This window comes from Frankia sp. Mgl5 (assembly GCF_023242985.1).
In the GTDB taxonomy this organism is placed as follows: Bacteria; Actinomycetota; Actinomycetes; order Frankiales; family Frankiaceae; genus Parafrankia; species Parafrankia soli.
This window is the reverse complement of record NZ_JALKFY010000609.1, coordinates 1-57,671: the sequence shown is the minus strand read 5'-3', so window position 1 is coordinate 57,671 and position 57,671 is coordinate 1. Positions and strand designations below refer to the sequence as shown.

General features: G+C 72.3%; 42 protein-coding genes and 3 pseudogenes. 21 read left to right on the top strand and 24 right to left on the bottom strand.

Features of this window, described 5'->3' with window-relative positions; translation table 11 throughout:
• Window positions 1-135 precede the first annotated feature (135 nt).
• Complete coding sequence (locus tag MXD62_RS13060; protein ID WP_248829537.1) at window positions 136-1,482, top strand: HNH endonuclease signature motif containing protein; 1,347 nt, start codon at window positions 136-138, stop codon at window positions 1,480-1,482.
• A gap of 34 nt (window positions 1,483-1,516) precedes the next feature.
• On the opposite strand, the gene MXD62_RS13055 is transcribed toward MXD62_RS13060, so the two are convergent.
• Entirely contained in the window at window positions 1,517-2,071 is a 555-nt protein-coding gene (locus MXD62_RS13055) for a MarR family winged helix-turn-helix transcriptional regulator (RefSeq protein ID WP_248829536.1), read from the bottom strand.
• 45 nt (window positions 2,072-2,116) lie between these two features.
• On the opposite strand from MXD62_RS13055, the gene MXD62_RS13050 reads away from it, so the two are divergent.
• A complete protein-coding gene (locus tag MXD62_RS13050) occupies window positions 2,117-2,890 on the top strand; it encodes a pirin-like bicupin family protein (RefSeq protein ID WP_248829535.1) in 774 nt (257 codons plus the stop codon).
• 27 nt (window positions 2,891-2,917) lie between these two features.
• Here MXD62_RS13050 and MXD62_RS13045 read toward each other — a convergent pair.
• Window positions 2,918-3,604, bottom strand: a pseudogene (locus MXD62_RS13045) (glycoside hydrolase family protein).
• A gap of 13 nt (window positions 3,605-3,617) precedes the next feature.
• Between MXD62_RS13045 and MXD62_RS39190 the strand changes: the two are divergent.
• From MXD62_RS39190 to MXD62_RS13020, 5 genes are all read left to right on the top strand, one after another.
• Entirely contained in the window at window positions 3,618-4,079 is a 462-nt protein-coding gene (locus MXD62_RS39190) for a hypothetical protein (RefSeq protein ID WP_285224058.1), read from the top strand.
• 795 nt (window positions 4,080-4,874) lie between these two features.
• The gene (locus MXD62_RS13035; protein WP_248829534.1) at window positions 4,875-5,954 is read left to right on the top strand and encodes a class I SAM-dependent methyltransferase; all 1,080 of its coding nucleotides are present in this window, start codon (window positions 4,875-4,877) and stop codon (window positions 5,952-5,954) included.
• A gap of 837 nt (window positions 5,955-6,791) precedes the next feature.
• Entirely contained in the window at window positions 6,792-7,733 is a 942-nt protein-coding gene (locus MXD62_RS13030) for a hypothetical protein (protein ID WP_248829533.1), read from the top strand.
• 745 nt (window positions 7,734-8,478) lie between these two features.
• Entirely contained in the window at window positions 8,479-10,179 is a 1,701-nt protein-coding gene (locus MXD62_RS13025) for a DUF1800 domain-containing protein (protein WP_248829532.1), read from the top strand.
• 11 nt (window positions 10,180-10,190) lie between these two features.
• Complete coding sequence (locus tag MXD62_RS13020) at window positions 10,191-11,435, top strand: DUF1501 domain-containing protein (RefSeq protein ID WP_248829531.1); 1,245 nt, start codon at window positions 10,191-10,193, stop codon at window positions 11,433-11,435.
• 133 nt (window positions 11,436-11,568) lie between these two features.
• On the opposite strand, the gene MXD62_RS13015 is transcribed toward MXD62_RS13020, so the two are convergent.
• Window positions 11,569-11,913 carry a GNAT family N-acetyltransferase gene (locus tag MXD62_RS13015; RefSeq protein ID WP_248829530.1) on the bottom strand — a complete coding sequence of 115 codons (345 nt, stop codon included), beginning with the start codon at window positions 11,911-11,913 and terminating at the stop codon, window positions 11,569-11,571.
• Window positions 11,914-11,941: 28 nt separating this feature from the next.
• The gene (locus tag MXD62_RS13010; protein ID WP_248829529.1) at window positions 11,942-13,021 is read right to left on the bottom strand and encodes a nitroreductase; all 1,080 of its coding nucleotides are present in this window, start codon (window positions 13,019-13,021) and stop codon (window positions 11,942-11,944) included.
• Between the two features lie 143 nt (window positions 13,022-13,164).
• On the opposite strand from MXD62_RS13010, the gene MXD62_RS13005 reads away from it, so the two are divergent.
• Window positions 13,165-13,869 carry a response regulator transcription factor gene (locus MXD62_RS13005; protein ID WP_248829528.1) on the top strand — a complete coding sequence of 235 codons (705 nt, stop codon included), beginning with the start codon at window positions 13,165-13,167 and terminating at the stop codon, window positions 13,867-13,869.
• Between the two features lie 41 nt (window positions 13,870-13,910).
• Here MXD62_RS13005 and MXD62_RS13000 read toward each other — a convergent pair whose 3' ends face one another.
• Complete coding sequence (locus MXD62_RS13000; RefSeq protein ID WP_248829527.1) at window positions 13,911-15,500, bottom strand: AAA family ATPase; 1,590 nt, start codon at window positions 15,498-15,500, stop codon at window positions 13,911-13,913.
• A 241-nt stretch (window positions 15,501-15,741) separates the two neighbouring features.
• Window positions 15,742-17,667: a GAF domain-containing protein gene (locus tag MXD62_RS12995; protein WP_248829526.1), complete on the bottom strand. Its 1,926-nt coding sequence runs from the start codon at window positions 17,665-17,667 to the stop codon at window positions 15,742-15,744.
• Between the two features lie 172 nt (window positions 17,668-17,839).
• Between MXD62_RS12995 and MXD62_RS39725 the strand changes: the two are divergent.
• From MXD62_RS39725 to MXD62_RS12975, 4 genes and pseudogenes are all read left to right on the top strand, one after another.
• A pseudogene (locus tag MXD62_RS39725) lies at window positions 17,840-18,378 on the top strand (DUF4162 domain-containing protein); the annotation flags it as partial.
• A 77-nt stretch (window positions 18,379-18,455) separates the two neighbouring features.
• Window positions 18,456-18,806 (top strand): annotated as a pseudogene (locus MXD62_RS12985) (ABC transporter permease); the annotation flags it as partial.
• 549 nt (window positions 18,807-19,355) lie between these two features.
• A complete protein-coding gene (locus MXD62_RS12980; RefSeq protein WP_248829524.1) occupies window positions 19,356-19,931 on the top strand; it encodes an NUDIX hydrolase in 576 nt (191 codons plus the stop codon).
• A gap of 269 nt (window positions 19,932-20,200) precedes the next feature.
• Window positions 20,201-20,488: a hypothetical protein gene (locus tag MXD62_RS12975; protein ID WP_018503211.1), complete on the top strand. Its 288-nt coding sequence runs from the start codon at window positions 20,201-20,203 to the stop codon at window positions 20,486-20,488.
• Window positions 20,489-20,780: 292 nt separating this feature from the next.
• Here MXD62_RS12975 and MXD62_RS12970 read toward each other — a convergent pair whose 3' ends face one another.
• Window positions 20,781-21,932 carry an Rv2578c family radical SAM protein gene (locus MXD62_RS12970; RefSeq protein ID WP_248829523.1) on the bottom strand — a complete coding sequence of 384 codons (1,152 nt, stop codon included), beginning with the start codon at window positions 21,930-21,932 and terminating at the stop codon, window positions 20,781-20,783.
• Window positions 21,933-22,081: 149 nt separating this feature from the next.
• The gene (locus MXD62_RS12965) at window positions 22,082-23,074 is read right to left on the bottom strand and encodes a YafY family protein (protein WP_248829522.1); all 993 of its coding nucleotides are present in this window, start codon (window positions 23,072-23,074) and stop codon (window positions 22,082-22,084) included.
• A 61-nt stretch (window positions 23,075-23,135) separates the two neighbouring features.
• Here MXD62_RS12965 and MXD62_RS12960 point away from each other — a divergent pair, with 61 nt between their 5' ends.
• The 6 genes from MXD62_RS12960 (at window position 23,136) to MXD62_RS12935 (ending at window position 28,153) form a co-directional block, all read left to right on the top strand.
• A complete protein-coding gene (locus MXD62_RS12960; RefSeq protein WP_248829521.1) occupies window positions 23,136-23,723 on the top strand; it encodes a pyridoxamine 5'-phosphate oxidase family protein in 588 nt (195 codons plus the stop codon).
• A gap of 145 nt (window positions 23,724-23,868) precedes the next feature.
• Window positions 23,869-25,062, top strand: a complete 1,194-nt coding sequence (locus MXD62_RS12955) for a thiolase family protein (RefSeq protein WP_071065602.1) — start codon at window positions 23,869-23,871, stop codon at window positions 25,060-25,062.
• Window positions 25,063-25,132: 70 nt separating this feature from the next.
• Window positions 25,133-26,242 carry a CaiB/BaiF CoA-transferase family protein gene (locus MXD62_RS12950; protein ID WP_248829520.1) on the top strand — a complete coding sequence of 370 codons (1,110 nt, stop codon included), beginning with the start codon at window positions 25,133-25,135 and terminating at the stop codon, window positions 26,240-26,242.
• On the top strand, window positions 26,215-26,976 hold the full coding sequence (locus MXD62_RS12945) for a TetR/AcrR family transcriptional regulator (protein ID WP_248829519.1): 762 nt from the start codon (window positions 26,215-26,217) through the stop codon (window positions 26,974-26,976). The genes MXD62_RS12950 and MXD62_RS12945 overlap by 28 nt, the downstream gene beginning before the upstream one ends.
• A gap of 20 nt (window positions 26,977-26,996) precedes the next feature.
• Window positions 26,997-27,773 (top strand): sulfite exporter TauE/SafE family protein, encoded by a 777-nt coding sequence (locus MXD62_RS12940; protein ID WP_248829518.1) that lies wholly within the window; start codon window positions 26,997-26,999, stop codon window positions 27,771-27,773.
• A 167-nt stretch (window positions 27,774-27,940) separates the two neighbouring features.
• Window positions 27,941-28,153, top strand: coding sequence for a hypothetical protein (locus MXD62_RS12935; protein ID WP_020459561.1), 213 nt, complete (start codon window positions 27,941-27,943; stop codon window positions 28,151-28,153).
• A gap of 169 nt (window positions 28,154-28,322) precedes the next feature.
• Here the strand turns inward: MXD62_RS12935 and MXD62_RS12930 are convergent, their stop codons facing one another.
• Complete coding sequence (locus tag MXD62_RS12930; RefSeq protein WP_248829517.1) at window positions 28,323-29,036, bottom strand: DUF4232 domain-containing protein; 714 nt, start codon at window positions 29,034-29,036, stop codon at window positions 28,323-28,325.
• Between the two features lie 662 nt (window positions 29,037-29,698).
• On the opposite strand from MXD62_RS12930, the gene MXD62_RS12925 reads away from it, so the two are divergent.
• Together MXD62_RS12925 and MXD62_RS12920 are read left to right on the top strand one after the other, a co-directional pair.
• A complete protein-coding gene (locus MXD62_RS12925) occupies window positions 29,699-31,345 on the top strand; it encodes a hemolysin family protein (protein ID WP_248829516.1) in 1,647 nt (548 codons plus the stop codon).
• The gene (locus MXD62_RS12920) at window positions 31,342-32,388 is read left to right on the top strand and encodes a hemolysin family protein (RefSeq protein ID WP_071065605.1); all 1,047 of its coding nucleotides are present in this window, start codon (window positions 31,342-31,344) and stop codon (window positions 32,386-32,388) included. Before MXD62_RS12925 ends, MXD62_RS12920 begins: the two co-directional genes overlap by 4 nt.
• Window positions 32,389-32,510: 122 nt before the next feature.
• On the opposite strand, the gene MXD62_RS12915 is transcribed toward MXD62_RS12920, so the two are convergent.
• A complete protein-coding gene (locus MXD62_RS12915; RefSeq protein WP_248829515.1) occupies window positions 32,511-33,833 on the bottom strand; it encodes an ABC transporter substrate-binding protein in 1,323 nt (440 codons plus the stop codon).
• Window positions 33,834-34,114: 281 nt separating this feature from the next.
• Complete coding sequence (locus MXD62_RS12910; protein WP_071065607.1) at window positions 34,115-34,933, bottom strand: class I SAM-dependent methyltransferase; 819 nt, start codon at window positions 34,931-34,933, stop codon at window positions 34,115-34,117.
• 513 nt (window positions 34,934-35,446) lie between these two features.
• Here MXD62_RS12910 and MXD62_RS12905 point away from each other — a divergent pair.
• The gene (locus MXD62_RS12905; protein ID WP_248829514.1) at window positions 35,447-38,230 is read left to right on the top strand and encodes a WD40 repeat domain-containing serine/threonine protein kinase; all 2,784 of its coding nucleotides are present in this window, start codon (window positions 35,447-35,449) and stop codon (window positions 38,228-38,230) included.
• Window positions 38,231-38,484: 254 nt separating this feature from the next.
• On the opposite strand, the gene MXD62_RS12900 is transcribed toward MXD62_RS12905, so the two are convergent.
• The 13 genes from MXD62_RS12900 to MXD62_RS12840 all read right to left on the bottom strand — a co-directional run bounded on the left by MXD62_RS12900 (window position 38,485) and on the right by MXD62_RS12840 (window position 57,341).
• Window positions 38,485-41,358, bottom strand: a complete 2,874-nt coding sequence (locus MXD62_RS12900; protein WP_248829513.1) for an Hsp70 family protein — start codon at window positions 41,356-41,358, stop codon at window positions 38,485-38,487.
• A 402-nt stretch (window positions 41,359-41,760) separates the two neighbouring features.
• The gene (locus tag MXD62_RS12895; protein ID WP_248829512.1) at window positions 41,761-42,681 is read right to left on the bottom strand and encodes a hypothetical protein; all 921 of its coding nucleotides are present in this window, start codon (window positions 42,679-42,681) and stop codon (window positions 41,761-41,763) included.
• Window positions 42,678-43,760, bottom strand: a complete 1,083-nt coding sequence (locus MXD62_RS12890) for a DUF3696 domain-containing protein (protein ID WP_248829511.1) — start codon at window positions 43,758-43,760, stop codon at window positions 42,678-42,680. The genes MXD62_RS12895 and MXD62_RS12890 overlap by 4 nt, the downstream gene beginning before the upstream one ends.
• A 1-nt stretch (window position 43,761) precedes the next feature.
• Window positions 43,762-44,964, bottom strand: coding sequence for a DUF262 domain-containing protein (locus MXD62_RS12885; RefSeq protein ID WP_248829510.1), 1,203 nt, complete (start codon window positions 44,962-44,964; stop codon window positions 43,762-43,764).
• Window positions 44,965-45,132: 168 nt separating this feature from the next.
• A complete protein-coding gene (meaB, locus tag MXD62_RS12880; RefSeq protein ID WP_248829560.1) occupies window positions 45,133-46,119 on the bottom strand; it encodes a methylmalonyl Co-A mutase-associated GTPase MeaB in 987 nt (328 codons plus the stop codon).
• Window positions 46,120-46,124: 5 nt separating this feature from the next.
• Complete coding sequence (gene scpA / locus MXD62_RS12875; RefSeq protein WP_248829509.1) at window positions 46,125-48,347, bottom strand: methylmalonyl-CoA mutase; 2,223 nt, start codon at window positions 48,345-48,347, stop codon at window positions 46,125-46,127.
• Complete coding sequence (locus tag MXD62_RS12870) at window positions 48,347-50,278, bottom strand: methylmalonyl-CoA mutase subunit beta (protein ID WP_248829508.1); 1,932 nt, start codon at window positions 50,276-50,278, stop codon at window positions 48,347-48,349. Before MXD62_RS12870 ends, scpA begins: the two co-directional genes overlap by 1 nt.
• A 70-nt stretch (window positions 50,279-50,348) precedes the next feature.
• Window positions 50,349-51,026 (bottom strand): hypothetical protein, encoded by a 678-nt coding sequence (locus tag MXD62_RS12865; RefSeq protein WP_248829507.1) that lies wholly within the window; start codon window positions 51,024-51,026, stop codon window positions 50,349-50,351.
• A 393-nt stretch (window positions 51,027-51,419) separates the two neighbouring features.
• A complete protein-coding gene (locus tag MXD62_RS12860; RefSeq protein ID WP_248829506.1) occupies window positions 51,420-52,232 on the bottom strand; it encodes a sulfite exporter TauE/SafE family protein in 813 nt (270 codons plus the stop codon).
• 240 nt (window positions 52,233-52,472) lie between these two features.
• Window positions 52,473-52,928, bottom strand: coding sequence for a tellurite resistance TerB family protein (locus MXD62_RS12855; RefSeq protein WP_248829505.1), 456 nt, complete (start codon window positions 52,926-52,928; stop codon window positions 52,473-52,475).
• Between the two features lie 252 nt (window positions 52,929-53,180).
• Entirely contained in the window at window positions 53,181-53,963 is a 783-nt protein-coding gene (locus tag MXD62_RS12850; protein ID WP_248829504.1) for a L,D-transpeptidase family protein, read from the bottom strand.
• Between the two features lie 212 nt (window positions 53,964-54,175).
• Window positions 54,176-56,338 (bottom strand): hypothetical protein, encoded by a 2,163-nt coding sequence (locus tag MXD62_RS12845; protein WP_248829503.1) that lies wholly within the window; start codon window positions 56,336-56,338, stop codon window positions 54,176-54,178.
• A gap of 403 nt (window positions 56,339-56,741) precedes the next feature.
• The gene (locus MXD62_RS12840; protein ID WP_248829502.1) at window positions 56,742-57,341 is read right to left on the bottom strand and encodes an adenylate kinase; all 600 of its coding nucleotides are present in this window, start codon (window positions 57,339-57,341) and stop codon (window positions 56,742-56,744) included.
• Window positions 57,342-57,671 lie beyond the last annotated feature (330 nt).

Below are 57,671 nucleotides of genomic sequence, written 5' to 3'. Positions count from 1 at the left end.
CACCCACGAAACGACCCACCTACAGATCAGGTCACCCTCGGGGCGACTCGCCCGAACCCTTGCCAGCAGAGCCGACCCTACCCTAGGATCGAACGCATGTTCGAAGAATTTTGCTGACGGTGGGCGGTGAACCTGATGGATCAGTTCGACAGCTCCATGGCCCGGGCGTCGACGGCAGCGGGTATGGATTCCGAACCGCAGCGATCAGACGTCTCGTTCGACCTGGTGGGCGCACTCCACGCGATCCTGGCCGAGGCAATCGCGGCAACCGGCGCCGGAACCGCGAGGAGCGACCTGGATCAGGCCACGCCCTTCTTGCGGCGATTCCGTCATCGTGTCGACAGGTATCGCACCAAGTTAAAGGTGCTCGGCTGGCTTCAGGCAGGAATGATGGAGGATCTATCGGCCATCACTCATATGAATCCGCCGCGCGAGTCGGCGACCGGGACTTTTGACGAGCTCGCCCCGGAGGACGTGGCGATCGAGGTCGGCGCCTCCGCCACCTCGGTGGCGCGGGACATGACCTACGCGCGCACGATCACGGATCGGCTCCCCCACACGTTGGCGGCACTGAAAAACGGGGCAATCGATCTATCTCGGTTGAGATCCCTGGAACGCGCCGTTCGCCCGTTGAACGACGAACTGGCGGCCGCCGTGGAGAGCCGCGTGCTGGAAGGCGGGCCACGTCCCACTCAGGGAGCCTTCGCCGATGCGTGCCGACGCACGGTCCAGCGGATCGACCCCGACGGCTCGGCGGAGCGGGCCCGTTCACGAAGAGCCGCGCGACGGGTCTGGGTTCGTCCCGGCGAGGAGGGCAGCAGCACGCTGTCCGCGTTGCTCCCGGCGGAGGATGCAGACGCCTGCTACCGGCGAGTCGACCAGGTGACCCGCGAGATCGTCGCCGCCCGGGATACCCACGACGAACGGACGACGGACCAGATCCGGGCCGACGTCGTCGTCGACCTGCTCACCGGACGAGCTGAGCACGGCCGGCCGTTCTCCTGCGAAGTCCAGGTGGTCGTGCCCGTGACCACACTGCTCGGCATGTCGTCGGAGCCCGGTGAGATCCCAGGTGTCGGCACCATCCCCGGAGCTGTCGCCCGCGAGATGGCCGCTCGGCCAGGGTCGACCTGGCGGCGGCTCCTGACCGACCAGCGCGGCGTCCTCCTCGACGTCTCCGACCGCCGGCACCCCACCCCGGCGCAGGTACGTCACGTGCGCGCCCGCGACCGCACCTGCCGCATGCCCGGGTGCGCCCGGCGCGCGATCCACTGCGAGCTCGACCACACCGTCCCCGACGCCGTGGGCGGCCGGACAGCGCTGGACAATCTGGGCCTTCTGTGTCGGCGACATCACCGCATGCGCCATCGCGGTGGCTGGCAGATCAGCCAGCCACGTGAGGGTGTCTTCGAGTGGACCACGACACTGGGCAGAAGGATCACGGTTACCCCGCCGCCCTATCTCGAGCCCGAGACCTCATGATCTTGACGACAAATCCCGGGGCACGGGTGGCGAATCAGGCGGACGACGGGTGGTCGTCCGCGGCGAGCCGGGCCAGTACTGACGTGGCGATCGCGTCGAGGGCGTCGACCTGGGCTTCCGTGAGCATGTCGAACACATGCTCACGGACGAAAGCAACATGAGCGGGAGCGGCCTGTTCGATCATGGCGCGGCCACGCTCCGTGAGCACGACGAGGGCACCGCGGCCGTCGTCGGCGCACTCCTCGCGCGCCACGAGGCCACGCCGCTGCATCCGGGCGACGTGATGGGAGAGCCTGCTCTGCTCCCACGAGAGCTCCCTGGCCAGCTTGGTCACCCGCAGGCGCCCTTCGGGGGTGTCGGTGAGGCGGACGAGAACGTCGTAGTCGGCGAGCGAGATCCCCGCCTCCGCGGCGAGTTGGCGGTTCATCCACACGGTGAGCTGGCTGGTCATGAGCAGGTAGCGCCGCCATACGCGCTGCTCCCGCCGAGTCAGCCAGGACACCGCGGCGCCCGCGCCCGCGGGTGCGGCAGGCGGCGGGACCTCGGGTGGCGGGGTCGGGAATGCGTCACGCCGGGATCTGATTGACACGTCATGCACCTTAATGATGCGTCATAAAGATGGGAAGGGGCCATCATGGCCGACATGGCACAGCGGTCGAAGGTCGACATCCGCCGCGCAGACGACCGCCCCAAGACAAAGATCAACTGGCTCGACTCCAAGCACTCCTTCTCATTCGGCCACCACTACGACCCGTCCAACACCCATCACGGGCTGCTACTGGTCAACAACGACGACACGGTGCGCGCAGGCGCGGGCTTCGAGACCCACCCGCACCGCGACATGGAGATCGTCACCTGGGTACTGCGGGGTTCGCTCGTCCACCAGGACTCGACCGGCAACTCGGGCGTGATCTACCCCGGGCTGGCCCAACGGATGAGCGCCGGCCGAGGCATCCGGCACTCCGAGAAGAACGACTCGTGGCGGCTGCCCGACGGCGGCGAGCCGCACGACGAACCCGTTCACTTCGTTCAGATGTGGGTTGCGCCGGACGAGAACGGGATCGCTCCCGGCTACGAGCAGCTCGAGATCGACAACGAGTTGCTCCGGGGTGGCCTCGTCACGGTCGCGTCCGGGATGGAACGGCACGACGGCGCTGCCGCCATCCGTATCAGGAACCGGTACGCGGCTCTGCACGTCGCCAGGCTCGGTGTGGGGCAGAGCGTCGAGCTGCCCGACGCGCCTTACCTGCACCTGTTCGTCGCACGGGGCGAGGTGACACTCGAAGGCGCGGGGCAGCTGCACGAGGGCGACGCCGTCAGGTTCACCGCGGTGGGCGGTCAGCGGATCACCGCCGTCGAGCCGGCCGAGGTCATGGTGTGGGAGATGCACGCCAGCCTGTCCGCCTGATGCCATGTGCCACCGGCCGGCCGGAGATCAACGGCCGGCCGCCCGGTAGGCGACACCAGCCGGGGTCGGCTGGCCTGACTCGTCATACAGGCCGGTCCGACTGTCCGGATTGGCGGGAAACGCGAACCAGGCGTAGCGCTCAACGAACGGAAGGCTCTCGAGCATCGCGGTGGAGGCGGTCACGAACGCCGCCTAGCCCTCAGCGCTCGGGACCGTCTCGGGTGAGGTTGAGAAGTTCATCAGGCTGTACTCGGTCAGCCAGATCGGCAGGTGGTATTGGTCGTACACGTCCTGGATGTAGGCACGGAGCTGACTGGTCGCCCGGGTGGGGTCGAAGTCGCTGCCATACCAGTGCAGCGCGATGAAGTCGACCTTGTAGCCCCGCTGGGCCGCGCCGGCCATGAACTGGCCGAACCAGCTGTTCGGGTCCGCGGCGCCGGCGGCGGGCGCCGGGCTACCCAGACGCATTCCGGTGGCTTCCAGCTGCGGCCACAGATCGAGAGCGGTCTGAACCGGCATGTCCGCCTGGCCGCGGAGGTCAGGTTCGTTGAAGCCGAGCAGGGTGCGGCCGTTGGCCTTCACCGTCGCGAGGGCCTGCGGAGTGACCGAGCCCGGCCCCCAGATCATCGGGACGAACTCGACTCCCGCCGGCGCCGCGATCCGCTCCGGCGCGGCTCCCCAGGTGTAGAACCACGAGACTCCCGCATCCGTCATCGACGGAGCGATCTTGTCGAAATACCAGGTGCTCGCGCCCTTCGCAACCGTCCCGATAGACGGATCGGTCGACCCGGGTGTCGTGGGCACTGGCGCGGCGCTCGGCGTGGCCCCCGGCGCAGTGGTCACCGGGGCAGTGGTCACCGGCACCGAGGTGAGGGTCGGCACCGGGGTGACGCCGGGGTTCGGAACCGAGCTCGGGTCCGGAGCCTGGGTGGGGCCGGCGGACGGCGAGCCCGTCGGGCCGGCGGGGCTGGGGGCCGCACTGGTCGTCGGAGCGGGGCCACCTCCGCCCCCGATGGGGGTAACGCAGCCCGCGAGCGCCACCATCGCGAGCAACGCCATCGACAGCAGCCTTAGCACGCTCGGCGTGCGACGCATGATCGCCTTCGAACCCGCCCGATGCGCCTGTGCCCCGGACACGAACGCGGTTGCCGCGCTGTTCGCGGTGCGTCGCCGTTCCCCGGCGTCGTAATCGGTCACGCCGACCCTGCGCATGGATCTCTCCTTGCCTCGCCCCCCTGAATGCCCTTCCATGAACTGCTGTTCCGCCGGCCGCGTCGTGCCGGAGATCCGGCCGGCCGGCAGTCGCGGCTGGCCGATGGACTGCCGCTATCCGACGGATCGCTGCCGCCTGACAGATCACCGCCGCCCGACGGACTGCCGCAAAATCTGACAAAAGGCACAGCGGCGATCACTTTGCCACAGCAAGCGTGGGTACGCCAGGGTGTCGGTCCGAGCGGACCACGGGTGAACACCGCGGCGGTGCCGCGAAGCAGGAGCGACCGACGGGCTGAACCACAGCTGGCGAACAGACCAGCGAACGGCCAGCAGACAACCGGCGAAAGCTCGGCGAATGGCCACCGGACAACCCGTAGACAGCCCGTAGACAGCCCGCCGGACGTCCCGCGGACAGCGATCGTCCCGACTACGCGGATGACACATTCGGGCCAGGACGCCGACCAGTTTCGAGGGGTCTCGACCCAAAGAGCGATGATGTGGGTGTCTTGCCGCCAGCCCGGAACACATGTCCGCGTGCCCCCCGCCCCTCCCCCACGTTCCCCACTGGCAGTAACCAGGGAAAACAGCAGGTGGAGGCCGAGGGAGGCGCCGGCGGGTGGACGGGCGCCGATCGGGCCGCCGGGTCTCGACCGGGCGCACGCGGATTCCGGGGCGGGCGGCGCGGGACATGGCATCCCCTCGAGGGTGAGGGGGCCGTCGCCTGCCCGGACGGAGACGCAGCGGCAACGCCGACAGGGGGCACACGGACATGGAACATGGGGTGGCCGGCATGTACCGGGCCGGCAGCGGCCGGGGACCGGCGGACTTCGTGGCCAGGCGCGTGAACGGCCTGCTCGCAGAGGACCCGCGGGCGGCTATGCGACGCGCGGCCGGCGCGGCCTACCGGGTGGCCGGCCGGGCCGGACGAGCCGCGCTGCGTTCGCCGGAGACACGGGACCTCGGCGAGGTGCTGACGGACACGGCCGCGTCGGAAGCCGGAACCGACGGTCTCGACGGCTCGGACGACCTCGGCGGCGAGCGCTGCCCGGCGCCGGACCCGGAGGTCCCACCGTGGGTTCCGCTCGGCGACGAGGGCCCGGTGATCTGTAACGTCTGCCGGTGGCACGGCGAGGAGTTCGATCTTGCCGGCCATGTCGAGATGTCGCTGTGCCCGTCCTGTGGTGCCAACGGGCGTGACCGGTTCATGCACTGGTGCCTGGCCCAGTCGGTGGATCTCACCCCCGCGCTCCGGGTCATCGAGTGCAGTCCGCGTCTCGGCGAGGACTACCGTTCGGCGATGTCCAGCTGGTTCTTCTACCGGACGTCCGATCTGGACATGCGCGCGCACCGCGGCAGCATCCGGCTCGATCTGCAGGCGATTGACCTGCCGGACGCGTCGCTGGACGTCATGCTGTGCTCGCACGTACTCGAGCACGTTCCGGACACGGACAGTGCGCTGGCGGAGCTCCGCCGGGTGATCGCCCCGGGCGGGCACCTCATCCTGCAGGTCCCGGTCGGCCAGGGGGTGACCGCGCCGCCGACGGAACCCGAGTTCCACATGGACTGGACCCCGGTCTTCTGGCGCTTCGGGTTCGATCTGACCGAGCGGCTGCGCAAATCCGGGTTCGAGGCGGACCTGCTGTGCACCGCGTCGATGCTCGAGGCCGCGCTGACCGGGGAGAACCTGTGGCCCGACTGGTCCCGGGAGTTCGACGTCCCCGGAATGCTCGACGGGGTGATCGCCACAGACCTGAAGGTCATCGCCGACCGAGAGGCCGAGCACCGGCTCGGGATCAGCCCGGGCTACATGTACTTCGCGTGGCACTGCCGCGTGCCGGCGCACGAATAGGCGCGAGGTAGATCCGGCGGCCTGACGAGCGCCGGCCGAAAATTCCAGCAGGCGAGGATTCCGGCGGTTTCGACGTCCGTCGGGGATGATTCTCGCAACGGCTGCACCGCACCATCCACGAAAACGGTTTCGCGTCCGCGGATACCGAGATAATTTTTAGCTGACATTTCATGTTCTGCGGCGTACGGGCGTTCGGCGGCGGCCCCTCGAACCCTGCCGTCACCCGTCCGGCGTGGGACGTTGCCCGCCGGAGCGCCGCGCCGGAGACTGCCGTGACGGTCACCCCACAGGGGACCGCCGCCACGTGCCCACCGAGCCGGTAGGCGCCAGGACCTGGACGTCTTCTGCCGGTACTCGCCCGGGGCACCGCGCTTGGCGCCGCCCCGGACGCCGGCGGCTCGTCGCACGTGCCCGACGGTCTCGTGGGGCTCGTAGGTCTCGTATGGCTCATAGCACCATGGCGCTCATCGGGCCGACCACAGCGCGCTGCGGTCGGCCGGCGACCCGACCCGGACCGGACGCAGGGCCGCAAACAACGACAAAGTGCCACGTTGTCGCGAATGAGACCCCCGGCAAACCGCCGTCGACCCGCGGTAAACCGCCAGAATCGGACTGGCGGAACCGAAAGGACTGAATATGCGTACGGTGCGGGGGACGTCGACGCGGCGGTCGGCATGGTGGCCGGACTCGAATCACCAGCGTCCGGGAGCCGATTCCCACCGGACGCGAGCGGCTTCCGGCGGGAGCCGTGCGACACCGTCGGCGGCACGCGGTCGCCTGCTGCCGGGAACGCTGCTGATCTCGGCGCTGCCCTCGGTACTCACCGTGGCTCTCCTCATGCCGACCGCCGCAGCGCAGGCCGGCACGCCGAGCCGGGAGGTCACCGCACCGGCTCGGGCCACCCTCATCGCGTTCGAGTCCGAGGACGTGCTCGGGCAGATCGACGTCGACGTTGATCTGGGGCCCGACGAGGAGTCCGAGAGCATCCGCCGATTCCAGGAGGCGGCGGAGGCGATCGCCGAGTTCTCCCGCCAGGCCGCGGCCCGCGGCAACTCGGCACCCGCACCTACACAGGCTCCGCCTGGTCCGCCGGTAACCCGGCAGCGGCCCGCGCCCGCCGCCGGGACGGGGTCCAGCGGCGGGACAACGAGCTCCGGTTCCGGTTCACCGGCGGGAACCGGCACGGGCGCAGGAAGCGGGACGGACACGGCAGGCAGCGCCGGCACGGGAAGCGGGACCGGAACGGACGGTGCCAGCCCGGGAGGCGACGCCCCCGTCCAACAGGGCACCGCGGCCGGCGGAGCACCGACCGGCGACACTCCCCCCGACGGCACCTCGGCCGGCTCCGCGACGAGCGGTGGCGTGGCGAACGGGCCGGCGGGCGGCGATGGTCCCGGCTCCGTCCGTGCCGGCACCGGAGGCACCATCACCGATGACAGCACTGCCGATGACAGCACTGCCGATGACAGTGCCACCGGTGACAGTGCCACCGGCGGAAGCACGGGCGGTGGAGCAGGGCCACGGCCAGGTACGCGCATGGCGGCGCCGCGCTCCGGTGCGGAGCAGGCGTTGCTCACCGGGATGAACACGCTGGCAGTCGGCCTCGCGGTGGTCGGGCTGGCAGGCGCTCCCCTCGCCGGCGGGCTGAGGCGCCGGTCGTTTCAGGAGCGAAGCCGCCGATCCGATCTCGCGCTCGCGCCCGCCACCGCGACCGGGCCGGATCAGTTCCCCGCGCTCGACGATGTCCGGCAGCACAGCCAGGAGTACGGCCGGCCGTAAGCAGGCCGGCCGCCGCGACGGTCCACAACCAGCACTACGGGCGCTCCATGAGCGTCGCCGACCGAGCGCCGGAGTGACCCACAGAACACTTCGCCACGTGTCTCTCCGGACACCGAACGTGCACTCGTGGCCATCAGCCCAGCCACAACAAGGTCGTCCGTAGGTCTTCCCATGGCATTCCAAGGGTTCCACCGGCGAGACGAATGCGTGGCCCCCACCCGGGGCGCTCCCGATCAGCACCCGACATCGCCTGCAGCACAGCGCATCTCCACCATCCTGGCGATCATTTGAGGAGACCACCCGCGGTCACCGGCTCCCGACGGACTCCCATCGCCGGATCGTTGCGCTACACCACGTCAAACCCTGAAAAACGAGACGGACCTCCCCAGGCGGGGTCCGGGCGCCGCATTACTGTGACGCCGTCGAGTAACCGAACGGGCCCTTGGGGGGGTCTCAGGGCTCGACTCCAACAGGGATGGTCTGCATGGCAGGCAGGCACGAAGCCGACCGGACGCCGGTCGGCTCACCGCCGCGGGGCGGCGTCGCGGGACTCACGGGACTCCGGTACCGCGCCCGGCCGCACAAACCGAACGGCCCACGCGACCCGGACACCCCACGCACCCCGCACGACACAGACCAACGCAACCCGCAGGACGCCGCCCCTCACGACGCGGACCCGTGCACTCCGCACGACACAGCCCCGCGCACTCCGCACGACGCAGCCCCGCATGACGGATCTCGGACGATGGCCGGCACAGCGAGCCGACGCGGACTGTTCGGCTCGCTGGCGGCCTTCGGGCTGACCGCCGCGGGCTGCTCGTTCGGCGGCCCCGTCGGTGGCGGCGGAGCGATACCGACGGCCACGGCGACGGCCGTCGCACCGACCACGCGACCTCCGATGACCGGCGGGCCCACCACGGCGCCGACGGCCACCGGCACGCCGACCACCATGCCTACGACACCGGGCACACCCGGTCCGTCCCCGACGGCCTCGCCTCCCCCGCCCGCCGGGGGTGGTGCCGGTGCCGCGACGCCGGCCTTCCTGCGCGGGCGCGACCCGGTGGTGCACCTGCTGAACCGGGCCACGTTCGGACCGGCACCGGAGCTGGTGGCAGAGGTGAAGGCTGCGGGTGTCGGAGCGTGGCTGGACCGACAGCTCGATCCGGCCTCGATCGGCGACGGGACGGTCGACGCGGTCCTCGGTCGTTTCCCGTTCCTGGCCAAGACCGGCCGCGAGCTCCACGCCATCGAGGGCGACATCGACTACAAGGACGTGATCGGGCTCGCGGTGGCCTCGATCGCGCGAATGACCTGGTCGAACCGCCAACTGCTGGAGCGGATGGTCGACTTCTGGCAGTCGCACGTGTTCAACAAGGGCTACCCGAACGACAACCTGTGGCGGGACTCGTTTCCGGACGACCGGGAGGTCATCCGACCGAACGCACTGGGCCGGTTCGCGGATCTGCTGCTCGCGGAGACGACGAGCCCGGCGATGATCCGTCGGCTGAACGCCGACCGGTCCACCGTGCGGGCGCTCAACGAGAATCTCGGACGGGAACTGCTCGAACTGCACACCGTCGGCGTGGGTGCCGGTTACGGCCAGGACGGGGTCCTGAACAGCGCCCGCATCCTGACCGGGATCTCCATCGACGCCGAGTCGAAGAAGTACGTGTTCAAGCCGAAGGACCACTACGTCGGCCCTGTCCAGGTGCTGGACTTCTCCTCGCCGAACGGCTCCGCCGAGGGCGGGGAGGCCGTGATGAAGGCCTACCTGGACCATCTGGCGCATCACCCGGCGACCGCCGCGTACCTCACCCGCAAGCTGGCGACCTATTTCGTCGCGGACGATCCGCCGCAGTCCCTCTGCGACATGCTGGCACAGACCTACCTGGCGAACGACACCGCGATCGCACCGGTGCTGAAGGCGTTGTTCACCTCCGCCGAGTTCGGCCAGGCAGTGGGCCTGCGCACCCGCCGGCCGTTGGAGGACATCGTCGCCACGCTGCGCGTTCTCGGGATCGGCCCGCCGGCCTCGGGCACCGAACCCGTCGTCGCGCTGTACTGGATGGCCAACGACATGGGAATGGCGCCGCTGGCGTGGCCGGCTCCGGACGGATATCCACTGCGGGCGGAGCGATGGGTTTCGGCGTCAGCCACGATCGGCCGGTGGAACATGCACCGGAACCTTCTCAACGGGTGGTATCCGAAGGGTCTGGGAACCCCGGCGGTGAACAGCCTGCTCGGGGACGCGCCACCGGCCACCATGGCCGAGGTGGTGGACGTGCTGGCCCGACGGCTCGTCTTCCAGCCGCTCGCGCCCGAGCACGGCGCGGCACTGGCGACATTCCTCGGTGACCGCGGGTCGCGGAAGCCGGCGGACAACGAGTATCTCGTCGGCCAGCTCGGCTCGCTCATTCTCGACTCCCCTTACCACGTCTACGGATAGGCGGCCGACCAATGGTAAAGAATCTACCTGCGGCCGACCGGTGCACGCTCAGCCGGCGCGGAGTTCTCGCGGCGGCCGGCGCCGTCGGCATCACGGCCGGCGTCGCCTCCGTGCTGCCGATCCGCGTGGCCTTCGCCGACACCCCCGGCCGAACCCTGGTCGTGATCTCGCTGCGCGGCGGGATGGACGGCCTGAACGCACTGGTGCCGGGCGCGGACCCGAACTACGCGGGCCTGCGCGCCGACATCGCCATCCCGACGGGCCAGCTCATCCCGATGGATCGGACGTTCGGCCTGCATCCCGCGTACGCCTCACTGAAGCCGCTGCTGGATGCCGGGAAGGTGGCGGCGGTTCCCGCCGCGGGGCTGCTCGACAACTCACGCAGCCACTTTCAGGACACGTTCAACCTCGAGATCGGCGGTGCCGGCCAGAACAGCGGTTATCTCGCCCGCCTGCTGAGCGTCCTGAGCCCGGGTTCGGCGTTCCGCGGGATCCAGGAAGGCGGCTCGCTGCCGACCTCCTACCTCGGCTCCGCCGAGGCCCTGACTCTCAACGGCATCGACAACTTCAAGGCGAACGGCTGGGGCCAGGGTGCCGAGGAGACCGCGACGGCCACCGCGCTCGGCGCGCTCTTCGCCGGCCCCGACGCCGGCCGTCCCTACGCCCGCGGCGTCGCGACGACCCTGGCCGCGCTAGCCGAGGGCAAGCAGATCGCGGCCAAGCCCTACACCCCGGCCGACGGCGTGACCTACCCCGACGAGGGCCTGGGCCGAGCGCTACGGGACGTCGCCCGCCTGATCAAATCCGGGACCGGGCTCCGGGTCGCGGCGATGGAGACCGGGGGCTACGACACCCATGTCGGCCAGGGCGGGGTGACCGGCAGCCTGGCGACGCTGCAGAAGCGGCAGGGCGACTCGATCGCGGCGTTCTTCGCCGACCTCGGCCCGCAGGCCGCCGACGTCACCCTGGTCACCATCCAGGAGTTCGGCCGGCGCGCGGACACCAACGGAAACGGCGGGACCGACCACGGCGGCGGCGGCGTCATGTTCGTGATCGGCGGCGGCGCGGTCGGCGGGGTGCACGGCGAGTGGACGGGCCTCGCGCCCGACCAGCTGGACGACGGCGCGGTGCCCGTCCTGAACGACTACCGCAACGTCCTGGGCGACGTGATCCGCTGGCTCGGGATGTCCCAGGAGCAGCTCGGGACGGTCTTCCCCGGGCTGACCCACGCCCCGGTCGGGGTCACCTCGGCCTGACGCGACCTCCCGCGCGCTGTATCCCCGACGCGCGGTGGACGTCCCCTCCTCGAGGAGGCGGCTGGGGCCCCGGTGTCCGCCGGGGCCCCGGCGCTGGTCCGACGCCCGGTGCTGGTCAGCCCCTCAACGCTGGTCAGGGCCCCGTTGTCGGCCCGGCTCCCGGTGCCGGCTCGTGGGCGGGTGAGGAGGTGGAGGGCCGTCGTACCAGGTCCGCGTACGCGGGATGCCGATCTATGTAGGCCTTGATGAACGGACACCGGGGGACGACGGCCAAGCCCTGGGCGCGCGCCGAATCGAGCGCCCCGGCAGCCAACGCGGAGCCCACGCCGGTGCCCTTGTAGGCCGGATCGACCTCGGTGTGGGTGAAGATGATTCGCGAGCTCGACCGCGTGTACTCGGCGAACCCCGCGACCTCCCCGGTCGGAGTTCTGGCCTCGAACCGGCCGGCCGGGGGGTTGTCGACGACTGTCACGTCCATGGCGCCCATCCTTGCCGGTCCGCGCGGATCAGGCGATGTCGAGGATCTCCTCGACCGGCCGCCGGGGGGTGGCCGCCAGCGGCGGCTGGTCGGGGTCGGGGCGGCCCAGCCGCAGCAGCATCTGCACGTGACCGATGCCCCCGGTCGCCGAGCGCATCAGCTCGCGGATGGCGGAGACGTCCAGCACCTGCCCCAGCGGTGAGGCGGCGAGCCCGCGCGCCGTCGCCGTGAGCAGCACCCGGCCCGTCGCACCGCCGGCGAGCAGCCGGTCGGTGGGCCGATCCGAGTCGGTGCCGATGGCGACGACCGTCGGCCGCTCCACCGCCAGCCGCTCCACCGCTGGCTGCTCCATCCCCGGCCGCTCCACCGCCGGCTCGGACGAACCGGCCGCGCCGGCCGGTTCGAGGCCGCCGACCACGTCGAAGTCCCGCAGGACGAACTCGGACTGGCGCGTCGCCGCGCCACCGACGACGGCCTCGCGGGGAATGCCGTCGCGTGCCTGCGGCGAGGTACGGCTCCAGTGCCGCAGCTCCTCGGTGTAGGCGGGATCGTGGGCCTCCTGCCAGTCCGCGCGGGAGAGCAGGACCGACGTCTCGACCCGGGCGTCCGCGCTCTCCACGAACCGCACCCAGGCAGACTCCGCCTCGGCGGCGCGGCGCAGCGCGGCGAGGTCGTCGGCCCCGAGCCGCCCCCGCTCCCCTGTCAGGAACGGACGGCGGTCGGTGTGCCGGTTGGACATCGCAGCCGCCAGCTCCGCCTCGGCCGGCGCGGGCGGGCGGCGGTCCGCTACGGCGATCGTGGCCAGCGGGACGTCCGCGGACGGCGGGGCGCCGTCGTCGAGCGGGCCGAGGGCCACGACGGGGAGCAGGCCGCGCGAGCGCGCGGCGAGCCGGGCGAAGGTCAGGGCGGCCCCGCAGCTGACCAGGAGCTGGCGTCCCTCCGGGTCGGCGACGTGCAGCAACCGTTCGGGATCGGCGAACAGGTGCAGACCGTCGGCGTCGAAGCGCCACCGCCAGGGCTGGGTGTTGTGGATCGACGGCGCGAGCGTGGCCTGCGCCACGATCGCGCGGGCGTCGTCCTCCGTCAGGCGTACCGCGGTGTCGACCATGACCTCTCCCGTCTGTCTGCTCCGAGCATCCTTATGCCCGCCCGGGCGCCGGCTCCCCCGGCCCCGGGACGGACGCGTGTCTCGTCGCGGTCCGCCGTCGCTCGGTGACCGGAAAGCGCCGCACCGCGGCTATTGTTGCCCGAATGGACGCCGCGGGGACGCACACGGTACGGGGGATTCACACGGCACGAGAGACGGACGCAGTACGCGGGCTACCCACGGTACGGGTCTTCCTCCTCGACGACCACGAGATCGTCCGCCGTGGGGTCCGCGAGGTGCTCAGTGACGCCGGCGGCATCGAGGTCGTGGGCGAGGCGTCGACCGGGCCCGAGGCGGCCGCCCTCGTCCCCCGCCTGCAGCCGGACGTCGCGCTGCTCGACGCCCGGCTGGAGGACGGCAGCGGCATCGACGTCTGCCGGGACATCCGCGCGGCCTGCCCGGAGGTCGGCTGTCTGATCCTCACGTCCTACGACGACGATGACGCGCTCTTCGCCGCGATCATGGCAGGGGCGGCGGGCTACCTGCTCAAGCAGATCCGCGGCACCGACCTCGTGGGCGCGATCCGGACCATCGCGGCCGGCGGCTCCCTGCTCGACCCGGCCGTTACCGCCAGGGTCCTCGCCCGGTTCCGGGAGGGAACCGACGTGGGCCGGGTCTCGGCGGTGTTGGGCACCCGGGAGCGGGAGATCCTGGTCCTGATCGCCGAGGGTCTGACCAACCGCCAGATCGCCGGCCGGCTGCACCTCTCCGAGAAGACCGTGAAGAACTACGTCTCGTCGATCCTCGACAAGCTGGGCCTGAGCAGCCGCACGCAGGCCGCCGTGTACGCCGCGCGTCGCCACGCCTGACGGCAGCGCCTGAAAGCGGCCGTCGGGCCGCCGGACGCCCGTCAGGCGATGCAGCGCTCGGCGGCGTGGAACACCTCGGCGACCGGCACGGTCGTCTGGATCACCCTGGCGGTCGGCCACGGCTCCGCCCACGAGCTCATCGCGCGGTGCACCGCGGACGTGGCGCCAGCTGGGTCGCTGGCGGAGTCCCGGCGGGTCAGCCGCGTGGCCGCGACCTCCGGTGAGGTCACGCAGCGCAACTCGAGGAACTCCGCGGCCGTCTCGCGCGCCAGCCGCGCGGCCGCCGCGCGGTGGCGGCCGTCCGACCAGGAGGCGTCGATGATCACCGTCTCGCCGCGTTCCAGTGCCCGGCGGGCACGGGACAGCAGCACCGTGTAGGTCCGCGCGGTGATCTCCGAGGACAACGGCCAGATGAAGGACGCGCCGAGGTCCGCGGGCACGGCGGGCCGGTCCGGGATGGCAGGCCCGCTACCGGGGGTGTCCGGATCGGCGTGGCCGTCGGCGGCGAGCTCCGCCCGCACGGTGTCGGAGCGCAGCAGCAGGCGGCCGTCGTCCGCGTCGGCGAGCCGACGGGCGAGGGTCGATTTCCCGGTGCCGGGCAGGCCGCCGACCAGGACCAGCCGTACCCGGGCCCGGCGCAGGTGCCGGTAGGCGATGTCGGCGAGCCGCCGGGCCCGCTCGCCGGCCTCGGCGCCCGGGCCCGGGCCGGCCTCCGCCCCCGCCTCGGCCAGGATCCGCCGGTACCGCAGGCAGGTCACCCGGGCCTCGGTGAAGGCCCGGTAGGCGATGTAGAAGTGCTCGAGCGAAGGCGGATGGGCCTGCGAGGAGAAGTCGCGGTACCAGCGCATCAGGCGCTCGGCGTCCTCGGGCGAGCCGAGCCGTTCCAGGTCCATCACCAGAACGGCGACGTCGCCGAGGACGTCCCCGGCCCGCAGCCGCGGGTCGGACTCGACCCGGTTCAGGATGCGCGGGCCGTCGTCGAGGCAGTGGATGTTCTCGGCCCGCAGGTCGCCGTGGCCGTCGCGGATCCGCCCGGTGCGCCGGCGCTCGGCCAGCAGCGGGCCGCGGCCGGCCAGGTACCGCAGCGCCAGCCGCCCGATCTCGTCGACGACGTCGGCGTCGATGACCTTCCCCTGGAAGGGCTCGAGGCCGCCGAGCGCCTCCTTCCACTGCCCCGCGACAGCCTCGGCGTCGCCGGAACGGCCGATCACCTCGGACGTCCCGCACCGCTCGTGGAACGCGGCGACCGCCCGCGCGACGGCGCGGAGCTGGTCGTCGACGCGGTCCGCGTGGCGCACCAGCGCGGAGAGCCGGCGGCCGGCGGGCATTCGCCGCAGGACGACGGCATGGTCGCACACCTCGCCGCCGTCGCCGAGGACGTCGGCGACCCCCAGGTACACGTCGGAAGCGAGCCGCCGGTTCAGCTCCACCTCGGCGCGGCAGGCCGCCAGCCGGGCCGCCCGGCTCCGCAGGTCGAGGAGCCCCGGCTCAACGGGTTTCTTCCGTTTGTAGACACGATCACCGTGCAGGCAGAGGACCGCGCTCCCCGTCTCGACGACCCGCGTCTCGCCGGTCGGGCGAGACCACAGATCGGCCGGGACGGACGCCGCGGTCTTCTGGTCAGCCGGCATGGCACCTCCTGCGCGCCGGACACCGCCGCCCCCGCCGCCGGGATCCGATCGCCGCTGTCCTGTCGATGGTCCGTCTCGCCCGGAACCATCGTGCCGCGCGCGACCCCCCTGCTGGTCCCTCCGAGGGCACGGGCCGGGAGGTCCTTCGCACCCCCCGCGATGGTCCTCGGACCCGTCGACGACAGCCCGGACGGCCGGCGCCGGACGTCCACCGCGGGGCCCGGTTCGGGCGGCCGGCGGGCTACGGCAGCGGGACCGCCCAGCGCAGCTGGGTGCCGCCGGACGGGCCGGGGGCGATGTCGAAGGTCCCACCGAGCTCCTCGGCGCGGCTGCGCAGGTTGTGCAGGCCGCTGCGCCGGCCGGTGTCGCCCAGCCCGACCCCGTTATCGGTGACCTCGGCGCACAGCCAGCCCCGGCCGACGGTGACCGACAGCTCCACCCGGCTGGCGCGGGCGTGGCGCGCCACGTTCGACAGGCTCTCCCGCGCGACGGCGAGGAGATGGTCGGCGATGTTCCCCTCCAGCGCGGTGTCGAGCGGGCCGTCCACCCGCAGGCGCGGGCTGAAGCCGAGCGCCTCGGCGACCTCCTCGACGATCTCGCCGAGACGGGCCCGCACGCCCGGCCCGCCGGTGCTGCGCCGCCCGCGCAGCTCGAAGACCGTCGAGCGGATCTCCCGGATGGTCGCGTCGAGGTCGTCGACATAGGTGGCGAGCCGGCCGGCGGACTGCGGGCGGTCCTCGGCGGCCGCCATCCCCTGCAGGCCCAGCGCGACGGCGTAGAGCCGCTGCATGACGTGGTCGTGCAGGTCGCGGGCGATCCGGTCGCGGTCCTCCAGGACGAGCAGCCGGTCACGGGTGGCCCGGGACGCGGCCAGGCCGAGGGCGACCTGCACATGCCCGGCGAACGTCGCCGCCATGTCCAGATCGCCGTCGGCGAACGGCCGGCCCGCGGGCCCTCGGGCCAGCACGACCGCGCCCGTCCCGACCTGCGCCCCGACCAGGGGGATGACCATCAGCGGGCCGATGTCGAGGCCGCCGAAGCCGGTGACGCCCGGCTCGGCCGCGGCGTCGTCGACCAGCAGGGGCCGCCCGGCCGCGACCGCCCGGCCGGCGAGGGTTCCGGTCGTCGGCACGGACTCGCCCAGGAGGCGGTCGGCCTGCGGGCCGTCGGCCGCGTCGACGAGCAGCTCCTCGGTCGCCCCGGCGGCGAGCAGGACGCACGCCAGATCGGCGTCGGCGACCTCGCGGGCCCGCGCGACGATCAGCGTGAGCGGCTCCGGCCCGTCCGCCAGCAGGTGGCGCATGATGTCCGCGGATGCCTGCAGCCACTGCTGGCGGCGCTGCGCCGCACCGAACAGCCGGGCGTTCTCGATCGCCACGCCGGCGCTCGCGGCGAGGGCCAGGACGAGTTCCTCGTCCTGCGCGGTGAAACGGCGCCCGCCGCGCTTCTCGGTCAGGTAGAGGTTCCCGAAGACCTCGCTGCGGACCTTGATCGGGACGCCGAGGAACGTGCGCATCGGCGGGTGGCCGGGCGGGAAGCCGACCGCGTGCTCGTGCGCGGCGATGTCGTCGAGGCGGACGGCCCGGGGCTCGGCGGTCAGCAGCCCGAGCACCCCCTCGCCGCGGGGCAGGTGGCCGATCCGGCCGACCAGATCGGCGTCCATCCCGACGTGGATGAACTGTTCGAGCCGGCCGTCGCGGGCGATCACGCCGAGCGCGCCATAGCGGGCGTCGACCAGCTCGCAGGCGGCCTCCGCGATCCGCCGGAGGACGACCTCCAGGCTCAGGTCGGCGGCGACCGCGCGGTGCGCCCGCAGCAGGCCGCGCAGCCGGCCCTGGGTGATCATCACCTCATGCGCGCGCTCGACCAGCTGCGCCATCAGCTCGTCCAGCTCGAGCCGGCCGGGGCGCTCCGCGCCGAACTCGTCGAACGCGTCCGGGACGTCCATGATCTTGAGGCTCTCGGTGGTCTCCTCGACGTCCCGAGCCGTCAGGATCTCCTGGATCTCGCGTATTTCCCGGATCTGCTGAATTTCGTGGATCTCCCGGATCTCGTCGATTCCGGCGCCGGTGCCGGCACCGCCGGCTGCACCAGCGGCACCGGCGGCGGCGCCGGAATCGCCGCCGAGACGGTGATCGCCGCCGACGCCCTCGGGCCACGGGTCCATGGTCTACAGACGCTATCGAATATCAGCGCGCCGCCAGCCCCGATCGCTCGCCTCCGGGACGGCCGGACGGACCGGGCCCGGGCGTCCCGTCCCAGGTCGGCGCGCTGCCGACCGGGCCACGACCAGCACGGAGACGGATACCGCACAGGCTCACCGCGTGGGGCCTTTCGGCACCCCCGACCTGATTTTCCTCGACGAGCCGACCACCGGCCTCGACCCGCGCAGCCGTGCCGGGTGTGGGACATCGTCCGGGCGCTGGTCGCCGGTGGCACGACCGTCATCCTCACCACCCAGTACCTGGACGAGGCCGACCAGCTCGCCGACCGGATCGCGGTGATCGACCACGGAAGAGTGATCGCCGAGGGCACTCCGGGCGAACTGAAGTCCTCGGTCGGCTCGGGCACCCTCCACGTGCGCGTCCGCCGGCCCGAGCAGCGGGCGGACGCCGAGCGCCTGCTCACCGGCGCGCTGGGCGTCCCCGTCCGGTACGAGTCGGACCAGGTGGCGCTCACCGCCCGGGTCTCGGACGGCGAGCCCGTGGCGGAGGCGCTGGCGGGGCTGAACCGCGCGGGCATCGAGCTGACCGGGTTCGCGCTCGGCCAGCCGAGCCTGGACGAGGTCTTCCTCGCCCTCACCGGCCATCCGGTCGATGACGGCGCGCCCACCCCCACCGAGACCACCGCCGACACGAACGGAGCGAGGGTCGCATGACCGCCGCCGAGACGACCACCGCCGAAACAGACGCCACGGGCACGGGCACGGGCTCCGGTGCGGGCACAAGGCCGCCGGTGGCCGGGGCGGCCGTGCCGCCGGATCTGCGCGCGGTGCTCGCGACCGGTGCCCGCCCGGCGCGGCCCACCCCGCTGGCGGCCTCGCTCACCTTCGGCTGGCGGGCCCTGCTGAAGATCAGACATGTGCCCGAGCAGCTCTTCGACGTGACCGTCTTCCCGATCATGTTGACCCTGATGTTCACCTATCTGTTCGGCGGCGCGTTCGCCGGGTCGACGCAGGAGTACGTGCAGTTCCTGCTGCCCGGAATCCTCGTCCAGGCGATCGCGATGATCACGGTTTACACCGGGGTGACCGTCAACACCGACATCACCAAGGGCGTCTTCGACCGGTTGCGGTCACTGCCGATCTGACAGCCGTCCGCACTCGTCGGAGCGCTGCTGGGCGACGTGTTCCGCACTCGGTGATGGGCGTGAGCATGATGATTCTTTTTCCACACGGCCGAGCAGCTCGGATGGGTCGCGCTGTCGTGCGCGCTTCTGCTCGCCGTGTTCGGCCCCCTGACGATGCGGATGTATCGCGGCCGGAGTTGACCGGCTCCCGAGGCGGCCTGATCAGCCCGAACGAAGGCGCCGGACGCACGTGCAGTGGCCCCTTGCATCGGTTTCTGCATCCGTGGTCTTGCAACTGCACGTTCAGACCTCGATGATCTGTTCTCAGCCTGAAGTGCTGGAAACCGAGCGGGATCGTCCGTGGAGGCAGTGTTGACCCTTGATCAGCCCGTCGTTCGCCGCGGGCAGGACGCCGTTCACGGGGCAGCCGCCACGGCTGAAGGACGACCGGCAGCGAGGGCCCGACATGTACGCCACTCGCGGGGCCGGCACGGTGCGCGCCGGTAGTTGGCCTTGTATCCGTCGCGTTCTCTCTGCCTCCCGGTCGACCTACACCTGATCATCGTCATGGACGACACGGTGCTCCTCACCACCCGTGACACCAGGACCACCCGCGATGCCAGGACCGCGCGTGACGCCACGACGGCCCGTGACACCACGCCCCGGCAGCCGCGGTCGTCGGCGGGCGCACCCCGGCCGGAGCCGCCGGCGCTGGTGTGGCGCCTGCCCGGCGCGCCGCTACGACTGGGCGAACCCGCACGGGAGACGGCCGTGCGCCTGGCCGCGGAGGTCGCCGGCCTCCGGGCCGACGAGGCGGAGCTGACCCTCGCCCATGCCGCGCACCACCGGCTCGCCGGCGAGGAGCGGGTGTCCCTGTACTTCACCGCGCACTGCTGGGACGATGCCGTCGGCCCGGGCGCGGCCGGGGCCGCGCGGGCGAGCGAGTCCGGCGAGGGCGCGCCGGAGGCGATCCAGACCTGCTGGCGGCCGCTGGGCGAGCTCCAGATCGACCTGGACCCGCTCGACCGCACCGCGCTCGTCCACTGGCGGCGCGGCGAGCGGTACTCCGAACCCGGGTGGCATCCTGTCCGACCGCCGACGCCCGGGGGGCTCTCGCCCCTCGACGCGCTGCGCGCCCGCTGACCCCCACGACGCGCACCGCGGGCGCGGCGGCGGGCCCGCGGCGACCCTCTCGACGCCACACACTATTTGGATTCGTGCGGATACGAAGAGTAATATTCTTGGCGGACTCGCCCGTTGGTAGCCCCCCGCATGGTTGCCCGGCCGACGAAATCGTTACGGTCGATCCCGCATATGCGGCCCGGAGTACTGGGCAAGCGTAAAGAATCGGCTCGACGGCGACGGGCCGCGCGAAGTGCGGATTCGTCCGCAAACACGAGGGGGAGTGGCTCTTGGCCGGCCGCGACATCGACTATGACCGTCCGACGCTCATCGGATGCGGTCGCTGCGATGTGCGTTGGACGGCGCTGACCGCGGCGCACTGCCCGACCTGCCACGAGACCTTCGTCGGGTACGCCGGCTTCGACGCGCACCGCGACAGCGGACGATGCCTGGCCCCCGGCGAGGCTGGCTTGCGCTCGGACGGCGGCTACTGGCGCAGGGAGGACGAGCGATCCCCGGGCCGACTTGTCACGATCCCGCGCCAGGTCACGACCGACACGGTCGCCCGTCCCGCGTGACCCTCGCAGGTGCTGGCGACGCTGGTGCCAGCCGCCCGGCAGCTGCCGCCGGCCCCCAGCGCCGAACCTTCGGACGTCGGTTCTCGGCACTCACCGGCCGGGTTTCCTGCCGATCCCTGCCCACAAGAGGTGATTCCCCACCGGTTGCGCAGGACGATCAGTCATAAGCCAGGATTCGGCGCGGGTAAGGCCCGACACCGCATTACGTGCCGCACCCGCAGTTCGACAGAAGAATCACGCAGCGTGGAAGGCGGGCGGCCCGGGCCCGCGCGGTGGGGAACGAGCGGCCCGGTCAGGAACCGAAGCCGGGCAGGAGGAGCTGCTCCTCCAGCGGCGCCCGGCCGGCCACCGCCGCGGACACCGCCGTAACGGCACGTGTCGGACCACGGCGGATGACCGCCGCACGCTCACCCCGCACCCCACGCGCCCCACGCGCCCCACGCGCCTCCACCGGCGCCCACCGAGAGGAGGCCGGTGAGGTGGCCGGCGCGGCGGCACCGGCGATGCCGTACCGGCGGGCCAGGCCCCGGACCAGGGCGGAGATCCGCTCGCTGTAGGCCCGCGGCGCGTAGGAGCCCCCGCCGTAGAGGGATCGGTACAGCGGGAGCAGGTCGGGGTGATGCTCCCCGAGCCAGCCGAGGTACCACTCCCGCGCCCCGGGCCGCAGGTGCAGCACGATCGGGGTCACGCTGGCCGCACCCGCCTCGGCGATGCGGCGCACCGCGCGCTCCAGCGCCGCCGGCGAATCACTCAGGCCGGGGAGCACGGGCGCCATCAGCACCCCGCACTCGATGCCGGCGGCGCCGAGCGCCGCACAGACCTCCAGCCGGCGTTCCGGGCGGGGGGCTCCCGGCTCGACCGTGCGCCACAGGTCGTCGTCGACGAAACCGACCGAGACCGCCGCGCGGACCTCGGTGACGGCGGCGGCCTCGGCCAGCAGGTCGAGGTCACGCAGGATCAGGGTGCCCTTGGTGAGGATCGAGAACGGGTTCGCCGCGTCGCGCAGGACGCCGAGCACGCCCCGCATGAGCTGGTAGCGCCCTTCCACCCGCTGATAAGGGTCGACGTTCGTACCCATCGCCACGGACTCGCCGCGCCACTTCGGCGCGGCCAGCTCGGCCCGTAGCCGCTCGGCCACGTTGACCTTGACGACGATCCTGGAATCGAAGTCGAGACCGGTGTCGAGATCGAGGTAGGAGTGGGTGTTGCGGGCGAAGCAGTATCGGCAGGCGTGTGAGCAGCCCCGGTAGGGGTTCAGCGTCCACCGGAACGGGACGCGCGAGACCGCCGGGACGCGATTGAGCGCGGACCGCGCGTGGATCTCGTAGAAGGTCATTCCGGCGAAGCCCGGAGTGTCGAACGTCCGGGTCACCGCGGCGCGGTCGAGCAGCCCGCGTACCGGGGTGTCCGCGGACTCGACGAGGCTCAGGTTCTCCCACCGCACCCAACCATTAGAACACACGTTCGACATCGGCGTGGCCGGGCGACAGGACTGGCAGGCCAGGCACGGAGCGGGACCGGGCGGCGCGGGCGAGCAGCGCGGCGCGACCGGGCAGCGCGGGCGCGCGGAGCGGGGCCGGTGCGGCGGGCGGCTCAGCCGGACTTCGGAGCGCCGTTGTTCGCCGCCGCCTGCTGTGCCGTCCGCGCGAGGGCCTCGCGCAGGGAGTCGGGGGCGAGCACCCGCACGTGCGGGCCGAATGCCCAGAGCTGGCTCTCGGCGACATCGGGGCTCTCGAACCAGACCTCCACCTCCCGCCAGCCATCCGCGTCGGGCTCGCCGGCCGTGGCCAGCGCCCGCTGGCCGGCCAGCGGGCCGAGCACTCCGGGCAGACTCCGCAGGCCTCGCGGGGACAGCGACAGCCGCGCCGGCCAGCGCAGCAGCGAGCGCGCGAAGTCCTCGTTCGACGACACCCACCACCGCGCCAGGTGGAAGTCGGCGGGCCGGGTGAAGCGGCCCTCCGGCCCGCTCCGGACCGCCGCCTCGACGATCCGGCCGATCCGGTAGCTGCGGACGTCGGACCCGCCGCGGGCCACGAGATACCAGACACCGGCCTTGAGAACGAGGCCCAGCGGCTCGAGAGAACGCTCCACCGTCCGGTCGGGCCGCCCGTAACGGACGGTGATCCGCTGCCCGGACCAGACCGCGCCCGCGACGACCGCGAGGTGCGGCACGGGCTCCTCGGAGCCGAACCAGCCCGGCGCGTCGAGGTGGAAGCGTTCCCGGACCCGGCCCGCCCGTGCCCGCAGCTCCGGCGGCAGCGTCGCGAGGATCTTGGTCTGCGCGGCCGCGGCGACCGTCTCGAGGCCGAGGCCGCCGAGCACGTCCCCGCCCGCCCCGGCGAGGAGCAGCGCGGACGCCTCGTCGCCGGTCAGCCCGTCCAGGTTCGTCCGCCAGCCCTCGACAAGACGGATCCCGCCGTGCGGGCCGGGCTCAGACCACAGCGGGACACCCGCTTCGGCGAGCGCGGCCACGTCCCGGCGCACGGTGCGGACGGACACCTCGAACTGGGCGGCGAGCTCCCCCGCCGTGGCCCGGCCGTGCGCCTGCAGATGGAGCAGCAGAGCCATCAGCCGGCTGGAGCGCATTGACCGAAGGTAACCGCGGACCCGGACAGAAGATGTCAGGGTCCGCGGCGACGATGGGCCCATGACGACGAACACGAGCACAACCACGAAGCCGAGCACGAGCACGACGACGGAGCGGCCGGCCGGCCCGGGAACGGACGCGGCGGGCGTGAGCTGGGGCGAGGTGGAGGCCACCGAACCCGAGTTCACCCGGACGGTACGTGAGCGGTTCGGGACCTTCCGCCATCACGTGCTGGCGACACTGCGGGCCGACGGCTCGCCCCGGGTCAGCGGGCTCGAGGCCGAGTTCCGCATGGGCGAGCTGTGGCTGGGCGGGATGCCGGGCGCGCGCAAGTCGGACGACCTGCTCCGCGACCAGCGGTTCGCGCTGCACGCGAACCCCGGCCCCGGAACCGACATGCACGGCGGGGACGTCCGGATCGCCGGCCGGGCCGAGTGGGTGGACGATCCGGACACGCGCCGGCGCTTCGTCGAGGAGGTTGATCCGCCGACCCCGTTCGACCTGTTCCGCGTACGGATCACCGAGATCGTCCGCATCTGGATGGACGACCAGGAGATGGTCATCGAGACCTGGCGGCCCGACGGCCGCGGCCTGCGGGTGCTGCGCCGGGGCAACGACACTCCGGTCCGCGAGCAGTCCGGCCCGTGAGCGGTGACGACGCCGCGCACCCCACGTGGTCGGCGGCCCGCCGGCGTACTCCTTGACCCTGGAGACGGGGCGCTCGTAACGTCCGAGAAGTCCCACTGAGCGAGCGCTAGAGAAGCATCGTGCCGGCGGCCGGTGAGGGAGTCCCATGGAGAACGCAGTCATCGTCGACGTCGTGCGCACCCCCTCAGGGCGGGGCAAGCCGGGCGGCGCGCTGTCCGAGACCCACCCCGTGGAGCTTCTCGCCACGACACTGAAGGCGCTGACCAGCCGGAACGACTTCGACCCGGCGCTCATCGACGACGTCATCGCCGGGTGCGTCGGCCAGGCCGGTGAGCAGTCGGCGAACATCGGCCGCAGTGCGGTGCTCTCCGCCGGCTACCCCGAGTCGGTGCCGGCGACCACCGTCGACCGGCAGTGCGGCTCCAGCCAGCAGGCGCTGCACTTCGCCGCGCAGGGCGTGATGGCCGGTGCCTACGACGTCGTGGTGGCCTGCGGCGTCGAGTCGATGAGCCGGATCCCGATGCGCTTCGCGGCGGCGGGGAAGGACCCGCGCGGGCCGGGCATGATCGCCCGTTACCCCGAGGGCCTGGCCAACCAGGGCATCGGCGCCGAGCTGATCGCCGCCCGCTGGAAGCTGACCCGTGAGGAGCTCGACGAGTTCTCCGCGCTGTCGCACCAGCGGGCCGCGGCGACGGCCGAGGCCGGCGGCTTCGACAACGAGATCGTCCCCGTCGAGGCGCTCGCGCCGGACGGCAGCACGTTCACGCACACCGTCGACCAGACCGTCCGGCCGACCACCACGGCCGAGGGTCTCGCGGCCCTCAAGCCGTCCTTCTACACCGAGCAGTTCGCGCAGCGGTTCCCGGAGATCGGCTGGCACATCACCCCGGGCAACTCCTCCCCGCTGACCGACGGCGCGTCCGCCGCTCTGATCATGAGCGAGTCGAAGGCCGTCGAGCTCGGGCTGCGCCCGCGGGCCCGCTTCCACGCCTTCGCCCTCGCCGGCAGCGAGCCGCTGATCATGCTGACCGGCCCGGCCCCGGCCACCCGCAAGATCCTCGCCCGGTCCGGCCTGCGGATCGACGACATCGACGCCTACGAGGTCAACGAGGCGTTCGCGTCCGTCCCGCTGTTCTGGGCGAAGGAGTTCGACGCCGACCCGGCCAGGCTCAACCCGCGCGGTGGTGCGATCGCGCTGGGCCACCCGCTGGGCGGCTCGGGCGTCCGTCTGATGGCGACGATGGTCAACTACCTGGAGGCCACCGGCGGGCGCTACGGCCTGCAGACCATGTGTGAGGGTGGCGGCATGGCCAACGCCACCATCATCGAACGCCTCTGACAACGCTGACACTGGCGTCGGCGTCAGCCGTCCCGCAGCAGGCATCTCCGCAGGCATCTCTGGAGGAAGCGTGACCGGTCCGCTGAGCGGATTGCGGGTCGTCGAGCTCGCCGGCATCGGCCCCGGCCCGCACGGCGCGATGATCCTCGCCGACCTCGGCGCGGACGTCGTGCGGATCCAACGTCCCGAGCTGGACGACGGGCCCGACGACCTCCAGCTGCGCGGCCGGCGCATCGTCCGGGTGGACCTGCGCTCCGCCGACGGGCGGGAGCAGGTGCTGGGCCTGGTCGAGCGGGCCGACGTGCTCATCGAGGGCTACCGACCGGGCGTGACCGAGCGGCTCGGCCTCGGCCCGGCGGACTGCCAGGCCCGCAACCCCCGCCTGGTCTACGCGCGGATGACCGGGTGGGGGCAGACCGGCCCGCTGGCCAACCGCGCCGGTCACGACATCAACTACATCTCGCTGACCGGTGCGCTGCATGCCATGGGCGAGGCCGGGCAGCGCCCGCCGGTGCCGCTGAACCTCGTCGGGGACTACGGCGGCGGCTCGATGTTCCTGCTGGTGGGAATCCTCTCCGCGCTGCTGGAACGCGAGCGGTCCGGCGAGGGCCAGGTGATCGACGCGGCGATCGTGGACGGCACCAACGTCCTGGTGCAGATGATGTGGGCCTGGCGTGGCATGGGCGACTGGCACGGGTTCGGGGACTGGTCCGATGAGCGCGGGGTGAACCTGCTCGACGGCAGCCGGCCGTTCTACGACACCTACACCTGCGCCGACGGCCGTTTCGTGGCCGTCGGGCCGCTGGAGCCGCAGTTCTACGCCCGGCTGCTGGAGGTGCTCGGTCTCGCCGACGCGGGCCTGCCCGACCAGTTCGACCCGACCGGGTGGCCGGTGCTGCGGGACGCCTTCACCAAGGCCTTCGCCGCCCGCACCCGCGACGAGTGGACGGAGATCTTCGCGGACACCGACGCCTGCGTCACGCCGGTGCTGAGCTTCGCCGAGGTGCAGGACCACCCGCACATGGCCGACCGCGGCGCCGTCGTGCACACCGACGGGATGGCCCAGGCGGCACCCGCGCCGCGCTTCTCGCGCAGCGCCACCGCGCTACCGGGCCGCGCGGTCGTCGGCGACCCGGCAGCGATCCTGGACGAATGGGCGAAGCCACCGTCAGCGGGCTGAACCGGGCCGGGCCGGACGCAGCCGGGGGGCGGGGCGCGGGGGCGCGTCCCGAGCTCGCCGAGGCCGTGCTGGCCGCGCCGGCCCGCGGAAGTACCCGCAAGCTGGTCCCGCCGGGGCGCGAGCATGCCGGCGGATCGCCGGTGGACTGGCGCAGTTACGACCCGCCGGACCTGCACCCCATCCTCGCCGGCGCGCTGGCCGCCTTCTATGAGCACGGCTATCACGGGACCACCGTGCGCGACATCGCCCGCCGCGCCGGGGTGACCGTCCCGGCGCTGTACTACCACTACGCGAACAAGCAGGGCATCCTCGTCGCGCTGCTCGAGATCACCGTCACCGAGGTCAACGAGCGGGCCGGCGCGGCCGTCGCCGAGGTCGACGACGGGCCGGTGCCCAGGTTCGCGCGGCTCATCGAGGCCGTCGTCCTGTTCATGTCGAACCGGTTCGCCCTCGCCTACCTGGACACCGAGCTGCGCTACCTGGAGCCGGTGAACCGCCGCCGGTACGCGACGCTGCGCAAGAAGCTCGAGAGCCTGCTCGTCGAGATCCTCGCGGACGGGAAGGCGACCGGTCAGATGACGGTCGACAGCCCCCGGGACACCGCCCGCGCCCTGCTGGGGATGTGCCAGGCCATCGCCGGCTGGTACAACCCGGCCGGCGAGCTGTCCCCCACGCAGATCGCCACCCGCTATGTCGGCATCGCGCTGCAGACCGTGGGTGTGGTGCCACGCTGACCGGGGCCGACGTCGCGCTGTTGCTCGGGGCCGGTGTCCTCGCCGGGATCACCAGCACGGTGGCGGGCCTGGCGTCGCTCGTCTCCTATCCGGCGCTGCTCGCGGTGGGACTCGAGCCGCAGGCCGCGAACATGACGAACTCGGCCGCGCTCATCTGCGTCGCGCTGGGCGCGGCCGCGGGTTCACGTCCCGAGCTCGCCGGGCAGGCGCGGCGGGTCGCCCGCTACGGCGCGGCGACGTTGGCCGGCGGGGCTGCCGGGGCGATCCTGCTGCTGACCACCCCCGCGCGGGCCTTCGAGCTCGTCGTGCCCTGGCTGATCCTCGGCGCGGCCGTGCTCCTCCTGCTCTCGCCGCGCGTTGTGAGCGCGGCCGGCGGCGGTGCCGGCACGGCCGGGGGTGCCGGCGTGGATGGCGGTGCCGGCGGCCCGGCCCGGGGCGAGCGCCCGGCAATGCTGCTCGCCGTGTTCGGTGTCGCGGTCTACACCGGTTACTTCGGCGCGGGCGCGGGCGTCGCGCTGCTGGCGATCATGGCGATCGCGATCCCGGAGTCGCTCGCCCGGGTCAACGCTGTGAAGAACGTCGCGTCAGGCTTCTCGAACGCGGTGGCCGCCGTCCTCTTCGCCGTGCTCGGATCGGTCGTGTGGGGAGCCGCCGTGCCGCTGGCCGCCGGGCTGCTGGCCGGCGGAGCGATCGGGCCCCGGATCGTCCGGGTCCTGCCGGCGCCGCTGATGCGCTGGATCGTCGCCGCGGCCGCGACCGGACTCGCCGTCTCCCTGGCACTCGACGCCTACACCTGAACGCACAGGCCGGACGTGCGACCCGGCTCACCCGGAACCGCCCATCACGCGAATGCGCGACGGAACAGCCCCAGGTGACGTCAACCGGGACATGAGGATTAGAGCGGACGCGACCGGGTATTCGCCAGCGCAACGGACAACCAGCCCCACCGAAGAAGGAGCCCCCGATGGCAACCCGGGTCCGCACCCGTGCCTACAGCAGCGTGAGTCTCGGATTTCTCGTCTACCTGGCCATCGGCCTCATCATCACCATCAGCCAGGACTACTGGGACGTAACCGACTGGGACGGCGCGACGCTGCGTCATTTCTTCACCGCGGCGGTGGCGACGCTCGCCTGGCCGCTGTCCATCTTCTACACCTTCGGCCTGACCCCGCGGTGATTCCGGGAGTCCGGGCGGTGCGAGGCCGCCCGCGGCTCCGCGGACGTTCGACCCGGGGCGGTGGGAGGTCCGCGGGGTCGCCACGAGCAGAGTGGTGACCCCGCGGACGTCGCCGTCGCCGCACCCACGCGCACCCGATCGCAGGCTGGACCGGTGGCCGGGCACGACGTCAGGTGGACGGGTGAGCCCCGGTGAGCGTGTGGTCGGGGATCGGGTTGTCAGGGAACGGGTCGCCGGGGAACGGCCGGAGCGCTGTGACGCGCAGTGCGGCCCACTCCCCCGCGGAGAACCCGCCGGCCTCGGTGAACCCGGCGACCTTGAGCACACCGTCCCCGCCAGGCGGGATGACCGACATACCGGCGGCCTCCGCCCCGGCCGACCGGCCCGCCACGAGACCCACGCTGGTCCCGCTGAGGCCCGCGGCGACCCGCTGCCCTGGCCAAAGGATCACTGACGGGCCACGCGGCCCGTCGGCCACCGCCGGCGCCCCCACGGCGGCGCCGGCCGCATCCACCTGGAAGACCGCCGGATACCCGGCGAGGGCGCACGCCCCGTTGCCCTGGTTGGCCAGCACGAGGTCCGCGTGCACCTGGCCCGCGCCGCCCTGCGCGCCGGTCAGCTCCGCGAGCAGATCCCCCGGTGAACAGGCCTCGATCGGCCCGGCATCGGCGGGCCCGGCATCGGCGGGCCCGGTGTCGGCCGGCACGGCTTCGGCCGGGCGGGCCGCAGCCACGGCCAGCGCCGAGGCAGGAGCGCCGAGCCCGACGGCGAGGCCGACCGCGAGCCCGGTGACGAGCACACCGGTGACCGCGCACCCGGAAGTGACCCGACGACATTCGGCCAGTCTCGACGACATCGCGGCGCGGACAGGCCGATCCGACACGGAGCATTCCTTTTCCGGCCCGTATTCCGACACCGCGGCGAATCCGGCCGTCTCAGCAAATCCCCCGGTCTCGGAGAATCCGCCGGTCGCGGCGAATTCCGTCGCCTCGGGAAATCCGGTGGGCCGGGCCGGGAGAACCGCCCGGAGCCGTCGAGGGGTGATCCCCGCCCGGCACATCGCCAAACGGCCGTGGGTGGATGAAGAAAGACGCATGACGCCCTCCCGGATCCCCCGATCTGTGGGCTCCGCACCGGCATGCCGCCGCGTTCCGATCATGTTCCCCGCCGGAGGCCGCGCCACACCCGTCCGGTGGGGTCCCGGCCGCGCCGCGCCGGGGCGGAACCGTCCGAACCGGGCTTCGCGGCCCCCGAAGGCGGGCCCGGTCGCGACGGACGGGCGGCCGTCACCGGACGGCCCGCCCGCCCGCCCGACGCCGTACCACGGCGTAGCCCCTGGACCGACGCACATCCCACAGGCCATGGTGAAACGGTCCGCTTCCGGCGCGCGTTGAACCAGCTCGACGGGGGTAGGCAGGTCCGCAGGGCGGCCGCCGAAGACCGGCGGCCGCCTTACTCGACGGAAGGGATCATGAAAAGCTCCGACGACGCCGGATGTAGTTCCGGCCGACCCACGCGTAGGGAAGCGCCCGCGGGGGTCGATCGGTGACAGAGGCGCTCCTCCTGCTCCTCAGCTTTGCGCTAGTCATCGCATGTGGCATCTTCGTCGCGGCCGAGTTCGCGTTCGTGACGGTGGACCGGCCCACGGTCGAGCGCTCCGCGGCGGACGGCGACAGCCGCTCGGCGGGCGTCCTCACCGCACTGCGAAGCCTCTCCACCCAGCTCTCCGGCGCACAGCTGGGCATCACCATCACCAACCTGGCGATCGGCTTCCTCGCCGAGCCCGCCATCGCGGACCTACTTGAAGGTCCCGTCACGAGTCTGGGTGCCTCCGAGGGCCTGGCACGCGGTCTCTCCGTGGCCCTGGCACTCGTGCTCGCGACCGCGTTCACGATGTTGTACGGCGAGCTCGTCCCCAAGAACCTGGCCATCGCCAGGCCGCTGGGGACGGCGCGCGCCGTCCAGCGTCCGCAACGGCTGTTCACCCAGGTGACCAGCCCGGTGATCCACTCGCTGAACAACACCGCGAACGCGCTGCTGCGGCGGGTCAACGTCGAACCCCAGGAGGAACTGGCGTCGGCACGTTCCCCGCAGGAGCTGTTCTCGCTGCTCGGCCGGTCGGCCGAGCACGGAACGCTGCCGCGGGAGACGGCGACGCTCATGCAGCGCTCGCTGACCTTCGGCGACCGGGTCGCCGAGGACGTGATGACTCCCCGGATGCGCATGCAGTCGATCGACGCGGACGCCCCCGTCGCCGAGGTGATCAGCGCCGTCCGGCGTACCGGGCACGCCCGGTTCCCCGTCATCGGCGACGGCAGCGACGACGTCGTCGGCCTGATCCACGTCAAGCACGCGGTGAGCGTGCCGGAGGAGCGGCGCGACACGGTACAGGTACGCTCCGTGATGATCCCCGCGGCGACGGTGCCGTCCTCGATGCCCCTCGAGCCGCTGTTGGAGACGCTGCGCTCGGGCGGCCTGCAGATGGCGATCGTCGTCGACGAGTTCGGCGGGGTCGACGGCCTGGTGACGGCGGAGGACCTCATCGAGGAGATCGTCGGTGACGTCGTCGACGAGCACGACCGGGTCAGCCCCCGGGCGCTGCGCCGCCGGGACGGCAGCTGGCTCGTCTCGGGCCTGCTGCGGCCGGAGGAGGCCAGTGAGGTCACCGGCCTGCCGATCCCGGCTGACGACGCCTACCAGACGCTGGGCGGCCTGATGTCGCGCACCCTCGGGCGCATCCCCGGCACCGGCGACACGATCGTCCTGGACGGCATCCGCTACGAGGTCGAGCGGATGGACGGCCGCCGCGTCGACCGCATCCGGCTCGACCCGCGGGGCGACGCCGCGACGAACCCGGCGCGGGCCGACATCGCGGAGCAGCCCTCGGGCGAGGCGCCAGCCACGACTCCGCCACCCGCGACCCCGGCGGACACGAAGGCCACCGACGAGAATCCACCGACCGCAGCGCCAGCGGACACAGCGCCGGCGGACGCGGCACCGACGGGCGCGGCGCAGGCAGACACAGCCCCGCCGGCGGGCACAGCGCCAGCGGTGGGCACAGCACCGCCGGCGGGCACGAAGCCGCCGGGCACCGGGCCGGGACGGGCCAGCGGCCGGGACCGCGCTGACGACGCGGGCCGGCGCGGGCGCACGCGGTCGGTCTCAGCCGGGGTCAGGGAGTCCGAGCGATGAACGACGTTCTCGCGCTGGCCGTAACCGTGCTGCTGCTCGCCGGCAACGCCTTCTTCGTCGGGGCCGAGTTCGCGATCATCTCCGCCCGCCGGGACACCATCGAGCCGATGGCGCTCGCCGGTTCCCGGGCGGCGAAGGTGACCCTGAAGGCGATGGAGAACGTGTCGCTGATGCTGGCCGGAGCCCAGCTCGGCATCACGGTCTGCACGCTCGGTCTGGGCGCGCTGAGCGAGCCGGCCATCGCCCACCTGTTGGAGGGGCCGTTCGAGGCCGTGGGCCTGCCGCTGTCGCTGCGCCATCCGGTGGCGTTCGCGATCGCGCTCACGGCCGTCACCTACCTGCACGTGGTGATCGGCGAGATGGTCCCGAAGAACATCGCGCTGGCCATGCCGGACCGGGCGGTCCTGCTGATGGCCCCGCCGCTGGTCGCGGTCGTCCGGGTGGTGAAGCCGGTGATCTCGATCCTCAACCGGATCGCGAACCTCTCCCTGCGGGCGGCGCGGGTCGAGCCCAAGGATGAGGTGACCAACGTCTACACGCGCGACGAGGTGGCCGGGCTCATCGAGGAATCACACCGCGAGGGCCTGCTGGCGGAGGACGAGCACGACCTGCTGACCGGCGCGCTGTCGTTCGACGAGCGCACCGCGCGCAGCGTCCTGCTCCGCCCCGACAGCCTGGTCACCGTGCCGCCGTCCATCACGCCCCGCGAGGTCGAGCGGCTCGCGGCCGACACGGGCTTCACCCGGTTCCCGGTCCGCGGGGACGACGGTGACCTCGTCGGCTACCTGCACCTCAAGGACGTCCTGGAGAACCGCGAGGACCGACGTTCGGCCCCGGTGGCGGCCAAGTGGATCCGGCCGCTGGTCCGCGTCGGGGCGGACGACAGCCTGCGCACGGCGCTGGCCACCATGCAGCACTCGGGATCGCACCTGGCCCGGCTCTCCGACGGCGAGGGCCGGATCCTCGGCCTGGTGGCGCTGGAGGACATCCTCGAGGAGCTGGTGGGCGAGATCCGCGACGAGGCGACCCGTCAGCGCGCCTGAAACCGGCGGGGGGCGTGCCGGGTGGGCGCTGGGCCGGCTCAGCGCCCACCCGTCGCCGGGTGCCGGGTGCCGGGCAGCTGAGCTGACGGACGGACGCGGGCGGGCGGGCGTCAGCGCGGCCGTCAGCTCAGCGCCTCGCCGCAGAGGGCCATGGGCATCTGGACCTGGAAAGCGTCCGCGGCCGGGGACACTCGGACCACGCTCACGCAGGCGGTGGGCGCGGACTTCACCGCGAGGTCCACCGGCCTGGGCAGCAGCCCGTCCGCGTCGTAGTCCGCCACCTTGCGCAGCGCGGCGATGTAGCCCGCGCGGGTGGGGCACGGACCGGCCTCGACGAGGCCCCGGAGGAAGAGGTCGGCGGTCATCCAGCCGACCAGACCGGTGGTCTGCTCCCGGCGCTCGATCTGGGGGGCGTAGCGGGACATCCCGTCGAGGTAGCGCTCGTGCGCCGGGGTCCCCGCCTCGAAGGGCACGAAGTCGACGAGGAAGAAGCTGCCGGCCAGGCCCTGTGGACGGCGATCGAGCAGGCCGGGGTCGTACCCGATCGGCACCATCACGACCTTGATGGTCGCCCCGGCCTGCCGGGCGGCGGTCGCGACGTCCGCGAGCGCCTGCGGGGGCACCACTCCGGTGATCATGTCGGCGTTGGCCGCGCGGACCCGGGCCGCGACGGCGTTCAGGTCGAAGCCGGTCGGCGTCCAGTCGACGGTGTCGACGACCTCGACCGAGCCTGCGCGCAGGCTGTGGGCGATCCGCTCGTCGATCTGCCCCGAGGCGGGGATCTGCTCGGTCCGCAGCAGGACGGCCCGGGTGGCGCCGTGCGCACGGGCGAACACTCCGAAGACCGAGTTCCCGAGCTGGCCGCCGAGAACGTTGGAGTAGCCGAAGGCGTTGTCGCCGCTGGCGGTCAGATCCTGGCCGATGGTCGGCACGCCGCGCTCGGCGAGGTAGCTCACCGCCTCGGTCGCGATGCCGCTGGTGCCGACGATCGCGAAGACCTGGTCACGGTCGACGAGCAGGCGGGCGCCGCGTAGTGCGCCGTCGGACGTCGATTCGTCGTCGCGCCAGTCGTACCGCACCTGCCGCCCCTGGATGCCGCCGGTACCGTTGACGACCCCGAGCCTGGCGTCGATGCCGGCCCGGAACGCGCGGGACAGCGGCGAACCCGAGCCGGTGTCCGGGTAAAGGGCTCCGAAGCGGACCTCGTCGGGGGTGACGCCCGGCGTTGGCGCGCACGAGGCGCGGGCCCCGGCCGTCCTGTCGGTGCCGTCGGCGGAGCACCCGGTGAGCAGGATCGACCCGGCCATGCCCAGCCCGGCGACGACGGCGGCGATCCGCCGCAACGGACGGAGCCGGCGCGCCCGCTGGGCCCGCCGCGGCGGGCCGATCCGGCCGACCCGGCCGGCCTCTCGCTCGTGCGCGGCGGGAGTCGGTCGGGTCGTCATCGGTCTCTCCTGATGTCCGGGTGCCGCGACAGGTGCGGGCGAGGCGCGGGCGGGCGGAACCTCCTGGGCCGGTCCCGGCCCGAAGACGACTCCGGCACACCGTGAAGCCGGCACACCTGGAAAAGGGATAGACCAGGACACTAGGTACGGCTAGGGGCAAACCGACTCGGCAAACCGTACAACATCACGGCAGCCAGGCCCAGTAACCGCAACCAGATCGACCCGCCCGCCCACCGAATGGCGCGTACACGGACTGTTGTCGGACGGACAGCGGCGCCCGGTCAGCGGCGCGGACCGGAGGCGACGATCACCGCCATCGACGGGGCCCACCAGTAGCTGCAGTCCGCCGGCGGACGCAGGCCGTCGACGACCCGGACCGAGAACGTCTCGAAGTGCTTCAGCAGCGCGCGCTGGTGGCGGCGGGAGAGGGAGTCGATCTCGTTCGAGTAGTAGGTGAACGACCCGTCGTCCGTCAGGTGCGCGGCGGCGTGCGGGAAGAAGTGCTCGGCGAACGTCGCGTCACGCACCACATAGTCGTCCACCTCGCGCTCGTCCAGCGGATAGGTGTCGAACAGGATGCCGTCGAACCGGCCCAGCCCCGGCAGGGCGTCCTGCCAGCGCCCCGGCACGATCTCGACCCCCTGCCGCCCGTCGGCTCCGGCCCAGGCGCGCGCCGTGGTGGCGACGTCCGCGTTCGCCTCGATGATCGTGTGGGTCGCCGGCCGCAGCTCCTGGATGAAGCCCGCCGAGATACCGAGGCCGAAGCCGACCTCGCACACCGAGCCGCCGGGACGGGTGGCCGCGCGCGCGAGCGCCAGCATCAGCGGGCGTTCCCAGGTCTGCATCACCTCCTGGCCGGAAACGAGCAGGGTGCCGTCGGCGACGGTCGGCGTGGCCTCGTCGACAGCAGTGTCGATCTTCGGACGGGTCACACCCGGGACCATGCGCGGCGCGACCTCGTCGAGCGCGCCGACGTCGGCGACGAAGTCGTCCAGCGCCCGGCCGAGCAGCCACCGCCGCGGCTCGTCGGCCACCGGCGCCAGCAGCGTCTCCGACGTCGGGGTGAGTGTGACCTCGAATTTCGCTGCGCGGCGGAGCACGTGACCTCCCAGATCGACACCATCGGGGCGAACCGGCCAACGGTCGCGCGAAAGAACGCGCCGGTGGACGGCCGGGATGCACGGTATCCGCCGTCAGGCACCGATCCGACCGGTTCGGCCGGGTCCGAGCGACGAGAGCTGCCGGACCCGGCGGCTCCGCCGGGTTCACCACGAGCAACGAACAGGCCTGCCAGACCTGGGATCTCGCTAACCGGCGTGCCGTAGGATCAGCTTGGTGCGGTGTGCACGGATGATCGTTACCGAGTGACCGCCGCTGGCTGACCGCCGCCGAGTGATCGTGTGCGGATGTCGTTCAGGCGGCCGGCAGCACGGAACGATCATCGGTGTGGCTCGTAGGTCGGGAGATCGGCGGGCGGCGCACTGGCCGACCGGGTGGGGGCGGCGCTCGAGTCCGTCGCACGGCGCGCCGGGCGGTGGCGCCGGGCCTGCCCGCGCCGGGTCGTCGACCTCGGCAGCCCGCGGCTGCCGTGACAACCGCAGGAGTGGGGCCGCGTGACCGGAGCTACGCCACCACCGGTGTCCGGGAACACCGCGCGCCCGTTGCGGACCGAGGACCCGGTACAGCTCGGCGCCTACCGGGTGGTGGGCCGGCTCGGCCAGGGCGGGATGGGCGCCGTCTTCCTCGGGCAGGCGCCGGACGGCACCGCCGTCGCGATCAAGGTGATCCGCCCCGAGCTGGCCTCCCGGCCGGAGTTTCGCGCCCGCTTCGCCCGAGAGGCCGAGAGCGCCCGCCGGGTCCGCCGCTTCACCACCGCGGCCGTACTCGACGCCGACCCGAACGGGCCGCAGCCGTACCTGGTCACGGAGTTCGTCGAGGGCCCGACGCTCTCCCGCCACGTGGCCGCGCGCGGCCCGATGCGGCCGGCCGATCTCGAACAGCTCGCGGTCAGCGTCGCCACCGCGCTGTCGGCCATCCACGCCGCCGGCATCGTGCACCGCGACCTCACCCCGGCGAACGTGCTGCTCTCCCCGGTCGGCCCGAAGGTGATCGACTTCGGGCTGGCGCGTGAGTACGACACGGTCAGCGACCTGTCCCGCAACGTGAAGCAGGCGATCGGCACGCCCGGCTACATGTCGCCGGAGCAGATCCTCGACCTGCCGATCACCGCCGCGGTCGACATCTTCGCCTGGGGATCAATCATGATCTTCGCGGCGACCGGGCACCCGCCGTTCGGGCACGGCCGGATGGAGGCCGTCCTCTACCGCATCATCAACGAGCAGCCGCAGCTCGACGGCGTGACGGGCGAGCTGCGCGAGCTCGTCGAGCTCGCCATGCGTAAGGACCCGACCACCCGGCCGAGCGCCGAGGAGCTGCGCGCGTCGCTGATGGGCGGGGTGGCTATCCCCGACCGGAGCGCGGCACCCGGGCCGCCGGGCGGCGCCGAAGGCACGGCGGGCACGGCCGGGGCGCCCCGCGGCCGCCGCTGGTCCCGCGGCGGGCGCCGAGACCGCGCGGGGACAGCCTCGGGAACCGCCGCCGGCGCAGCCGCCGGAGCGGCCGCGAGCGGGCCGGTCGGACCAGGCGACGTGTCCGGAGCAGGCGGAACACCTGGAGCAGGTGCTGGCGGAGCAGGTGCTGGCGGAGGCGGGAGCGCTGTCGGAGGCCGTGGCGGGAGCGGAACCGCGGCGGCGGCGCACGGGCCGCTGACACACGCGCCGCGGGCCGGTGCCGGGCCCGCGCTGGGCACCCCGCCGCCGGCGTCGTCGTTTCCCGGCGTCTCCTCACCGGGCTCCGCCCAGCCCCGCACACCGTCGGGACCGATCTCCCAGCCGCCTCCATACCCGCTGTCACCCGCGCCCCAAGGCCAGGGCGGCCAACCGGCCGGCGGCCAGGGCACCGGCGGGCCGGGGTGGTCGGGGCCGGTGCCCGCGGGGCCGCTCGCGCGACCAGCCGAGTCGTCCGGGCCGGTGTCACCGGCGCCGGGTGCCCCGGCCCCGGCCGGCTCCGACGAAGGAGCGGGTGCCGATCCGTCGCAGGGCGCGGAGTCCGGCCACGGGTCCAGGCGCCGCACCATGGTCCTCGCCGGGTTCGCGGCGCTACTCGTCGCCGCCGTCGTCGTACCGATCGTTACCCTCGGTGGCGGCGGTGACGACGGGTCGAGCGCGGACCGCGAGGCCATCGCGGCGCACCTCGCCGCGACCGCCGCGGCCAGCCGCGCGCAGGACCCGGCGCTCGCGGCTCGACTGAGCCTCGCCGCCTACCGGATCGCACCCGTCCAGGCCGCCGAGGACGCCATGGTCGCCTCGTTCGCCGGCGCGTCCGCGGTGCGCACGCCGGCCTCGGCCGTCCCCTACCGGGATGTCGCCATCAACCCCGCCGGTACCGTCCTCGCCGCCACCAGCGCGGACGGCGCGCTGCGGCTGTTCCGGCTGACCGACGGCGGCGAACCGGCGCTGATCAGCGAACGCCGCTCGGACGACCCGTCCGAGGGCATCGCGTTCACCGGCGACGGCACGCGGATCGCGACCGGCGGAACGCAGAGCGCGGCCCGGCTGTGGAATGTCACCGATCCGGCGAACCCCCAGCAGGTCGCCCAGCTGGACGGCCTGTCCCGTCCCGTGCAGGTGGCGTTGTCCGCGGACGGATCGCTGCTGGCCGCGGCCGCCGAGGACGGCACGTTCGGCCTGTGGAACGTCGCGAACCCGGCCGCCCCCGCGATGCTGCGCCTCCAGCGCACCGCCGCGGTGATCACGGACATGGCCCTGACCCCGGACGGGAAGCTGCTGGCCACCGCGGGGATCGGTGGTGACGTCCAGCTGTGGAATATCGCGGACCCGCGCAAACCGGTCCAGGCGGGGGTGGCGTCCGGAGCGGTCGGCGCCGTGAACGCCGTCGCCTTCGGCGCGGATGGCCACCGGATGATCACCGGTGGCGACGATCGCACCGTGCGCGTCTGGGATGTGCGCGACCCGATGGCCGCCCGTCTCACCAGTGAGCTGCACGGTCACACCGCCCCGGTCAACGCCGTCGTGTTCGGTGCCGGCGGCCAGCCCGTCAGCGGTGACCAGGCGGGCGTCGTCGCCTACTGGGACACCTCGAGTGCGGCGCCGATGGTCCAGGTGGGCAATCTGAAGAGCTCGGTCCTCGCCCTGGCGACGGACGCCGCGGACGACCGCCTCGCGCTGAGCACCGAGTCCGGGCAGGTCGCGGTGTGGTCGACGGACGCCGCGAAGCTCACGACGATCGCCTGCGCAGACCCGGACGCCCGCATCAGCCGGGCCGAATGGGAGCAGCGGATCAGCGAGCTCCCGTTCCGGGACCCGTGCACCGCCTGATCTCCACCGTCGCCTGATCTCCACCACGGGCTGATCGCCGCCGCCCGATGTCCGTCCGCCGCGGGCTACCCGGCGGGAACGACATCCCGGTAGGAACGACAGCCCGACAGGCACCGCAGCCCGACGGAAACCGCGAAGGGCGTCCACCGCGGGCATCGCGTGCCTGCGGCGGACGCCCTTCGCGGCGAGCCGGCGGAACTGTGTGACTGACGGCGCCGCGGTTCCGCGGAACCGCGGCGCCGTGGACGCACGGGTCAGGCCGTGACGGGTGGTACTCCCTTTGTCAGCTCGTCGACGCGGGCCACGTTCTCGTCGATCGTGCTCTTGGTCCGCGGGACGTAGTGCGCGTCGAAGGCGATCTCCTCGCCGTTCTCCATGTAGTAGCGCATGAACGCGGCGGTCGCGGGCTTCTGCAGCGAGTCCTTACGGGCGTAGACGAACACCGGCTTGCACAGCGGGAGGTAGAAGCCCGTTCCGGCCGTCACCGCGTTCGGCTCGACACATCCCTCGCCGTTGTCGATCTCCAGGCCCCTCAGTCGGGGCCCGAAGGTCTCGAACGTCGGGAAGTCCAGGAAGCCCATGGCCAACCGGTCACCGGCGACGTCGTTCGCGACCCCGCTCAGGTCGGTCTCCTGGTACTGCCGGGACCGGGAGCTGGAGTCGTTCACCGTCGAGTTGAACACCTGCGCCTGGACGGTGTTCCGGGTCGGCCCCACGAACGTGATCGGCTCGTCCGGGAAGGACGGGTCGATCTGGTTCCACCGGTTGATCGTCGAGCCGGCGTCCCAGACCTTGCGCACCTGGTCGAGGGTCATGCAGCGCGCCCAGGTGTTCTGCGGGTTCACCACGATCGGCAGTGTGTGGTGCGCGACCTCGAACCCGACGATCTGGTCGGCGCAGCCGGGGTCCTTCGAGAAGGACGGGTCGAACTCGAAGGACGCGCCGGCGATGTCGGCGCCACCCGCGCAGAGCTTGGCGAAGCCGTCCTCCGTCGTCGACGCCTCGACGTTCACGGTCACGTTCTGCTGAACCTTGCGGAACCCGGCGTAGGCGGTCTCGGTGATCGGCGCGACCTCGCTGGAGCCCGCGACGAGCACCGTGTTGGGTCCGGGTGTCGGGGCCGCGGGCGGCGCGGTCGTCGCCGCGGGCGGCTGCAGCGTGGCGGCGGGCGCGGCGATCGGCACGATGCCGTTGGACGGCGTGTCGTCGCCGCCTCCGGTCAGCACGATGCCCAGGGTGGTGCCGGCGGCGACGAAGACGATCGCGGCCACGGCCGCGGCGATCGTCGCGCGGGACCAGCCGCCGAACAGCCCGCCGCGCGGGACGGCCCGGGTGCCGGCGGAGCTCCCGCCGAACGTTCCGGCCTGGGACGGTGTCGGCCCGGCCGACTGAGGATCACCGCCGCCGGCGGTCCCAGCGATCCCGGTGACTCCGGTGACTCCGGTGGCCGCAGGCGCTCCTGTCGTCCCGGGGTCGCCGGGCGCGCCGACCGCCTGGGTGCGGTCGCCGCCGGCCGACGAGCCGGCCGCCACGGTGTACGCGGCGTCGCCGTACGGGTACGGGCTGCTCCCCCAACCGCCCTGGTACCCCGCGCCGGCCGGCTCCCCGGTGGACGTCGCGCCTGTGGACGTCGGCCCGGTGGGTGGCGGGGCCGTGGTGGGTGGCGGTGTTCCGTGGCCGCCGCGGGAGATCAGGGTGTCGTCCGCCGAGCCGCCGTGGTGGCCGATCGCCGTGGCGTCGGGGTCGGCGGCGGGCGGCTGTCCCGTCCGGTCGGGCCATGAGGTGTAGCCCAGGCTGGAGGCGCTGACGCCGGCGGCCGCTCCCCCGAACACCGCCCCGCCGGGGGGAACCGGCCCGCTGGACGTGTCGCCGTCACCGGCGGCCGGCCCGCCGGTCGACGCCACGGCGCCGGGCGGCACCGACCCGACCGGCGGGACCGACCCGACCGGCGGGACCGGGCGCAGGGGCGGGACGGAGCTCAGCGGCGGCGCGGAGAGGATCGGCGGGCTGCTGTCCGGCGGCCGGATGACCGAGGTGACCTCCTCGCGGGAGGACTGGGCGGCCAGCCGCGCGGCGATCAGCGCCGCGCCCGTCGCGATGTCGTCGTCCGAGCCGTACTCCCACCGGCCGACGCTCGGGAACGCCGCCCGCATCTGGGCGGCGACGATCGGCATCCGCGCCGCGCCGCCGTAGAGGAGCACGGAGGAGAGATCCTCGGGGGTCGCCTCGCCCGTTCGGAGGGTCCGCCGGAACGCCCGGACCGTGTCGTCGACGACCGGCGCGACGAGGGTCTCAAGATCCGCGCGGCGCAGCACCACCGACGTCGCGGGCAGGCCGGGGAGCGCGAGGGCGACCTCGATCTCGTCCTCCTCCGCGAGGTACTCCTTCGCCTGGGCGCACTCCTCACGCAGCCGGGCGAGTGCCGCGGTGACCGCGGGATCGGAGCGGTCGAGCCGCTCCCGGCTGGCGCCGGCCTCGGCCAGCACCCGCTCGACCAGCAGCTCGTCGAAGTCGGCCCCGCCGGCGTGGTTCGCCCCGACCGATGTGCCCAGCTGCTGGAACCCGAACGGGCTGAACGACAGCACCGCCGCGTCGAAGTGCCCGGCGCCGAAGTCGTAGACGCCGACGAGGTCGACCGTGCGGGTCCCCGAGCGGCGGGCGAGCAGGGTGCCGATCGCGTCGGCGGCCGCGCAGGTCGCGACGGGTGCCGAGACGTCCGAGAGGTGGCTGACGGCGGAGGCGAACACCTCGCGGCGGTGCGCGGGCCAGGAGGCGGGATGCGCGACGACGATCTGCTCGGGCTCCTCCCCCCGGGCCGCGACGACCTGCCCGACCAGGTGGCCGACCAGCCGGGCGAGCAGCCCGTCCGGGCTGTAAGCAGCGCCGCCGACCAGCAGGTGGCCGGGCTCGCCGAGCCGCCGCAGGAACCCCCGGGCGGCCCGGTCGGGATCGGTGCGGGCCCGCCTCTCAGCCGAGCGCCCGAACAGCACACCGCCCGTCTGGGGCATGTACAGGACGGACGGCACGGCTCGGGCGCCGCCCAGGGTCAGCACGGCGGGCCAGCCCCCGTCCGTGGCGGCGACGACTGTGGTGGCCGATCCGACGTCGATGCCAAGCTGGTAGCCCACTGGTCCTCCGGGTATGCTCGTTCGCCGCCCGTCACGGCAGGCGATGCACGCCGCGCGGTCCCCCCCGACCCGCTCTCAACTCCACCCGACACGGTCGATGCGCGAACGGGTCGTTTAACAGTCAACGAACAGGCCGACCGGCACATCGTAGGCGTACAGACCGACGTTGCTCTATCCGGTAGCGGACACCGTTGCAGCACGCTGTATCAGGTGGCGATAGCGCCGTCCCGGTTCGTCGGCGCCGACGAGCCGAACCGACGCACCCGAGTGACGATGAGACTCGGGGAACACGCACAGGCCCAGACCAACGCTCCCGACAGGCCCGCACCGGCGGGGGTCGCCGAACCCGGACATCACAGGTGCTCAAGCTCCAACCGGGTCGGCACGGTGATGGCCCCCACCTCAGGTGTTCAGATGCTCGACGAAGATCCCGATGAGCAACCGCCCTTGAGTTCGCTCATCACCCGGGTGAAAATGAATCCTGTTCCGATGTGGCTCGATCTTCGAATGCCACTCGCAGCGGAAGTCCTGGCCGTCGTAGACGGCATCGCGTTCTCTCATCAGTTTCTTCGACGCCCTGGTGTTACCTTCGATACTTACCGGCACACCCAGCCGAGCACTTATCCGCGCCGAGTTTCCATGGAACTCGACGTAGAGATCAGCGAACTGATCGTTGAGTGCGGCGAGGTGTCGTACTACCGCGTCACGGTTTACATATCCGCCGGCGAAGCGCCGGAAGGCTAATTTCTCGGCAAAACACAACGCCGGGAAGGCTTCGGCCGCAAGACCGAAGAAATCGGCCTCGGCCACGTCGTCCAGCGCGAAGAGCGATCGCAGGAATCGCCGGAGATCCGCATCCACGACGATGAAACAGAGATCCACGGCCACCTCGCCGGCCGCAGCCACCGGCAGCCAGCCGTGCCGGTCAGCCCACGGCGTCGCGACCACGGCTGTCGCTCGGCCTTCCGCAGCAAGCTGCAGCGCCCTGCCCACACCAAGACTTTCATATGTGACGCCGCCGACCGACACGGCCCCCTCCACCGCGACAGCCGGATCCTCATCCCACGCGACGCACTTGTCGAACGCTTGCAGCAACCGAACACGGACATCACGGTCGATGAATCCCGCCGAGGCGAGCACCGTCACGAGGTCATGACCTGGCTGGATCTCCAGCCCAGGCCACCCGGCGAGCAGCCCGACCGGCTCACCCATCGAGCGCAGCTCGCTGAGGATCTCAGCCAGCCCCTCGAGGTCCCGCTCGACCTGCCGCCAGGCGAGATCGCCGGGAGAGCACAGGGACTGTTCGTCGATGAAATATCTCATCGTCCGCCGCGCAGTCGGGCGAGCTTTGCGAGATCAATCTCTCCCTGATCGAAGAAACCCGGCGGCCAGTCAGAGAGCCGCCCCCCGCCCAGCACCTCGATCACAGAGTTCGCACCGGCACCGAAATAGTGGATGACGGCGTCTTCGGCCGACAGTATGTCACCTTCGGCCAGCGCGAGTCGGATCCCGTTCACAACGTGGTCGCTGTGCGTCTCAACCAGGGTCTGGACGCCGGCCCCGGCGAGCCGGACCAGAAAGCGACCCATCTCTGACTGACCCGCCGGGTGTAGGTGCGCCTCAGGGTTCTCGACGATGAAGAGATGGCCCGCGCGCGCGGTGAGTCCGGCGACGCACACAGGCAGAGCATAAGAGATGCCGAAACCCACGTTCGCGGGCCGCAACGCGGAGGACAGCAGGTCACCGGGCTCACGAAACCGCACCATCGCCGCGTTGGTGTTGGGAAGCCACGTCGCCTCCACACTGATGGGACGGGTCATCGCGGACAGCCAGCGGCCGGCTTGCCCGCCGATGGTGATCGCGTCCCGATCCTGTGTCGTCGGGTGCAGGAGAACGCCGGCCACCGGGTTACGCTCGTGCTGCGCGAGAACGTGTGCCGCGAACTGGCCCTGATGACCCACACGAAGCCGGCCCTCCGCGGAGGCCGTCACGTCAAGAAGATCACGAGGGCCGAGCCGTTCGGCGCAGAGGTAGGTGTCGAGTGGAACACGACCGTCCGGCGGCCCGTCCAAAACCTGCCGGAACAGATGTACGGACCGATCATCAGGAACTCTGAGTACCAGCCGAGCCTCCGAATCACCCGACCGCCGCGTCACAGTGATCATTTCATCGGTCGCGCCCGAGTGCAGGACATCGGCGGCCTCTCCCAGCGCAAGTCCGTGCGGGCCGTTCAAAGGGACCGACGGCCCGTCGCCGTTCTCTGCCAGGTCGGCCAGCAGCAGCGCTTGTATGATGGTGCTCTTCCCTGCGCTGTTAAGACCGGTCAGCACCGTCAGCGGCCGCAGGTCGATCGTCATACGGGAGAACGCCTTAAAGTTCTCGATTCCCAGCTGTTCGAGCACTTCAGACTTCCTCGATGATTTCGCGAGTCACGGCGAATCGGTTCCTGACACGCCTCCGGTCACCCGTCGAGGTCGAGATCGCCGCGATGTAGACCTCGTTCTCAGCCATGGCCCGACGCGCGTCTTCGCGGATTTCGAGCCGCTGCGACTCGGACCTCAAGGTCCCGAGTCGAGCCAGCTCCACAGTCCAGCACTCGAACAGCGCCCGGTTGAACGGGTTGCGCCGCTCGTCACCTTCGGGCCACTTTCGGAAAGCGTTCTCCCCAAAGATCTCGATACTGTTCCGGAGACCGGTCACAAATGCGGACCCGATCTCACGAAGCTTCTCCTCGGTGACGAGCTTTGGATTGTCAAGAGCATCCGTCACCTCCCAGAGAAATGCATCCATGGGAGCTTCGTATCTTTCTGGACCGAACAGCCAGAATGCGCAGAAACGCAGGACGACCTCACGATCGATCATCCGTCGCTGCGATTCCAGAGCGCCCGCAGTCGCCCGGCCGAACTCCGGAGCCGCAGTGAGAAAACGTAGGAAGTCGCGGCTACGCGCGAGGCTCATACAGTGGCGGATCTCCTGCGCATTCAGCGGAGTTCCACCGGTGTTGATTCTCTTGAAGATGTCGTACATGACGAGTCGCGGAGTCGATGGGTCGATGACGTGCGCGACGATCTGCGTGTTATAGAGGCGACGCTGCCACGGCAGCGGTAGATCATCGAACCGCTTCCCCACGATGTCATCGATGTACTCGAGTCCAGCGAGGGCGAAAGCGCTGCCAGGACCACCGCGAACAAAATCGTAGACGGTTGTAAGTCGCTGCACACCGTCCACCACTCGAAGGGTACCGTCTCGATCCTCGGCGAAGTAGAAGGCAGGGAGCGGGATCTGAAGTAGGACGGATTCGATCAGACTGGATTTCTGCGCCGACTTCCAGACCTTCAGGCGCTGAAAATCCGGGGCAAGGTCCAACGACCCTTCGTCAATGGCATCCAGCATGTTGCGCAGAGAGAAGCTCTTGGTGCCGACCCTGATGCTTTCCGGATTCCAAGGCCGATCTATGTCCTGCGGCTCGTCGTCCTGCTCCGCCTCCACGTCAAGCGGGACGTTGCCCTCGTGTTCCACGAGGAAGTCAAGTCCGCGCCTACCACTCACCGCGGGATCGTCGCTGACGCCCCCGGAACCGTCGCCCATACCGTGTGACTCCTCCACGACCAGTCCTGCTGCGCGCTGAGCGTACGCGGGTCGCAGCGTAGGAACGCCTAACGTGCAACCTGACCACACGCAGAGGGGCGACCATCTCGACGATGCGCCATGACCGCTTTCGATGAGAAGGATCAGCCCGTGACACAGACCGCCGACTTCCTTACGATCCGTACTCTATCGCTCGAAGGCCCGCAGGATCGCGTCGGCGGCGAGCGTCGGCGTCAGCTCGCCGTCCTCGACCTGGCGTTCCAGGCCGCCGATCAGGTTCGCGACCCGCGGGTCGTCGTGCAGGCGGGACAGCAGGCGATCGTGCACCATCGCCCACATCCAGTCGACCTGCTGGCGGCGGCGGCGGGTGGCGAGCTCGCCGGAGGCGTCGAGGGTGTCCTGGTGTTTGAGGACCTGCGCCCAGACCGTGTCCAGGCCGGTGCGTTCCGCGGCGCTGCAGGTCAGCACCGGGGTCTGCCACTCCCGCGCGCCGCCCTGTAACAGCCGGATCGCCCCGGCCAGCTCACGCGCGGCGCGGCGCGCGTCGAGCTCGTGCGGCCCGTCCGCCTTGTTGACGGCGATGACGTCCGCCAGCTCCAGGACGCCCTTCTTGATGCCCTGAAGCTGGTCGCCCGTCCGGGCCAGGGTCAGGAACAGGAAGGTGTCGACCATGTCGGCGACCGTGGTCTCGGACTGGCCGACCCCGACCGTCTCGACAAGCACCACGTCGTACCCGGCGGCCTCCATGATGACCATGGCCTCGCGGGTGGCCTTGGCGACGCCGCCGAGGGTCCCCGCGGTCGGTGAGGGCCGGATGAACGCGGCCGGGTCGGCGGACAGGGCCTCCATCCGGGTCTTGTCGCCGAGGATGCTCCCGCCCGTGCGGGTGGACGACGGGTCGACCGCGAGCACCGCCACCTGGTGCCCGGCCGCGGTGAGCGTCGTGCCGAGCGCGTCGATGAACGTCGACTTGCCGACCCCGGGGACGCCGGTGATCCCGACCCGGCGGGCCTTCCCCGCGTGCGGGAGCAGGGCCACCAGCAGCTGCTGGGCCGCCTCCCGGTGGTCGGCGCGGGTCGACTCGACCAGCGTGATGGCGCGCGCGACCCACATCCGCGACGACGCGAGGACACCGTCGACGTACGCGGCGACGTCGACGGGCCGGCGGGCCAGTGCGGTCAAGACGCCGTGGTGTGGCCGAGCTGGTCGGACAGCGTGGCCAGCAGCTCGATCGCCGCGTCCGCGATGACCGTGCCGGGTGGGAAGATCGCGGCGGCGCCGGCGGCGCGCAGCGCGTCGAAGTCCTGCGGCGGGATGACCCCGCCGACGACGACGAGGATGTCGTCGCGCTCGAGCGCCGCCAGCTCCTCCTTCAGCGCCGGGACCAGCGTGAGGTGCCCGGCGGCGAGCGAGGACACGCCGATGATCTGGACGTCCGCCTCGACGGCCTGGCGGGCCACCTCGGCGGGCGTCTGGAACAGCGGGCCGACGTCCACGTCGAAGCCGATGTCGGCGAAGGCCGTGGCGATCACCTTCTGGCCGCGGTCGTGCCCGTCCTGGCCCATCTTCGCGACGAGGATCCGTGGACGCCGGCCCTCGGCCCGCTCGAAGGCCGCCGCGGCCTCGCGGGCGGCGACGATGTTGCCGGCCGGCCCGGCCTCATCCCGGTACACACCCGAGATCGTACGGATCTGACCGGAGTGCCGCCCGTACACCTTCTCCAGGGCGTCGGAGATCTCACCCACGGTCGCCTTGGCTCGGGCGGCGTCGACTGCCAGCGCGAGCAGGTTGTGCCCCAGGTCGGACGGCCGGCTGCCCTCACGGGCGGCGTCGGCCGCGGCGGTCAGCGCGTGCAGCGCCGACTCGACGGCGGCGGTGTCACGCTCCTCACGCAGCCGGCGCAGCTTCTCGATCTGACCGACCCGGACCGCCGAGTTGTCGACCTTCAGGACGTCGATGGCCTCGTCCGCGGCCACCCGGTACTTGTTGACCCCGACGAGCGGCTGGCGGCCGGCGTCGATGCGGGCCTGGGTGCGGGCCGCCGCCTCCTCGATGCGCATCTTCGGGATGCCGGCGTCGATCGCCTGCGCCATCCCGCCGGTCGACTCGACCTCGGTGATGTGCGCCCAGGCCTTGCGGGCCAGGTCGTAGGTGAGCCGCTCGACGTAGTGGCTGCCGCCCCACGGGTCGACCACCCGGGTGGTGCCGGACTCCTGCTGGAGCAGGAGCTGGGTGTTGCGCGCGATGCGGGCGGAGAAGTCGGTGGGCAGCGCCAGCGCCTCGTCGAGGGCGTTGGTGTGCAACGACTGGGTGTGTCCCTGGGTGGCGGCCATCGCCTCGACGCAGGTGCGCACGACGTTGTTGAAGACGTCCTGGGCGGTCAGCGACCATCCGGAGGTCTGCGAGTGCGTCCGCAGCGACGTCGAACGGGCGCTGGTCGGGCCGAACTGGTTCACCAGCCGCGCCCACAGCAGGCGCGCCGCGCGCATCTTGGCGACTTCCATGAAGAAGTTCATGCCGATCGCCCAGAAGAACGACAGCCGGGGGGCGAAGGCGTCGATCTCCAGGCCGGCACCCAGACCCGCCCGGATGTACTCGACGCCGTCCGCCAGCGTGTAGGCGAGCTCCAGGTCGGCGGTCGCGCCCGCCTCCTGCATGTGGTAGCCGGAGATGGAGATCGAGTTGAATCGCGGCATCCGCTTCGAGGTGTACGCGAAGATGTCCGAGATGATCTGCATCGACGGCTGTGGCGGGTAGATGTAGGTGTTGCGGACCATGAACTCTTTGAGGATGTCGTTCTGGATGGTGCCGGCGAGCTGCTCCGGTGCCACCCCCTGTTCCTCGGCGGCGACGATGTACAGCGCCAGGATCGGCAGCACCGCGCCGTTCATGGTCATCGACACGCTCATCCGGTCCAGCGGGATGCCGTCGAAGAGCTGGCGCATGTCGTAGATCGAGTCGATGGCCACGCCGGCCATGCCCACGTCGCCGGTGACCCGCGGGTGGTCGCTGTCGTACCCGCGGTGGGTCGGCAGGTCGAAGGCCACCGAGAGGCCCTTCTGGCCGGCGGCCAGATTGCGCCGGTAGAAGGCGTTCGACTCGGCCGCGGTGGAGAACCCCGCGTACTGGCGGATCGTCCACGGCTGGGTCACGTACATCGCCGGGTACGGGCCGCGCAGGTAGGGGGCGATGCCCGGGTAGGTGCCGAGGAAGTCCAGGCCGGCCGTGTCGGCCGCGGTGTACAGCGGCTTCACCGCGATGCCCTCTGGGGTGTCCCAGGTCAGGGCGTCGGAGTCCTTGCCGGTGGCCTGCTCGAGCGCGACCCGCCACTGGGACTCGTCGGCGTCCGCGCCGCTGGGTGCTCCGAGCGCGATCTCGGCGAAGTCGGGGATCGATGACATCAGGCCACTCCCGCCTCTGCGAGGGTCGTCCGCAGCACCTCGACGGCGTTGCAGCCGGTGAAGACGTACCCGCTCACGCCCGCCGCGGCGTCGGTCTCCGCGCGTGAGCCGGCCTTGCCGGCCAGCCAGACCCGTGTGGCCCCCGCCGCGTGCAGCGCCTCGGCCACCGGGGCCGCCCACTCGGCGTACACCTTGTCCCCCGAGCACAGGCAGGCGACCTTCGCGCCGGACGCGGTGAACGCGGCCGCGATCGCGGCCGGATCCGTGCCCGGGCCCGATTCGGGCGTGGCCAGGCCGCCGGCCTGGAACAGGTTCGCGGCGAAGGTCGCGCGGGCGGTGAACGCCGAGGCCCCGCCGATGGTGGCCAGGAAGACCGCGGGCCGGGCGCCGGTGGCGGCGGCGTGCGCGTCCGACCGGGCGCGCAGCGCCTCGTAATCCTGGTCGTAGGTGACGGTCGGCAGCCCGTGGCCGCCACCGGCCTCGGTCGTGCCGGTCGCGGCCGTGGCGCCGGACGGGCCGGCCTCCGCCGGGGCGGGCGGCCGCTCGGGGAGCTTCTCACCCAGGTTGGGGAACTCGCTGACGCCGGTCAGCGGATCACGCCGGTGCGCGATCGCGTCCGCACGGGCCGCCCAGGTCGCGGCCAGGCGGGCCCGCAGCGAGCCGTCCGCCAGCGTGGCCGCGATCCCGCCGGCGCGCTCGATCTCGGTGAAGACCGCCCACGCCGCCTCGGCGAGGGAGTCGGTGAGCGACTCCACGTACCAGGAGCCACCGGCCGGGTCGATCACCCGGATCAGGCTCGACTCCTCCTGCAGCAGCGTCTGCGTGTTCCGCGCGATCCGACGGGCGAAGTCGTCGGCGAGCCCGAGCCTGATGTCGAAGGGCAGCACGGTGACCGCGTCCGCGCCGCCGACCCCCGCCGCGAAGCAGGCCACGGTGGTGCGGAGCATGTTCACCCAGGGGTCCCGGCGGGACATCATCGCGGACGAGGTGACCGCGTGCTGGCGCTGCACCCGCTCCGCGGGCGCGGCACCGCACACCTCCGCCACCCGGGCCCACAGCCGCCGCGCCGCCCGCAGCTTGGCGATCGACAGGAACTGGTCGGCGCTCACCGCGTAGCGGAACTCGAGCTGGCCGAGGGCCTCGGCCACGCCCAGCCCGGCGTCGGTCAGCTCGCGCAGGTAGGCCACACCTGTCGCCAACGAGGCGCCGAGCTCCTCGGCGTCGCTCCCGCCGGCGTCGTGGTACGGCCGGGCGTCGACGACCAGCGTCCGCAGGCGTGGGTACTCGGCGGCGACGCGCGGGGCGAGCGCGCGGGCCACGCTGAAGTCCGGCGCCGCCCCGGTGCGCGCCGCGAGCCCCAGCGGGTCCGCGCCGAGCACGCCGGTGAGCTGGGACGCCGGAACACCCCGCTCGTCGGCCAGCGCCAGGAACGCGGCGGCCGCCTCACCGGTGAGCGCGCCCGCGTCCAGGACGACCGGAGCGAGGTCGAGGTAGACATCCCGCAGGACCTCGGCAAGCCCGTCGAGAGGCAGGCCCGCCGGACCGAGCCGCAGCCACAGCGAGGTGACGCCGTTCTCCAGGTCGGCGAGCACCGCCTGACCGCCGGCCTTCGGGTCGGGGTGGGCGTGCAGCGCACGGACGTCCCAGCCGTCGGTGTTGGCGCCCTGTGGCCGGCCGCCGCGGACGAACGGCGCCAGCCCCGGCAGGCCCGCGCCGGCCGCGCCGGCGGCGTCCGCCGCGTCGTAGAGCGGACGGATGCGGATGCCCTCGTAGGTCGAGGTCGCGATCAGCTCCTCGGCCTCACCCGGAGCGGTGTCCTCGCCCGCAACCCCCGACTTTCGCAGCACCCCGAGGACCAGCCGCCGCCAGTCGTCCCTCGTCGAGTCCGGAAAATCGGCGGCGAGCGCCAGCTCCACCGGTGGAACGGTCATGGGACGGATCGTAGGGGCCCGCGGCCCCACGAGCCCGGATTGTTCCTCCCGTCACAGCTTCCCGGGCCGGTCACGGGCCTGCCGCCAGCCATCCGGTGACCGCGGCGACGACCTTCGTCGGTGTACGAAGCACGTCGGCCCAGGTGACCCGCCGGACCCGCCATCCCAGGTCCAGCAGCTGGTTCTGCCGCTCGCGGTCCCGGTGAAGAGCCGACGGAAGCTCGTGGACGGCACCGCCGTCCGCCTCGACATCGAGCATCGCGCCGGGCCAGGCGAGGTCGAGCCGGGCCAGGACCCGCCCGGTACCGTCCGTGACGGGCCACTGGATGCGCGGCGGAGGCACACCGGCGTCGTGGAGCAGGAGCCGCAGGCGGGTCTCGAGCACGGACTCCGCCCGCCCGTCCGCGAGCGCCCAGTAGGAGGCCACCCGGCGGGCACCGGGGCGCTTCACGCAGGCCGCGATCACCCCGTCCAGCCCTGTCACCAGCCGGCGGCGCAACGCGGCGTCGATCATCGCGACCGCGTCCTCGCGTGAACCGGCCAGGACGAGGTCCGCGAGGGTCCGGTCCGGACCGGTGACGGGGATTCCGTCGAGCTCGACCAGATCGCCGACCGCGACCGGCCCGAAGTGGCTGACCGTCCCCTCCATCTGCCTCCGGGAACCGTGCACCGGCAGCCGGAGGTGCACCGGCTCGTCGTCGGCGGGCCACGGAAGCCCTTCGAAGCCCAGCAGCCGGCCAGCCGTCACGCCACACGCCACCGCGCCGGGACGCGCCGGGACGCGCCAGCAGCGTGGCGCGAACACGCAGCCGAAACGGCAACCGGGCCTTCGCGGTCGGGTCGGTGAAATTGGCGGCCGGCCAGGATGTCGCTAGCCTTCCGGGTTTTCCGGAGGGGAACCTCCTTGCCCTTTGGTAACCACCTCGCCCTTTCGGGGCTGAATCCCGGATTATTCCGCCCCAAAAGGGCGAGAAAGCCGGTAGAGGGCGAGCAGTCGCGGCGGCTACCACGCGCCTCCGAGCGATACTCAGAACACGCCTGGTTCACGGGGCTACCGGCCACCCGGCGCGACCTCGATCGGCGATTACCCGCCACCGGACGCGATTTCGATCAGCGTCACCAGCCACCGGGCACGACCCCGTCAGCCGCGGATCAACAGGACCACAGCCACCACCAGACCGAGCACGATCACAGCAGCGCGCAGGGCTGGCGCGGGAAGCCGTCGGGCGACCCGCGCGCCGAGGACCCCACCGACCGCCGACGTCACGACAAGGATTCCGGCGTAGGCCCAGGACACCTGAGCGGTGACGAGGAAGACCACGACGCCGATCGCGTTCACACCGAACGAGAGCAGGGTCTTGAGGGCGTTCGTCCGCTGGAGCTCGTCGACCAGCAGGATTCCGAGAACGCCGAGCAGAACCACACCGAGCCCGGCCCCGAAGTAGGAGCCGTACGCCCCCGCGGTGAACACCCCGATCCGGGTGGGCCAGGTAACAGCCCCGACGGACGACTCGACACCGACCAGCCCGCCGGGCGTCTGCCGGGGGGTGGTCGCCAGCGCGGCTGCCCGGCGGCGGGCGACGAGCGAGGCCAGCCTCGACTGCACGGCCAGGAGGAGGCAGGCCACGATCACCAAAAACGGCACGGCGGACCGGAAGCCGTCCGACGGGGTCAGTAGCAGGACGACCGCGCCGACCAGGCCGCCGAGCATCGCCGGTGGGCCGAGTGCCTTCAGCCTGGACGTCTGTCCGGCCAGTTCTCGCCGGTAGCCCAGGGCCCCGCCCGCGTACCCGGTGACGAGCCCGGCCGAGGAGGTGATGTTGGCGGTGAGGGCGGGCAGGCCGGTGGCGAGCAGCGCCGGGAACGCGATCAGGGTGCCGCCGCCCGCCACGGCGTTCACGGCCCCCGCGAGCAGGCCGGCCCCGGCGACGAGAACAGCGTCGGCTGGTCCCACCTGTCCTCCGTCTGGTCGTGACAAGCCGCTGGTCCGCCGGAACGCCACCGGGCGCGCCGGGCTGGAGACGACAAAATCACGTTCGTCCGGACAGGTGGCCGCTGCCAGGAATTGCGGCCCAGGTCACGGCGGCCGAACAGGGCCGAGGGAGCCGGTCCGGGCAGTCACCGATCACCGCGTTCCCGGCGACCGACTATCGACTCCTGGCTCCCCCGACCAGCGGCCGCGGGCCCGCGACGGTCAGAGGTCGAACTCCTCCGGGTTGATCCCCACCGCGAAGCACGCCTCGCGGACGATCGCCTGCTCGGTCTTGTCGAAGTTGCCGTCGGCGCCGCCGATGACGATGCCGATCTGGATCACGGCGCGGGCCTCGGTCGGCTTCTTCTTGACCTTCCCGATCTCCTGGAGGATCGAGACCTTGCCGAAGTCGAAGTCGGCCTGCAGCTTGCCCAGGTAGTCGTTGAACCGCCGCTGGAGGTCGTCGGCCGCGAAGTTCGACAGCACGTCGTTGCCGACGATCAGCGACGCGACCCGCTGCCGCTCGGCGGGGTCGACGCTGCCGTCCGACGCGGCCACGAGCGCGCACATCGCCATGCTCGCGTCGCGGAACGCGCCGCTCTTGAGGTCGTTCTTCTTCGCGTTGAGCTGCACCTGCATGCTCTGCGCGGACTGTCGTAGCTGGTTCCAGATCGGCACCTGTGCTCCTTTGCCGGTGGCGTGTCCGGTGTCACGAGGATCCCGGCGTCTTCCGCTCACGAAGGTCGCGGGGCCGTACGCACCCGACCGGAGTCGGGCGTGCCGGGTCGGTTCAGGCCCGGCCCGGGACCGGGCCTGAACCAGACAAGACTCCCACGAGTGAACGCGCGGACCGCGGACGACGCTCCCCACCCGACCCGTCCGCACGATTCGGCCGCGTTCGGCCCCGGCGGGGGCACCCGGCCGGGGCCGTCAGCGGACCAGCACCGTCGTTCCGATCGCACCGATACCCGACGCCCACAGCCAGTCCATCGCCTCGTTGGTGACCCGAACGCAGCCGTGGGACGCCGCGCGGCCCGGCACGGAAACGTAGCCGTGCACCGCGATCCCGTCGGTGTGGAAGTACTTCGGCCGGTACAGGCCGCCGAGCGGGCCCGGGTCCACGCCGTCGACCTGCCGGTACACATGCCAGGTACCCCGCGGGGTGTCGGCGAGGAGGCGCTGGCCGCGCACCTCGTACCAGCGCTCCGTCCCGGTCGAGGTGTTGAGGATCTGGCGGACCGATCCGTCCTGGACGACGAGCAGCAGCTGGCGCGCGACATCGACCTCCAGCACCAGGCCCGAACCGGTGACGGCCAGCGGTCGGGGGCCCTGCCGGAGCGACGCCCAGGTGGCCGGGCCCACCAGGCCGTCCCGCTCCAGTCCGGCGACCTTCTGGGCGGCGAGGACGGCCTGCACCGTCAGGGCTCCGTAGATCCCGTTGGGCTCGCCGAGCCAGTAGCCCAGCTCGACCAGCCGTCGCTGGAGAGCGAGCACGGGCGCCCCCTGGTCACCCGGGCCGAGCAGTCCCGGAAGGTCCGTCCCGGCCGCGAGAACCGGCTCCGGCGGCTCTGGCGGTGCCGGCGGTGCGGGTGGGCCGGGCAGGGCGGGTGGGCCGGTTGACGGGGGTGCCGGTGCGGCCGCGCCGCTCGTCGCCCAGGCCGCCGCCAGGGCGTGGCCACCGAGGCCGGGACCGGCGGGTACTCCCACCAGCACGGCGGACATCACCAGTGTGCCGGTCGCTGATCTGGCGTGTTCGAAACGGCGAGATCTGCACCGAGGATCCATACCACCCATAGCCGTATATTGCCTTGCGCGCAGTAAACATCCCCCGGCGGGGACGTCTCATCTCCCGTACCGACAATGCACGGCCTGTCATTCAGAATTATGAATCAGCCAGATAGCCTCCGGCATTAGCCGCAAAGCGGTCAGTTGACGGCGTTCAACCGGTCGACCGCGGCGGCGGCGTCACCGATGTTGACGAAATCGACCGCGACGAAGGTGGGGCGCCGGCCCTGTTCGGTCTCGCACTGCCTGGACCGCGTGAGGATCCGGTCGGCACGGTTCGCGACCACGGCGGCCTGCCGGCTGGGCGCCGCGTCCGTCACCCAGTTGTTGAGCAGGAGCAGCGGCGATCCCGCGGCTCCCCGCAGGCGGGCGCAGCCGGTCAGTTTCTCCGGGGAGTCCACCGAGAACGGGGTGTCCGACGCGTAGCGGTAGAAACTGCGCAGGAATGTCCCGGGCATGTCCTGGCTCTCGGTGAAGACGACGAGGCGCCGGCCGGACTCGACCATCTCCCGCAACGTGGGCCACTCGCCGTCCTGATCGGCCGGCGGGGTGGCGACGATGCGGGACAGGCCGGCCTGCGCGACGGCGCCGGCGATCTCCGGCGCGGGCACCTGATCCTGAATGATCAACGTCACCACCTCGGTGGGGTTTCGGTCCATCCAGTCCCGGACCTGGCCGAGTTCCGCGGTCAGGTCGAGCGCCCCGAGCTGGCACAGGTTGTGGCACAGCCACAGCCCCGGCCGGGCCGACCGGGCGTTGCGGGTCAGCGGCTCGATGGCCGTGCGGGTAGAGGGCGGCAACGTCTCGAGGACGGCGTCCACCTGCTCGGGCGTCGTCCAGTGGTGGACGTCGAGCAGCAGGGCGCGCACCCCGAGGTCGAGCTGGTGCACCAGCGACGGGTCCTGGGTCGGGCCGAGGAAGCGGTCCTCGCTGGTCGCCATCGCGTTGTGGGTGGCCAGGTAGGTCACCTCGTCGTACCGGCTGTCGCACAGGCGGATCTGGCTGTTACACAGCTCCCGCGCGTTCGCCGCGGCACCGGGGAAGGCGACCCAGGTCAGCGCGATCATCATCGGGGCGGCCACGGCGAAGCCGGCGGCGAGGCGGCGGCGCCGGCCGGCCCGGCCCCAGCGCGCGGAGAGTGCCACGAGCAGCGCGCCGCCGAGGATCGCCAGCCCCACCGCGAGCGTCCAGGCGACGATGCGCAGGTAATCGGACTCGATGTCGCCGTACGCGTGCCGCGAGAAGTCGGCGAGCACCGCGCCGGCGCCGGGCGGCAGCGGCCCACCGGGCTCCTCCAGGGCGAGCAGCGGGTTCGGCAGCAGCATCCGCAGCATCACGCCCAGGACGCCCGCCGCGACCCCGGCGACGACGACCGCCCCCGCCAGCGCCCGCATCCGGGACCGGCCGCGGGCGGCTGCCAGTGCGACGATCGCCACGCAGATCAGCCCGGCGAGGCCCAGCAGCGCCAGGCTGAGCCCGTCGAGCGCCGCCGAGACGTCGTGCAGCCTGGACACGGCGCTGATCGCGGGCTCGTCGCGCAGGTCGGAGAGGCGGACGCCCAGGTCGAGCACGGCGCCGTCGGTGAGGTGGGCGCGCATCTCGCCGACCGCCCGCTCGTCACCCTGGAACAGCAGCGGACCGACCCGGGCCAGCGCTCCGGCCACGTCACCGGAGCGCAGGTCCGCGCGCAGGGGGGCGGCCACCGCGTCGCGGTCCGCCGGCTTCAGCCGGCCGAGCACCGCCTCCACCACCCGGTCGGTGTCCTGCGCCGAGAGTTCCATGGTGGGCAGCGCGGTGGGCGGTCGACCGGCGACGATGTCGTCGAGCGCGTCGAGGACGGAGCGGGTGAACTGGGTGACCGACTCGACCTGGTAGCTCGTGCCGGTGCCGATCTCGCCCGCGATGTAGCGGTTGGCCAGGCCGGAGATGTTGCCGAAGATCGGGGTCAGGTCGACGCTGAACTCGATGTCGTCCTGGCGCGCGCGCAGGTAGTCGACGATGCGCTCGATCTGCTCGTCGGTCATCGCCTCCACCGTCGACGGCGGCAGCACCGTGCGCAGGTTCGCGGTGACCAGGGTGGGGTCGACGGGCAGGCCGGAGAGCAGGGATTCGACGGCGGGGTCGGGCAGCACCTCGGTGTAGAGGCGGTCGTAGGCGTTCGCCTCGGTGAGCGCCTGGGAGTAGAAGTCCGCACTCAGAACGGTCGTGCGCGAGGTGGCGAGCACGACGAAGGGCAGCCAGAGGAGCGCCAGCAACACGGCCAGCCCCCACTGGCCCGCCCGACGCCGGGGGCTGTCCCGCACGACCCGCCCGCCCGAGGCCCGGGACCGCCCGGCATCCGGGAGGCGGCCGGAACGCCACCCGCGTCTGGAGCGACCGGAGCCACCAGCGCCAGCGAAGCCGGCGGGGCTCGCAGAGTCCGGCGCGGCCGCGGACTCCGCGCCGGTCGCGCCAGCTGTGGAGGAGGGACCGCCGTCCCTGGGAGCGGGCAGGCCGTGCCTTACATCCGGGGCGGAACCCGCAGGACCCTCAGCTCCCGAGCCGGACATGGCCACCCACCGGCGAGCGCGCGCCCGGATCCCAGAACGCGCCGGCATCCCAGAACCCATCCGGCCATCCCCGACCTGTCACCGCATGCCGTCACTGACAGGTCCAATTTATCCCGCCACGGGATCTCTCGACCCGCCCGGACACCCGAAGGTCACGTCAGGGACGGGCCGCCCGCAACTCGGGATGGGCCGCCGCCGCGAGGATCTCCTCGATACGGGCGGCGACCTCGTCCGGCGTGCCGGTGCCGTCCACGGTGCGCAGGAGACCCTGCTCGGCATAGTGGCTGCGCAGCGGGGCCGTCTCCTCGGCGAACACCTTCAGCCGCCGCCGCGCCGTCTCCTGGTTGTCGTCGAGGCGGCCCTCGGACAGCGAGCGCCGGCCGATCCGGGCGAGCACCTCGGTCTCGTCGACGTCGAGGTCGAGGACCAGGTGGAGTGGCCCGCAGGTGGCGGTCAGCATGCGGTCGAGCGCCTCGGCCTGCGGCAGCGTCCGGGGGAAGCCGTCGAGCAGGAACCCCACCTCGCAGTCGATGCCGGTGGCGAGGCGCTCGGCGACCATGTCCAGGACGATCTCGTCCGGGACGAGCTCACCGGCCCGGACATAGTGCTCGGCCCGCCGGCCCAGCGGCGACCCGGCGGAGATCTGCTGGTCGAAGAGCTGACCGGTCGAGATCGCCGGCACGCCGTGGCGCGCGCTGATCCGCGCGGCCTGGGTCCCCTTGCCGGCGCCGGGCGGGCCAAGCAGCACGAGCCTCATGGCCTGCACGGTACCGGCTGGTTGGCTTCCAGTAGAGCCGCCGCGACGGTGAACCGGGGCAGACCGGACGCGACGCGAGCGAGTTCACCCAACGATCGACCTCCCCAACGGGTGAAATCCGCCCTGATCCACAACCAGGGACCCATGGACGGGTGGAGCCGGGTGGACGGGTCCAACGGCCTCACCCGGACCGGGCCGACGACGATCGAGCCCCGGGGGGGGGGGGGGGGCGCCGGGGGGGGGGGGCCGCCCCCCACGCCGGCCTTGACGCCGCCGGCCTCGTGTCGCTCGCCGAGATGATGTTCGCCTACATCGACGGGATCTCCGCCG

Excerpts from the sequence above, each read along its gene's own strand:
- MXD62_RS12920 (WP_071065605.1), top strand. The coding sequence starts at position 31,342 with ATGAACGACGTTCTCGCGCTGGCCGTAACCGTGCTGCTGCTCGCCGGC.
- MXD62_RS13000 (WP_248829527.1), bottom strand. The coding sequence starts at position 15,500 with ATGCCGGCTGACCAGAAGACCGCGGCGTCCGTCCCGGCCGATCTGTGG.
- MXD62_RS12965 (WP_248829522.1), bottom strand. The coding sequence starts at position 23,074 with ATGCGCTCCAGCCGGCTGATGGCTCTGCTGCTCCATCTGCAGGCGCAC.
- MXD62_RS13005 (WP_248829528.1), top strand. The coding sequence starts at position 13,165 with ATGGACGCCGCGGGGACGCACACGGTACGGGGGATTCACACGGCACGA.
- MXD62_RS12870 (WP_248829508.1), bottom strand. The coding sequence starts at position 50,278 with ATGACCGTTCCACCGGTGGAGCTGGCGCTCGCCGCCGATTTTCCGGAC.
- MXD62_RS12960 (WP_248829521.1), top strand. The coding sequence starts at position 23,136 with ATGACGACGAACACGAGCACAACCACGAAGCCGAGCACGAGCACGACG.
- MXD62_RS12840 (WP_248829502.1), bottom strand. The coding sequence starts at position 57,341 with ATGAGGCTCGTGCTGCTTGGCCCGCCCGGCGCCGGCAAGGGGACCCAG.
- MXD62_RS13035 (WP_248829534.1), top strand. The coding sequence starts at position 4,875 with ATGGAACATGGGGTGGCCGGCATGTACCGGGCCGGCAGCGGCCGGGGA.
- MXD62_RS12945 (WP_248829519.1), top strand. The coding sequence starts at position 26,215 with ATGGGCGAAGCCACCGTCAGCGGGCTGAACCGGGCCGGGCCGGACGCA.
- MXD62_RS12895 (WP_248829512.1), bottom strand. The coding sequence starts at position 42,681 with ATGAGATATTTCATCGACGAACAGTCCCTGTGCTCTCCCGGCGATCTC.
- MXD62_RS13050 (WP_248829535.1), top strand. The coding sequence starts at position 2,117 with ATGGCCGACATGGCACAGCGGTCGAAGGTCGACATCCGCCGCGCAGAC.
- MXD62_RS13030 (WP_248829533.1), top strand. The coding sequence starts at position 6,792 with ATGCCGACCGCCGCAGCGCAGGCCGGCACGCCGAGCCGGGAGGTCACC.
- MXD62_RS12915 (WP_248829515.1), bottom strand. The coding sequence starts at position 33,833 with ATGACGACCCGACCGACTCCCGCCGCGCACGAGCGAGAGGCCGGCCGG.
- MXD62_RS13060 (WP_248829537.1), top strand. The coding sequence starts at position 136 with ATGGATCAGTTCGACAGCTCCATGGCCCGGGCGTCGACGGCAGCGGGT.
- MXD62_RS13020 (WP_248829531.1), top strand. The coding sequence starts at position 10,191 with ATGGTAAAGAATCTACCTGCGGCCGACCGGTGCACGCTCAGCCGGCGC.
- MXD62_RS12955 (WP_071065602.1), top strand. The coding sequence starts at position 23,869 with ATGGAGAACGCAGTCATCGTCGACGTCGTGCGCACCCCCTCAGGGCGG.
- MXD62_RS12980 (WP_248829524.1), top strand. The coding sequence starts at position 19,356 with ATGGACGACACGGTGCTCCTCACCACCCGTGACACCAGGACCACCCGC.
- MXD62_RS12935 (WP_020459561.1), top strand. The coding sequence starts at position 27,941 with ATGGCAACCCGGGTCCGCACCCGTGCCTACAGCAGCGTGAGTCTCGGA.
- MXD62_RS12995 (WP_248829526.1), bottom strand. The coding sequence starts at position 17,667 with ATGGACCCGTGGCCCGAGGGCGTCGGCGGCGATCACCGTCTCGGCGGC.
- scpA (WP_248829509.1), bottom strand. The coding sequence starts at position 48,347 with ATGTCATCGATCCCCGACTTCGCCGAGATCGCGCTCGGAGCACCCAGC.
- MXD62_RS13015 (WP_248829530.1), bottom strand. The coding sequence starts at position 11,913 with ATGGACGTGACAGTCGTCGACAACCCCCCGGCCGGCCGGTTCGAGGCC.
- MXD62_RS13010 (WP_248829529.1), bottom strand. The coding sequence starts at position 13,021 with ATGGTCGACACCGCGGTACGCCTGACGGAGGACGACGCCCGCGCGATC.
- MXD62_RS13025 (WP_248829532.1), top strand. The coding sequence starts at position 8,479 with ATGGCCGGCACAGCGAGCCGACGCGGACTGTTCGGCTCGCTGGCGGCC.